Genomic DNA, 56,455 nt, shown 5'->3' with positions numbered 1-56,455 from the left:
ACCACGACCGCGACGAGCACCAGCACGCTGGTCCAGGCGATCACCGCCTGAACTCCCTGCGGCGGGCTGAGCACCAGGACCGTGCCGAGCGGGATGGCTGCCGCGACCACGGTCCCGGTGCACAGGTGCAGGACGGCGGCCCGGCGTAGTTGTCCCTCACCCCACCAGAAGGTCGGATCCTGTAACGGACTGGCGAGTGGTCCGGCGGGCGCGGGCGGGGGTGGCGGCTCCGGCACCGGCTGGGCGTCCGGCAGCTCGGCGTCGACCGGGCCGGGGGTGTGGTGCACCGGCGGGTCCATCGGGTCGGCGGGCATCACCGCCTCGTACTGGTACGTCCGCCAGGCGACGACGCCGAGTACCGCGATCAGGGTGAGCGGGACGGTGAGCCCGGCCGCGAGCGACCGGCCGCTCTGCCGCCACCAGGGGTTGGCGAGGAAGTCCCACGGCCCGGGCAGCCGGTTCAGGCAGGCCGAGTCCACGCACTGCCAGGCGATGAGGTCGACGCCGACGGTGGTCAGCGCGAACACCGGAGTGCAGGTCAGGCTGAGGCAGAACATCCGGATCAGCCAGGCGGTGATCCCGGACCGGCTGGCCAGCCGTTCGGTGTTGGGGTCCGGCGGGATGCCGGGTCGGGCGTGCAGCGCCACGTTGGCGAGGGTGAAGGGCAGCAGCAGTGTCCACAGTGCTCGCTCGACGTCGCGTGCCGTCCGTGCCCCCGAGGTCAACTGCCCCCAGCTGTACGCCTCGACCGCGATCGGGTCGAGCGGCGTGCTGGTGGCGGAGCGGTAGAAGCCGGTGATCGGGCCACCGGCGACGAGTTGCGGTGCGGCGGCCTCGCCGCCTGGGGTCGAGCTCAGTCCCAGGGTGTCGGCGGGAGGCGTGTTGGACACTCCGTGTACGCGAAGTTCGAGAATCCGGCCGCCCACAGTGACACCTCCCGGTGATAGCTCCAATACCCAGAGTGCTTGACTTCTGGGTCGAGTGCCACCGCCGGGACGGTATTTGTGCAGGTAGAAGTAGTTGTCTGGGTCAGCCGATCTGGCGTACCGGTCGGGCGGGGTTACCGACCGCCACGACGTTGGCCGGCAGATCCCGGGTCACCACGGCCCCTGCGCCGATGACCGTGTTGTCACCCACCGTCACTCCAGCGAGGACGATCGCGCCGCCGCCCAGCCACGCGTTGTCGCCGATGGTGATCGGTCGGGCCGCCTCCCACTTGGCGCGGCGCGGCTCCGGCTCCACCGGATGGGTCGGGGTGAGCAGTTGCACGTTCGGGCCCACCTGCACGTCCGCGCCGAGGGTGATCGGTGCGACGTCCAGGAAGACCGCCTGGAAGTTGACGAAGCTGCGTGGTCCGATCCGGATGTTGTAGCCGTAGTCACAGTGGAACGGTGGGCGGATCCAGGTCTCCTCGCCGAGGTCGCCGAGCAGTTCGCGCAGCACGGCCAGGCGGGCCTCGCGTTGGTCGACGGAGCCGGAGTTGAACTTCTCCAGCAGGCGCAGGGCGCGCAGGTGGTCGGCGATGAGTTCCGGGTCGTCGGCGAGGTAGGGCTCGCCGGCCAGCATGCGCTCCTTCATGGATCTCATCGGCTGATCATGCCGCTCGGGTGCGCGCCGCGTACTCAACTTCGTCGAAATTCTGACTCCCTTTTGCATACTCGGTATGCAACCCTGGTTTCATCGATGTCCTCACATCGATAGACGTTCTCTAGAGGAGGATCAGTTGCAACGAAGGAGCAAACTGACCGCCATCGGGCTGAGTCTGGCCCTGGTGCTCGGGGTGCCGGGGGCGGCCGCAGCCACCCCGCCGGGGCCAGCCGCACCGCAGTCCGCCCAGCTCACCGCCCGGCCGGCTGCGCCGGGACAGTCGACCGTCACGCTGATCACCGGTGACCGGGTCACCGTCAGCGCGTCCGGAGCGGCGAGCGTACGCCCGGCCGAGGGGCGGTCCGGCATCCGCTTCCTCACCCAACGGCAGCAGGACCACCTCTGGGTGGTGCCGCAGGACGCCCTGCCGCTGATTCGCGACGGTCGGGTCGACCGTCGACTGTTCGACGTGGCCGGTCTGATCGCCACCGGCTACGACGACGCCCGCCGGGACCATCTGCCGCTGCTGATGACCTACCAGGCAGGGGTTGCGGCCCGTCGCGCGGCCGCCCCGGACGGGGTGACCGTCACCCGTGACCTGGCCGCCATCGGGGGCGTCGCGGCCACCGCCGACAAGCGGGGGACAAGTGAATTCTGGGCGGCCCTTGCCGGTAGCGCCGCCGCTCGGCACGACGGTGCGGGGGGTGTCGAGCGGGTCTGGCTCGACGGTCGGCGGCAGCTGACCCTGGAGCACAGCGTGCCGCAGATCGGTGCGCCCGCCGCCCACCAGGCCGGTTACACCGGCCAGGGGGTCCGCGTGGCGGTGCTGGACACCGGCGTCGACGCCGCCCACCCGGACCTGGTCGGGCGGGTCGCCGAGGCACAGAACTTCACCGAGGAGGCGGACGCGGGCGACCTCGTGGGGCACGGCACCCACGTCGCGGCGACCATCGCCGGCAGCGGCGCCGCCTCCGGTGGGCGCAACCGGGGCGTGGCCCCGGACGCGACACTGCTGAACGGCAAGGTCTGTGAGGAGTGGGGCTGCACCGAGTCGGCCATCCTGGCCGGCATGCACTGGGCGGCTGTCGACCAGCAGGCAGATGTGATCAACATGAGCCTGGGTGGGTCGGACAGCCCCGCGATCGACCCGCTGGAGGAGGCGGTCAACACGTTGACCGAGCAGACCGGCGCCCTCTTCGTGATCTCGGCAGGCAACAGCGGCCGGGCCGGTTCCGTGGGCTCGCCGGCCAGCGCGGAAGCCGCGCTCGCCGTCGGCGCGGTGGACCGCGACGACGAACTCGCCTACTTCTCCAGCCAGGGCCCGCGCGTCGGCGACGACGGGCTGAAGCCGGAGATCACCGCACCCGGGGTGGACATCGTCGCGGCCCGGGGAGCCGGCACCGAGCTCGGTGAGCCGGTCGGGGAGCACTACGTCACGCTCTCCGGCACCTCGATGTCCGCGCCGCACGTCGCCGGTGCGGCGGCCCTGCTCGCCCAGCAGCGCGGCGACGCCACCGCGGCACAGCTCAAGGGCATCCTCATGGCCTCGGCCCAGCCGCATCCGGACCTGACCGCGTACCAGCAGGGCGCCGGCCGGGTCGACGTGGCGCGGGCGATCAACCAGTACGTGGTCAGCGAACCGGCGAGCGTCTCGCTCGGTCGTACCATCTGGCCGCACGACGACGACGAGCCGGTCACCCGGGAACTGAGCTGGCGCAACACCGGCGGTACGGCGATCACCCTGGACCTGACCGTGCAGGCCACCGGCCCCGGCGGGCAGTCGGCCCCGGACGGCATGTTCTCGCTCAGCACCCAGCAGGTCGTGGTGCCGGCCGGCGGTACGGCCTCGGCCACCGTCACGGCCGACACCAGCGTCGACAGCCCGGACGGCCACTACACCGGCCGGGTGCTCGCCAGCTCCGGCGACACGGTGGTGACCACCCCGCTGGCAATCAACAAGGAGGTGGAGAGCTACGACGTGACCCTGAGGCACCTGGGTCGCGACGGTGCCGTGGCAGGCGATCACTTCACCTTCCTGCTCGGGCTGGCGAACTTCGACGAGTACGTCGCGTACGACCCGTCGGGTACCTCGGAGCTCCGGGTGCCCAAGGGCCGGTACGGGCTGGTCAGTTACCTGTTCGACGAAGCGACCGAGCAGGTGACGATGATGGCCGGGCCGGAGTTGGAGGTGAAGCGGGACACCTCGGTGACCATCGACGGACGCAAGGCGGGCGCCGTACGGCTCACCGTGCCGGACCGTTCGGCGACGTCGGCGCTGGCCGCGGCCGAGGCGACCTTCCTGCTCGGCGACCTCGGCGCAGCCAGCTTCGGTGCGCTCGGCGACGACTTCAGTGGTATTGCCATCGGGCAGCTCGGCCGACCGGTGCCGGCGGACCGTTTCGTCAGTTCGGTGTCGAGTCAGTTCACCGACTGGGAGGCGGCGAACAGCACGTACTTCTACGGGCTGGGCGAACAGTTCCCGGGCCGGCTGCCCAACGGTTTGACCAAGCACTACCGCTACAGCGACCTGGCCAAGGTCACCCACCGGTTCCAGGGTGGCTACTCCGGGACGTTGGCCGAGCGAGCTGTCTACCCGGTCTTCGAACCGGACCTGGGCGGCTGGGCGGCCGTGACGAGGGTCGCCGTGCCGGGACAGCGGGTCGAGTACTACAACACCAAGCAGGTGCGCTGGTTCGGCGAACTGGCGTTCGGTACGCCGGTCGAGGACCTGCCGTGGCTGGATCTGGTGGCCGCCTACTGGTCCGAGCCGACGGCGTACCGGGCCGGTCGGCACTACCAGGAGACCTGGAACGGTGCACCGTACGGGCCCTCGCTCCCGGCGCCTCGGTGGCCGGACGACGGCGTGACCCGGCAGGGTGACGTGATCGGGTTGGCCCTGGGGTTGTACCACGACGCGGCTGGTCACGTCGGCGGTTCGGTGACGGACGCCGGGCGTACCGCGTTGTATCGCAACGGCAAGCTGGTCGGGGAGAGCGAGGAGTACGGCTGGGGGCAGTTCGAGGTGCCGTCCGGTACGGCGAACTACCGGCTGGAGACGTCGGCCAAGCGCAGCTTCACGGACCTGAGCACCGAGGTCAGCGTGGCGTGGACCTTCCGGTCCGGCCATGTCCGGGGTGACAAGTACGCGCGGCTGCCGGTCAGCGTGGTCCGCTTCGCGCCTGCGTTGGACGCGCGGAACTCCGCACCGGCCAACCGGGCCTTCGTCATCCCGATCGAGGTGCAACGTCAGGCGGGTGCCCCGAAGGGGCGGACCACGTCGCTGACCGTCGACGTCTCCTACAACGGTGGGAAGACCTGGCAGAAGGCGAAGGTGACCAAGGCCGGCAGTGGCTGGCAGGCGGTCGTGAAGCACCCGCGGGGCACCGGTCACGTGTCGCTGCGGGCCAGCGCCCAGGACAGCACCGGCAGCACGGTGACCCAGCGGATCATCCAGGCGTACCGCCTGCGGTGAACCGAGCGGCAGGCGTTCGTTAAGAGGGGCCCCTTCCTATACGCGAGGCGTTAGGAAGGGGCCCTTCCTTACACCTCAGTCGTTGGCGTGCAGGGCGGCGTTGAGTTCGATGCCCCGGCCGGTACGCGGGCGGGCCTCCAGCGCGCCGTTCACCGAGTTGCGCCAGAACAGCAGCCCGTCGACGCCGGAAAGCTCCCGGGCCTTGACCACCCGACCGTCCGGCAGGGTGATCTTCGAGGCGGCGGTGATGTAGCAGCCGGCCTCGACCACGCAGTCGTCGCCGAGCGAGATGCCGATCCCGGCGTTCGCCCCGATCAGGCTGCGCTCGCCGATGCTCACCCGGTCCGTGCCACCACCGGAGAGGGTGCCCATGATGGAGGCGCCGCCACCGATGTCCGAGCCGTCGCCGACCACCACACCCTGCACGATGCGACCCTCGACCATCGAGGTGCCGAGCGTGCCGGCGTTGAAGTTGACGAAGCCCTCGTGCATGACCGTGGTGCCGCTGGCCAGGTGCGCGCCGAGGCGGACCCGGTCGGCGTCGGCGATGCGCACCCCGGAGGGCACCACGTAGTCGGTCATCCGGGGGAACTTGTCCACCCCGTACACGGCCAGGTGACGGCCGGCGGCCCGCTCGATGACGCGCAGCTCGTCCACCCGCTCCGGCGGGCACGGCCCGGCGGAGGTCCAGGCCACGTTTGCCAGCTTGCCGAAGATGCCGTCGAGGTTGAGCTGGTTGGGCCGCACCAGGCGGTGGGAGAGCAGGTGCAGCCGCAGGTACGCGTCGGCCGCGTCCTTGATCGGGTCGGCCAGCGAGCCGATCACCGTCACCACCTGCACGGTACGCAGACCGGGCAGCGCCCGGTCGCCGAGCGCTCCCGGCGGCAGATCCAGTACGTCGGCCTCGTCCTCGCCGGGCACCAGCGGCAACTCGCCCAGGCCCAGCTTGCCGGTCGGGTACCAGGTGTCGAGCACCTGGTCATCGGCGGTGACGGTGGCCAGGCCGATGCCCCACGCGGATTCTGTCGACGTCACGTACTCACCTCTCGTTGCCAGCTGCTCACGGGCTCACGGGCTCGCGTCTCGCGGTAGCCAGTTGTGACGGTACCGTGCGGACCATGGAGAACCCGCTCACCCCCGAGGTCCTCGCCGATCCGGTGGCGTTGACCCGTGCCCTGGTCGACATCGAGTCCGTGTCCCTCAACGAGAAGGCCATCGCCGACTGTGTGGAGGAGGTGCTGCGGGCGGTACCGCACCTGAGCACGTACCGGCACGGCAACACCGTGATGGCCCGTACCGACCTGGGCCGGGGCTCGCGGGTGGTGCTGGCCGGGCACCTGGACACCGTTCCGCTGAACAACAACTTCCCGTCGACCATGCGCGGCGACCTGATGTACGGCTGCGGCACCTCGGACATGAAATCCGGGGTGGCCTTCGCCCTGCACCTCGCGGTGACCCTGGCCGAGCCGCGCCACGACGTGACGTACTTCTTCTACGAGGCGGAGGAGATCGAGTCCCGGTACAACGGGCTCACCCTCGTCTCCGCGGCACATCCGGAGTGGCTCCAGGCCGATTTCGCGCTGCTGCTGGAGCCGACTCACGGGGTGGTGGAGGCCGGCTGCCAGGGCACCATGCGGGCGACGGTGGTCACCACCGGCGTCCGGGCCCACTCGGCCCGCTCCTGGCACGGGGTCAACGCCGTGCACGCCGCCGGTGACGTGCTGCGCCGGCTCGCCGAGTACCAGGCCCGACGGGTGACGATCGACGGCTGCGACTACCGCGAGGGGATGAACGCGGTGCGCATCCACGGTGGGGTCGCCGGCAACGTGGTGCCGGACCGGTGCGAGATCGAGGTCAACTACCGCTTCGCGCCGGACCGTACGCCGGCCGAGGCCGAGGCGCACCTGCGCGAGGTGCTCGCGGGGTACGAGCTTGCGGTGACGGACTGCGCGCCTGGCGCCCTGCCGGGGCTCGACGCCCCGCCGGCGCGGGAGTTCCTGGCGGCGGTGGGTGCCGCCCCGATCGGCAAGCTGGGCTGGACGGACGTGGCCCGCTTCGCGGCGCTGGGCATCCCGGCCCTCAACTTCGGCCCCGGTGACCCGAACCTGGCCCACCACCCGGACGAGCACGTGGAGATCGGCAAGATCCGCGAGGGCGCGGCCATCCTGCACAGTTGGCTTGCCGGCGCCTGAACCTGGTTCGTCGAACGCCCGAACCGTCGGTTTGCCGGCGTCTGACAGGAAGGCTTGTGCCTTTCGGTCAGACGGCGGTGAGTTGGGAGTCGGTGGCGGGTTCGGCGTCAGGCTCGGGAGCGGTTTCGAGCAGCCGCTCCCGGCGACGCTCGGCCACCACGTCGCGGATGCGCCGCTGCATCTGTCGCCGGATCCGGATCCGTTCGTTGTTGTTGATCACGCGTTGTCTCCTCCCCCGAAGCCGCGCGCCGGGGCATACCCGGTATGTGAATAGTACGACGCCTGGGAAAGCGATTTGGTTGCACAAGATCACAAAGTGTTTGCCGAGTTCTGCGGCCCGGCTCCACTACGGTTGCTCCCATGGAGCAGAGCAACCACCGCGAACCAGGACGGGAGCGGCATCGAGGCGCCGTCACGATGCGCCGGCAGGCTATTCCCACCAGCACCGCCGACCAGGGGCTGCTGGATTCGCGGGCCCGAGCCGACTGGCGGACCAAGGACTCCTGGCGTGCGTTGCGCATCCTCTCCGAGTTCGTCGAGGGCTTCGACACCCTCGCCGACCTGCCGCCGGCGGTTAGCGTCTTCGGCTCGGCCCGCAGCAAACCGGACAGCCCGGAGTGCCAGCTCGCCGAGGCGGTCGGCGCGGCCCTGGCCCGGGCCGGCTACGCGGTGATCACCGGGGGTGGCCCGGGCGTGATGGAGGCGGCCAACCGGGGCGCGAGCGAGGCCGGCGGACGCTCGGTGGGCCTCGGCATCGAACTCCCCTTCGAGCAGGGCATCAACGAGTGGGTCGACCTCGCGATCGACTTCCGCTACTTCTTCGCCCGCAAGACCATGTTCGTCAAGTACGCCCAGGCGTTCGTGGTGCTGCCCGGTGGCTTCGGCACCCTGGACGAGTTGTTCGAGGCACTCACGTTGGTGCAGACCGGCAAGGTCACCCGGTTCCCGGTGGTGCTGATGGGCAGCGACTACTGGCGGGGGCTGCTCGACTGGCTGCGCGACACCATGGCGGTGGAGGGCAAGATCGGCCCGGTCGACCTCGACCTGATCCGCGTCACCGACGACATCGCCGAGGCGGTGCGGCACATCGTGGAGGCCGAGGCCGCGCTCAGCACCGAGCAGGAGGTGGTACGCGAGGAGGCCGTGGCCCGTACCGCCGCGGACCAGCAGGCGGCGGCAGAAGAGTCAGAGCGCTGACCGAGTGGCTGCGATCTGCGTATTCTGTGCCTCCTCCCGTACCCTCGACCAGCGTTGGCTGGACCTCGCCACCGCCACCGGCGCGGAGATCGCCCGGCGCGGACACACCCTGGTCAGCGGCGGCGGCTGCGTCGGAATGATGGGCGCACTTGTCGACGGGGCCCGGTCGGCCGGTGGCCGGACGATCGGCGTGATCCCGCAGGCGCTCGTTGACCTGGAGGTCGCCGACCTGGCCTCCGACGAGCTGGTGGTCACCGACTCGATGGCCAGCCGGAAGGTTGTCATGATCGAGAAGTCGGACGCCTTCCTCACGCTGCCCGGCGGGTTGGGCACCCTCGACGAACTCTTCGAGGTCTGGACCACCGCCACCCTGGCCCTGCACCGCAAGCCGATGGTGCTGGTGGACACCGACGGCTTCTACTCGCCCCTGGTGGAGTGGCTGCGCAACGTGACCGCGCAGAACTTCCTCAAGCCCGGCGGCTTCAACCTCCTGCAGTTCGCCGACACCCTCCCCGCCGCCCTGGACCTCCTCGAATCCCGCCTCACCTGACCTCCCCCTCCTGCCCCGTTCCTGCCCTTCTTGCTGTTGGGTCAGGCAGGGGTCGAGGGTGATCATGGACGGTCACGCTGGGTGGGGCAGGTGTGATGGCGCGTCGAGGTCGCGGTGTGCGTCGGAACTCCGGGGGTGTGGCGCGGCAGGGGGTGTCGCAGGCCCGTGATGGGATGTCGGGATGCAGGCGTACCGGCTGGTGCGTCGGCCCGGGGGGCCGACCGAGGGAGACGGCCCGACCGACGGGCGCTCCCCGGCGCAGGCTCTTCCGGTCGCCGACCCGCCGTCGACTGCGCCAGCGCCCACCTCGCCGCCCGCTGGTGAAGGCTCTCCCGAGCAGCCCGGCCCGACGCAGGCCTCTCGCCCGCAGAGCGGCTCGGCGCGGGGCGTTGGGCTGCGGGGTGGGCTGGGGTGGGTGGCGGATGCGGGGCAGGCCGAGGTGGTGGCGCACACCGACGGGCCGATGCTGGTGCTGGGGGGACCGGGCACGGGGAAGACCAGCACCCTGGTCGAGGCGGTTGCCAGTCGGGTCGCCGAAGGGGTCGATCCGGAGCGGATCCTGGTCCTCACCTTCAGCCGGCGGGGTGCTGCCGACCTGCGGCACCGTATCGAGGCGCGGATCGCCGCCGATGGGCAGCGGGTGCTGCGCGAGCCGCTGGTGCGTACCTTCCCGGCGTACGCCTTCGGGTTGTTGCGGCGTGCGGCGGCCGAGCGGGGTGAGCCGTCGCCGCGCCTGCTCACCGGGCCCGAGCAGGATCTGATCATTCGTGAGTTGCTGGACGTGGTCGGGGAGGAGCCCGGCGACGACCCGGTCGGTTGGCCGGAGGATCTGCGTCCGGCGTTGCGTACCCGCGCTTTCGCAGCACAGCTGCGTGACCTGCTGATGCGGGCGGCCGAGCGGGGGGTGGGTCCGGTCGAGTTGGCGCGGCTCGGGGAGAAGCTGGGTCGGGACGACTGGCCGGCGGCTGCCCGGTTCCTGCGCGAGTACGTGGCCGTGCTGGCGCTGCGGGACGTCGCCAACCGGGGATCGGTCGCGTACGACCCGGCGGAGCTGGTCCGGGCGGCCACCGGGATGCTGCGTGACGATCCGGAGCTGCTGGCCGTCGAGCGGCGTCGGCTGGCGTACGTCTACGTCGACGAGCTGGCCGACACCGACCCCGCCCAGCGCGATCTGCTGGAGACGGTGGCCGGGGGCGGTCTGACCCTGGTCGCCTTCGCCGATCCGGACTCGTCCACGTACGCCTTCCGGGGTGCCGACCCGACCGGCGTGACCACGTTTCCGCACCGGTTCCGGACGGCGTCCGGTGCGCCGGCCGCCCAGGTGCTGCTGACCACGAGCTACCGCTGCGGGGAGCGGCTGCTGGCCGCCTCCGCCCGACTGGCGCGGCGGCTGCGTGGTCCGGCGGCGCACCGCCGGCTGCGTCCCGTGCCGGGCACGCCACCGGGCTCGATGGAGATCCATACCTTCCGGTCGGCCACCAGCGAGGCGGCCTGGTTGGCGCACGCGTTGCGTGAGGCGCACCTGCTCGGCGGGCTGCCGTGGGCGCGGATGGCGGTGCTGGTGCGGTCCACCGGCCGGCAACTGCCCACGCTGCGCCGCGCCCTGCACGCGGCCGGTGTGCCGACCGTGGTGCACGGCGAGGACCTGCCGCTGCATCTGCAACCGGCAGTCGCGCCGCTGCTGCTCCTGCTGCGTTGTGCGCTGGAGCCGGACCGGCTCGACGAGGAGGCGGCGGTCGCGCTGCTGCACTCACCGTTGGGCGGTGCCGATCCGCTGGCGGAGCGGCGGCTGCGCCAGGGCCTGCGGGCTCTGGCGCTGGCAGCCGGCGATCGCCGCCCTTCCGGCGAGTTGATCATCGAGGCGCTGCGTGATCCGGCCGAGCTGGCCGGTGTCGAGCGGCGCTGGGCCGAGCCGGCGCAGACGGTGGCCGGGCTGCTGGCCGTGGCCCGGGAGACGGCCGCTCGGCCGGGCGCCACCGCCGAGGACGTGCTCTGGGCGGTCTGGCGGGCCAGTGGTCTCGCCGAACTCTGGTCGGCGGCGTTGACCCGAGGGCCGTCGGTGTCCGGCGAAGGCGATCTGGCGCGGCGTCGTCGGGCGGAGGCGGCCGACCGCGATCTGGACGCGGTGATGGTCCTCTTCGACGCCGCCGCCCGGTTCACCGACCGGCTGCCCGGTGCGCGTACCGAGGTCTTCCTCGACCATGTGCTCGGGCAGGAGTTGCCCGCCGACACCCTCGCGCCGACCGCCGACCGGGGCGACGCGGTACGGCTGCTCACCGCGCACGCCGCGAAGGGGCTGGAGTGGGACCTGGTGGCCGTCGCCGGTGTGCAGGAGGGCGTCTGGCCCGACCTGCGGCTGCGCGGCAGCCTGCTCGGCTCGGAACGGCTGGTGGACGTGCTGGCCGGCCGGGCGGACGGCGCGGGAACGGTGGCCACCATGGTCGGGCAGACCTCCGCCCTGCTGGACGAGGAGCGACGGCTGTTCCATGTCGCGGTGACCCGGGCCCGACGTCGCCTGCTGGTCAGCGCGGTCGCCTCGGCCTCGGTCGGCGGCGACGACCACGACGAACAACCCAGCCGATTCCTCTACGAACTCGGCCCCGGCGACACCCCCACCGACGCGACGGCGGGCACCGGAACCTCCGACAGCGAGACCTCCGACAGTGCGGCGTCGGTCAGTGAGACCTCCGACAGTGCGGCGTCGGTCAGTGAGACCTCCGACAGTGCGGCGTCGGTCAGCGAGGCGGGCGGGCCGCGTACCTTGCCGGTCAGCCGGCCACCGCGAGCGTTGACCCTGCCCGCCCTGGTGGCGGAGTTGCGTACCGCGCTCGTCGATCCGGCCGCGCCGCTGGCCCGGCGGCAGGCGGCGGCGGCCGAGCTGGCCCGGCTGGGTGCCGCCGGGGTGTCCGGGGCGCATCCCGACGACTGGTGGGGGCTGCGACCGCTGTCCGACGACCGGCCGCTGGTCGAGGAGGGGGAACCGGTCCGGGTCACCCCGTCGGGCATGGAGAGCGCGCTGCGGTGCAGCCTGCGTTGGCTGCTGGAACGGCACGGCGGCAGCACACCTGCCAGCGCCGCACAGGGGGTCGGCAACCTGGTGCACGCGGCGGCGATGCTCGCCGAGGACGCCCGCGCCGACCGCAGCGCCCTGCTGGAGTACGTCGCCGCCCGGTTCGACGCGATCGAGTTGGCGGCCCGCTGGATGGTGGGGCCGGAGCGGGCCCGCGCCGAGGCGATGGTCGACAAGCTACTGCGCTGGTTGGCCGCCAACCCGCGTCGGCTGCTCGCCATCGAGCACGAGTTCGCGGTCCGCCTCGACGACCCGCACCGGCCCGTCGACCTGGTCGGTCGGGTGGATCGCCTGGAGGTGGACGAGGACGGCCGGTTGGTGGTGATCGACCTCAAGACCGGCAAGTCGACCACCGTCACCGAACGCGAGGTGGTCGAGCATCCGCAGCTCGGCGCGTACCAGGCGGCGGTGGAGGCGGGGGCCTTCGCCGAGTTCGGCGACGAGTCGGGCGGCGCGGCCCTGGTGCAGCTCGGCACCGGTGCGCGCGACGCTCGGGAGCAGTCCCAGCCGCCGGCCACCGACGGCCCGGAGGCCGGCTGGGCCACCGCCCTGGTACGCCGCACCGCCGATACGATGGCCGCGTCCACCTTCGCCGCGGTCGCCAACTCGAAGTGTCGGGTCTGCCCGGTGCGTACCAGCTGCCCGGTCTCCGGGCAGGGGCGACAGGTGGTCGAGCCGCCGACCATGCGTCGTCCCGAGCGCGAGGAGTGAGCGTGCCAGCCGGCGAAGCAGGCAGCATGACCCAGCCCGCGCTGTTCAGCTCCGGTGCCCCGGCGCCCCGGGCGGCCGACTCCGGTCCGCGCTACACCCCTGTCGAGTTGGCGAAGCTGCTCCGCCTGCCGGCACCGACCCAAGAGCAGGCGGCGATCATCGCCGCGCCCGTCGAACCGCTGCTGGTGGTGGCGGGCGCAGGATCGGGCAAGACCGAGACGATGGCCGCCCGGGTGGTGTGGCTGGTGGCCAACTCGTACGTGCGGCCGGAGCAGGTGCTCGGCCTCACCTTCACCCGCAAGGCCGCCGGTGAGCTGGGGCACCGGGTGCGTACCCGGCTCGACCAGTTGATCCGCCGCCTCGGTCGGCGCGGGCGTGATTCGCTCGACGACCCGTTGGCCGGGGAGCCGACGGTGGCCACCTACCACTCGTACGCCGGACGGATCGTCACCGAGCACGGCCTGCGGGCCGGCTACGAGCCGTCCACCCGGCTGCTCACCGAGGCGTCCCGGTGGCAGTTGGTGGATCTCATCGTGCGCAACTACGACGGCGACATGTCCGAGGTGGACCGGATGCCCAGCACGGTCACCGACGCGGTGCTGGCCCTCGCCGGTGAGCTGGACGAGCACCTGGTCGAGCCGGACGACCTGGCCGCGTGGACCGGCCGGTTCTTCGCCGACGTGCAGTCGCGCCCCGGCCGGATCTACGCCGACGTACGTAAGGCGCTGGCCCTTCAGCAGACCCGGCTGAAGCTGCTGCCGCTGGTCCGCGCCTACGCCCGGCGCAAGGACGACTTCGAGGCGATGGACTTCGCCGACCAGTTGGCCCGCGCCGCCCGGGTGGCCCGCGACCATCCGGGCGTCGGCGAGATCGAACGGGACCGCTACCGCGTGGTGCTGCTCGACGAGTACCAGGACACCAGCCACGCCCAGGTGGTGCTGCTGCGGGCGCTGTTCGGCGACGGGCATCCGGTGACCGCCGTGGGCGACCCCTGCCAGTCCATCTACGGCTGGCGGGGTGCCAGCGCCGGCACCCTGGACCGGTTCCCGACCGAGTTCGTCGGCAGCGACGGCAGCCCCGCCCGGGTGCTCGGGCTGACCACCAGTTGGCGCAACCGTCCGGAGATCCTCGCGGTGGCCAACGCGCTTGCCACCCCGTTGCGCGCAGCCGGTGCCCGGGTGCCGGAACTGCACGCCGCGCTCAGCGTCGACGAGCCCATCGCACACCGCAGCCCGCGCGGGGCAGCCGCCGGCACCGTGCACTGTGCGCTGCTGTCGACGTACGCCGACGAGGCCGATTGGATCGCCGACAGCCTGCTGGCGGCCTGGCAGGGTGCGGCCCGGATGCCCGCAGCGCTGCCCGAGCAGATCCCGGTCGCCGCCCGCCCGACCACGGCGGTGCTGGTCCGGCTGCGCAGCCAGATCCCGGCGATCGCCGCCGCGCTGCGCGAGCGCGGCCTACCGGTCGAGGTGGTCGGGCTCGGCGGCCTGCTGGACACCCCCGAGGTCCGCGACGTGGTGTGCACGTTGCGGGTGCTGGCCGACCCGACCGACGGCGCCGCCCTGCTGCGCCTGTTGACAGGTGCCCGGTGGCGGATCGGGCCACGGGATCTGGTCGCCCTGCACCGCCGGGCCAAGGCCATCGCCGCCGCCCGCCGTCAACTCGCCGACGACGGCGATCCCGAGATCGTCACGGATCGCCTGGACGAGGCGACCCTGGTGGAGGCGCTGGCCGACCTCGGCCCGGCGCAGGCGTACTCGGCCGAGGGGTATGCGCGGCTGCGCGCGTACGCCCAGGAACTGGGGTTGCTCCGTTACCGGCTGGACCAGTCCCTGCCGGAGCTGATCGCGGACATCGAGCGGACCACCGGCCTGGACGTGGAGGTGGCGGTACGGGCCGGCGGGGAGGGCGCCGGTGACGCCGGGCTGGCCCGCGCCCACCTGGACGCCCTCGGTGACGTGGCCGCCCGGTTCAGCGGGGAGACGCCGGGGGCCACCCTCGCCGGGTTCCTGGCCTATCTCGCCGCCGCCGAGGACGAGGAGCGTGGGCTCGCCCCCGGTGAGGTGGAGGTGGTCGAGGGCGCGGTGCAGATCCTCACCGCGCACGCCGCGAAAGGGCTGGAATGGGACGTCGTGGCGGTGGCCGGGCTGAGCAGGGGAGTGTGGCCGGGGCCGGTACGCAATTCCGATCACTGGCTCGGTGGCCTGGGCGTCCTGCCGTTCCCGTTGCGCGGTGACGCCGACGGGCTACCCGAGCTGGCCCTGGCCGAGGCCGCCGATCAACGCGCGGTGGCCCGCACGATGGCGGAGTTCACCGACGCCTGGCGGGCCCACGACGAGCGGGAGGAACGGCGGCTGGCGTACGTGGCGGTGACCCGCCCGCGTCGACTGCTGCTCTGCTCGGGCCACTGGTGGGGGGAGGGCACCAAACGCCCACGTGGGCCGTCGGCGCTGTTGCGCGAGATACACGACACCTGCCTGGACGGCGGGCCCGGTCACCTGGTCGACGAGTGGACGCCCGAGCCGACGCCCGACGCGGTCAACCCGACCACCGAGGTGGTGTTGCGCGCCGAGTGGCCGGCGGATCCGCTGGGGGTACGTCGGCCGGCGCTGACCGAGGCGGCGGCGCTGGTGCGCCGGTTCCTCACCGGGGAAGGCGGGCCGGACGACTCCGCCGCCTCGGATCCGCAGGTGGCCCGGTGGCGGCGGGAGGCCGATCTGCTGCTGGCCGAGCGGGCGGAGCTGAGCCGACTGTCCGGCCCGATCGACGTGGCGTTGCCCGAGCAACTGTCGGTGACGCAACTTGTCAGTCTGCGCCGGGACCCGGCGGCCCTGGCCCGTACGCTGCGCCGGCCGTTGCCCGCCGAACCCAACCCGTACGCCCGCCGAGGCACCGCCTTCCACGCCTGGCTGGAGCAGCGTTTCGGGGCGGACCGGCTGCTCGACACCGACGAGTTGCCCGGGGCGGCCGACGAGGACGCCGCACCGGACGAGGCGTTGGCCGAGCTTCAGCGGCGCTTCCTGGCCAGCGAGTGGGCCGACCGGACGCCGATCGAGGTGGAGGTGCCGTTCGCCACGGTGATCGGCGGTGTGGTGGTGCGGGGCCGGATGGATGCGGTGTTCCGCCGACCGGGGGACCGCTTCGACGTGGTCGACTGGAAGACCGGTGCCCGCCCGAGCGGCGCGTCCGCGGAGGTGGCCGCGGTGCAGCTGGCGGTCTACCGGCTGGCCTGGGCGGAGTTGGCCGGGGTCCCGGTCGACCGGGTCGGCGCGGCCTTCCACTACGTGCGGGAGGGGGTCACGGTACGCCCGGCGGATCTGCTCGACCTCGACGGCCTCACCGCGTTGATCACCTCGATTCCGCAGTCGTGACACTTGCTGCGGGCTCGGAGCGCTGGTAACGTGCCTCGCGTTGCGAGTTTTGGTTACCAGCTCTGTGTGCGCCTGGTTGAACTTAGCCCCAGGCGCACTTTGTTGTGTCCGGAGTTCTCCGGGCGGGGCGACCAGAAGCGACAGGTGTTCCGGGCAGGTCCGCCCGGCGCACTCCTCTCTCCGATCCCGCAACAGGTGCGGGATCGACGTTCCGTCAAGGAGACGTAACAAGCATGGCTATTGGCACCGTCAAGTGGTTCAACGCTGACAAGGGCTTCGGTTTCATCACCCCGGACGGCGGCGGCGCTGACGTCTTCGCCCACTTCTCGGCGATCCAGTCCTCCGGCTACCGGAGCCTGGACGAGAACCAGCGGGTCGAGTTCGAGGTCGTCCAGGGCCAGAAGGGCCCGCAGGCGGAGAACATCCGTCCGCTCTGACCTCAGGGCGACACACACTTCCTGATCGCGAACGGTCGGGTCACGTCCGGTGAACGTCTGGCCGGTGTGACCCGACCGTTCGCACATTCGGGCGCACTCCTCCGCATCCTGAGTCGGGAATCAGTCGTTGAAGCGTCGGGTGGCTGACTGTCAGCATTCCCGGGCCGGGTGAGGCTGGCCTCGGGGGGCAAGCGCAGATGCGGCTTGGCACGGGGGAGGTAGGACCTATGGTGGGCTCGGCGGCGGCACGTGAGCTGCTGTTGGTGGTGGCGATGGCGGTCGTCGGACTGCTGCTGGCCACAGTGGCGGCGTTCACGCCCTGGCCGGTCACTCCCGGCGGGTCCGCGCCCTCCAGTCTGGTGGATCTCCAGGGTCCACCGGTTCCCCCCGAGTCCGTGGTCAGCACGGCCGGCTGATTCCGGCACTCACGGCACGGCCGGCCTCGGCACCAGCGCACAACGGTTCCTCCCGCGCGTAGCCGTCGAGACGCTAGGGTCGGACCGTGCCGACGCGCAAAGCGAAAATCCCAGCGACCAGGTATCCGGTCGAGCGGTTCACTCTCGACAACGGCCTGCGGGTGGTCCTCACCCCCGATCGCAGCGCCCCGGTCATCGGGGTGGCGGTCGTCTACGACGTGGGCATCCGTTCCGAGCCCGAGGGGCGTACGGGCTTCGCCCACCTCTTCGAGCACCTGATGTTCCAGGGCTCGGAGAATCTGGAGAAGCTCGCGCACTTCCGGCACGTGCAGGGTGCCGGTGGCACCTTCAACGGCTCCACCCACCTGGACTACACCGACTACTTCGAGACCCTGCCGAGCAACGCGCTGGAGCGGGCGCTGTTCCTCGAGGCCGACCGGATGCGCGGCCCTCGGTTGACCGAGGAGAACCTGCGCAACCAGGTCGACGTGGTCAAGGAGGAGATCCGGGTCAACGTGCTCAACCGGCCGTACGGCGGGTTCCCGTGGCTGACCCTGCCGCCGGTCATGTTCGACACCTTCCCCAACGCACATGACGGCTACGGCTCCTTCGTCGACCTCGAATCGGCCACCGTCGCCGACGCCGCCGACTTCTTCCGGCACTACTACGCCAGCGGTAACGCCGTGCTGGCGGTCAGCGGCGACATCGACGTGGCCGAGGCGACCACGCTGATCGAGCGGCACTTCGGTGACGTGCCGGCCCGCCCGGCGCCGCAACGCCCGGACTTCGCCGAGCCGGAACTGACGGTCGAGCGGCGCACCGCGTACACCGACCAGTTGGCGCCGCTACCGGCGGTGGCGTCGGGGTGGCGGGTGCCCGACCCGATCAATGACTTCGCCGCCTACCTGCCGTACGTGGTGCTGGCCGAGGTGCTCACCGACGGTGACGCCTCCCGGCTGGTCGAACGGCTGGTGCAGCGCGACCGGACGGTGACAAGCGTCGGCGGCTACCTGGGCTTCCTGGGCGACCCGTTCGACGTGCGCGACCCCACGGCCCTGCTGTTGCAGGCGCACCTGCCGCCGGGTGGCGATGTGGACAAGGTGCTGCGCACCGTCGACGAGGAGTTGGACCGGCTGGCCACCGACGGGCTGGCCGACGGGGAACTGGCCCGTACCCAGGCCAGGATGGCCACCCACCTGCTGCGCGACACCGACGCGGTGCTCGGCCGCGCGTTGCGGATGGCGGTGCTGGAGCAGCAACGCGGTGAGCCGGGACTGCTCAACGAACTGCCCCGGCTGGTCGGCTCGGTCACCGACGAGCAGATCCGCGCCGCCGCCGCCACCCTGCGCCCGGAGCGCCGCGCATCTGTCGAGGTCATCCCCGGCGGTGGCCGGTCATGAACGAAGGAGACAGCCCGTTGAGTGCGAGGGCCCTGCCGCCGCTCGGTCCGACCCGTCGGCTCAAGCTGCCGAGCCAGGCCGAGCGGACGCTCGGCAACGGGCTCACCGTGATCGCCGTACGCCGTTCGGCGGTGCCGCTCGTCGAGCTGCGGCTCTGGATGCCGTTCGGCCGTGCGCACCTGGCCCGGGGCCAACTGCTCGCGCAGACGCTGCTCTCCGGCACGGAGACGATGAGCAGTGTGCAGATCGCCGCCGAGTTGCAGAAGATCGGTGGCGGGCTCTCCGCCGGGCTCGACCCGGATCGGCTGATGCTCTCCGGCACCGGCCTGGCCACCGGTCTGGATCGCCTGCTGGAGATCCTCGCCGAGGTGCTCACCGGCGCCAACTACCCGGCCGAGTGGGTGGCCACCGAACGCGACCGCATGATCGACGGCATTCAGGTCGCCCGCAGCCAGCCGGCCCACCTGGTCCGTACCGCGCTGCTCAAGCGGATCTACGGCAAGCACCCGTACGCGGTGCAGACGCCGGAGCCCGAGCAGGTACGCGCGGTCCGGCCGGCGGCCCTGCGTACGCTGCACGCCCAGCGGGTGCACCCGGCCGGTGCGGTCCTCGTGCTGGTCGGCGACGTACGGCCGGAGCGGGCCCTGGACGCGGCCGAGAAGGCACTCGGCGGCTGGAGCGGTGACGGACACTCCGCCACGCCGCCACCTGCCCCGCCACTGGTGCCCGGTCCGCTGCTGCTGATCGACCGGCCCGGCTCGGTGCAGTCGTCGCTGCGGATGGCGTTGCCGGCGGTGCCGCGTACCCATCCCGACCACGCCGCACTGCAACTGGCCAACCTGATCTTCGGTGGCTACTTCTCCTCGCGTTGGGTGGAGAACATCCGGGAGGACAAGGGCTACACGTACGGCCCGCACTCGTTCGTGGAGCATTCGGTGGCCGGCTCGCTGCTGATGGCCGCCGCCGAGGTGGCCACCGAGGTGACCGCACCGGCGCTGCTGGAGACCCACTACGAGTTGGGTCGGCTCGCCACCCTGGCACCGAGCGAGGAGGAGTTGGAGCAGGCCCGGCAGTACGCTCTCGGCACCCTCCAACTGGGGGTCTCCACCCAGGCTGGGCTGGCGTCGCTGGTCAGTGCGTACGCCGGCAACGGACTGCGCCTGGACTTCCTGTCCGAGCACGCGGCCCGACTGGCCAAGGCGACAGTCGACGACGTCGCCGCGGTGGCGGCCCGTCACCTCGCCCCGTCGCGGGCGGTCACCGTGGTACTCGGCGACGCCGAGCGGATCGCGGACTCACTGGGCACCCTGACCTCGATCGAGACCGCGCCGGTGCCGGCATGATTCCGCGAGCTGCCACCCGCTCGGGCGGTGGCACTGATCGGGGTGGCGTCGGGCAGGGCACCGGATCGGGCGGTGAGGCCGCTCCGCCGCTGGCCCGCTCCACGCTGGACCGGGCGGCGCACCGGCGCACCGACACCGACTGGCTGGCCGGGGCCTGGAGCGGGGCACGGGTGCTGGTGCTGGACGTCGAGGCCGGCGGACGCGCCCTGGTGCGTACCGACACCGACCTGCCGAGCCTGGTCCTCGTCGAGGCCGACGGTCTGCCGCCGGAGCTCGCTGCCGAGGCGATGTTCCTGGGTGTGGAGCCGGACGGCGTGCCGGTGTTCTGCGTACACACCGAACTGCCGATAGCGCCGGACACCCGGGCGGTCAACCTGCGGCAGATCGGCCACCTGCTCGGTGACCGGGACGCCGGCCTGTTCACCACGGCACTGGCGTTGACCAACTGGCACCTGCGGCACCTGTACCACCCCGTCACGGGCGAGCCGACCCGGACGAACGAGGGGGGCTGGTCCCGGGTGGACAGCCGGGGCGAGCGGATCTGGCCGCGTACCGATCCGGCGATGATCGTGCTGGTGCACGACGGTGTCGACGGCGCCGAGGGGCGGTGCCTGCTCGGCAACAACGCCAGTTGGCCGAGCACCCCCGGGCAACGCCGCTTCTCCTGCCTGGCCGGCTATGTGGAGCCCGGCGAGTCGGCCGAGGCGACGGTGCTGCGGGAGGTCCACGAGGAGGTCGGTGTCCCGGTCACCGACGTCACGTACGTGACAAGTCAGGCGTGGCCGTTTCCCGGCTCGTTGATGCTCGGGTTCCTGGCGACCGCGGACCCGGCGCATCCGGTACGGGTCGATGCCGCCGAGATCGCCGAGGCCCGCTGGTTCACCCGGCAGGAGATCGGCGCGGCGCTGGCCGGTCGGCCGGTGGACGTGGGCGGTGCCGAGCTACGCCTGCCCCCACCGTCGTCGATCGCGTTGTTCCTGATCCACCGCTGGTTCGACGGCCACTGCTGAGACGGGCGGAACCTGTCGGGGGAGTGCGGCCCCGACCCGTGACCGTCGTTGCCGCGGCGGTCACGGGCCGGGGACACGGGCCGTCGTGGTCGGCTGGGTGAGGAACGCGGCGGGGGAGCCGGTCGACCACGACGGACGAGTGTGGCTGTCAGGTGCCGGGGTCGTCCGGGAGTTTCTGCCGTCGCCCCGGGTCGTCCAGCGGCAGCACCTTGATCCGCTGTCTGCCGGAACGTACGGCGCCGACCGTGGCGAACGCGCGGGCCAGCACGAAGGCGGCGTCGCGGTCTTCGGCGTGCACGACCTGGCGGCGCGGCTCGGGTCGGATGGTCTCGTCCCGCAGCCGGTGGCCTTCGGCCCAGGCGGCCGTGATGTCGGCTTCGGCGGCGGCGCGGATGCTTGTGCGAACGATCAGGAACCGCATGTGGGTCTCCGGATGTGCCGCGACGGGTGGAGTTGATGGAACTTCCACGTCAGGTACATCCGTCATGCTACGCCGCAATCGCATCTCATCAAGTGGAACGCTCGGATTGGGGTGCAGGCTCGTCCGATCATCCGACCCCTGCTCGTCGGGCTCGCCGAACGACAAGGGGCCGCCGGCACCGATGCCGGCGACCCCATCGGGCGTACGCGAGTTCGGTTCAGTTCAGATCGAACTGCCCGTTCTTGGCGCCGGAGATGAAGCCCAGCCAGCCGGCGCGGTTGAACAGCAGCACCGGACCACCGCGGTCCTTGCTGTCGCGCAGCGCCACCGCCGCGGGGCCGTTGCGCAGCGGTGCGACCTCGACGCAGTTGGAGGTCTGGCTGCGCGTGCTGGTGCGCCAGGGCGCGTCGGCGAGTTGGGCGAGGACGGAGGTGTTGCGGATTTCGTTCATCGTTGTGCTCCTGAGGTCGATCGACACCGAAGAGTGGCTGGGCTGTCGTCCGGTGTTGCCTCACCGTTCCGTCAGGCGCTCGGCGGAGCCGCGGCGCTGGGTCGGCGCCGTTGCCGAACCACCTACCACGGTGGACGGGACCACCGCCTCGGACAGCCGTTCCGTCGACTCCATCAGCCAGGAAACGGTGTCTTTGGCGGACAGCGCCGCCGTGCATAGCCACTCGAACGCCACTTTATAGCGATTTAGGGCGATTACCTCGGTCGACATGACGTCGGTGAAGCCACCTTCGATGGCAAGCGTCTCCGGATCGAGCGGGTCGGCGAACCGGTAGAGGGAGAACGCCGTCGGTGGCAGGTACCACTGGCCGATCGGCGTGTCGCGCAGCAGCACGTGCAGCGTGACGTTCGGCAGCATGGCCAGCTCGCACAGCTGCGTCATCTGCTCCCGGAGCACCTCGGGCGGCCCGGCCCGGTGACTGAGCGCAGCCTCCTCCAGCACCGCTGTGTAGCGGGGCGCGTCGGTGTCCCGGGTGAGCAGCGACTGGCGGGCCAGCCGCGCCTTGATCTCGGTGTCGATGTCCTCGCCGACCTCCGGATCGCCGGCCTCCCGGTCGACCTGCCAGGCCGAGGTGATCCGCATCCGGGCGTACCCGATGGTCTGCAACAGCCCTGGCACCAGGACCGGGTTGTACTCGGAGATCTCGACGCAACCCGCCTCCAGTTCGGCGAAGCTGCGCTGCTGCCGCGTCATGGCCGGGAAGTTCTTCAACCAGCCACGGATGTCGCCCGCTTCCTGCGTGATGCCGAGCAGTTCGGCCCGTAGCGCCGCATCGACCCGGTAGAGGTCGAGCAGGTCTCGGACGTCCTGCGGGTCGGGCCGGCTGCGTCCGTTCTCCAGCCGGGACAACTTCGACGCGGAGGCCCAGCCGATGTGGTCGATGACCTGGTCCCCGGTCAGGCCGGCGGCCTCGCGCAGACGACGCAGCTCAAGGCCGAGCCGGCGACGGCGCAGGATCGGGCCGGGTGAGGCTGGAGGCACGGTGTCCTCTTTTCCGTCGACCGCCGCAGACGCGACGGTAACTGTATGAAAGTCGCCCCCCACGGTCAGTATGGACGTCGCGACCGGCGCCGGAGGTTCCGGCGAGGGCGTGTCTCCAGAATTGCGCAGACCCGACAGCACAGGGGCCCCGCCGTGACCTGCGGCGCTGTGGTGTGGGGCGTCTGCCGCGCCCGTCGCGCCACCCCCGGAGGGATCAATGCGCACCGTCCTGAGACGCCCGGACTTCCGCCTGCTCTTCGGCGGACTGCTGGCCAGCATGATCGCCGAGTCGATGCTGCTGCTGGCACTCGCCATCTGGGTGAAGGACCTGACCGGATCGGACGCCCTCGCCGGCGCCATCATCTTCGTGATCATCGCCCCGCGGGTGCTCGCACCACTGGTCGGCTGGGTCGTCGACCGGTACCCCCGGCGTCGCGTCTTCGTGGTCACCAACCTCGCCGTGGCGCTGCTGCTCACCCCGCTCCTCGCGGTGCGCGACGCGGGCGACATGTGGATCATCTACGGGGTGGCCGCGCTCTACGGACTGGCGAACCTCACAGTCGGCGTGGTGCTCAGTCGACTGATCCGGGAACTCGTCCCCACCGACCTGCTCGGCGATGCCAACGGGGTGCTCCAGACGGTGCGCCAGGGCCTGCGGCTGGTCGGCCCGCTGGCCGGTGCCGGGCTCTACGCGCTTGTCGGTGGCGGCATGCTGGCCGCCGTCGGGATCGTCGGGTTCCTGGTCGCCGCCGCTGTGGTGGGCGGGCTACCCCTCGCCGAGTCGGCTGACGACCCGGCCGAGGACTGTCCGGTCGCCCGGCGCTGGCGGGTCCAACTCGTCGCGGGCCTGCGCCACCTCGTCGACGAACCGGCGATCCGCCGAGCGCTTGTCGGCTACGGGCTCGGCTCGCTGGTGATGGGCTTCACCGAGTCGCTCATCTTCGCGTACGTCGATCACGGGCTGGGCCGGGACGCGGCGTTCGTCGGAGTGCTGGTCACCGTGCAGGGCGTCGGCGGTCTGGTCGGCGGTCTGGTCTCGGCCGCCGTGCTGCGCCGGGTCGGCGAGGTGGGCACGCTCGCCGCCGGTGTCGCGTTCTTCGGGCCGGCCGCGTTGGCACTGGCGTACCCGACCATGTGGCTCGGTTTCGCCGCCGTGCTGATGGCCGGTGTGTCGCTGCCGCTGACCCTGGTCGGCCTGCACACGCTTGTGCAGCGACGCACCCCGCCCGAGGTGCTCGGCCGGGCCGCCGCCGCGGCCGAGGCGGTGACCCGGGTGCCGCAGGCGCTCTCGATCGGCGCCGGCGCCCTGGTCGTCGGCGTGCTCGACTACCGGTTGGTGTTCGTCGCGGTCGGGCTGGTCACCCTGCTCGCCGCCGCATACCTCTGGCGTGGACGCCAGCTCAGCCCGCCGGCCGGGCAGCCGGCGCGACCCCGGATCCCGGCACCGCGCCCCGCCCCCGAAGGGCGAGCGCGTCCGGCCCCCGAAGATCGGAAAGACGGGAGTACTGCCGTTTCGACGGTACGGCGGTGAGCACGCCGATCAGACACCGCCATTCCGGCGAACCCGGTCCAACCCCGGGATCTGATCATTTCTCCACCTTGCAGCGGCCCTGGCCGATACCCCTCCTCCAGACGCCGAACATCCGATGGAGTGTCGACGGTCACGTCCTGCACATTCGACGGAACTTGACATTGGTGCTTGACCTGCGAAAACAGCCCTCGTTCAATGATCACCACACACGGCCTTCCGCTCGGAAGGTTGCAGCCAGGCCAGCACGTCGCGCGACAGACGCGACAGGCGCACGGGGGCCGCGACGATGTCCGGCTGGACGCTGCCGCACCACACCTCAGAAGGGACGTCACAACTGTGACCAGACCACGCCGCCGCCATGTGGCCCTGATCGCCGCTCTACTCCTCGCCCCCATGGTGGCGCCCGGGGTGGCCAACGCGAACGGCCCGTTCGTCCCGCCGGGTCAGGAGACCGTAAACCGCTCCTCGATCCTCAGCGCCGCCGAGGTCTCCGCCGAAATGCACGCCCTCGCGGCCCGCAGCAAGGGTGCCCTCCGGATCGAGGAGATCGGCCGCAGCGGCCGGGACCGTCCGCTGGAGATCGCCTTCATCGGCACCGGTGAGACCCGGGTCTGGATCCAGGGCCGGATCCACGGCAACGAGCCCTACGGCGCCGAAGCCGCGCTGGACTTCCTCAAGACCCTGGTGTCCGGCGGGAAGAAGACGCAGGAGGTCCTGCAGAACATCAGCTTCGCGATCATCCCGATCTACAACCCGGATGGTTTCGAGGAGTACCGCCGCCAGGACAGCGTCCACCGCATCGACCTCAACCGTGACTGGGGCGTCGACCGGCAGATCTTCGACCAGATCAACAGCGTCCGGGCCAGCCGCGGCGAGGCTCCGCTGACCGAGCGGAACTTCACCAGCTACACCCAGTACCGCGCCGTCGAGTCGCAGCAGTTCTGGTACGCCTGGGCCGACTTCAAGCCGCACCACATGATCGACCTGCACCACCAGGGCACGTACTACGTCGGCGACGAGACCGACAAGATGACCACCTTCTCGGTGGGCATCTCGCTCGACCCCGGCATGCTCACCCAGAGCCAGTGGGACACCGTCCGCCGGATGGGCGTCGCGGCTGCGGACGCCGCCAACAAGAGCGGCGTGGTCGAGACCACCCTCTACCCGTACATCAACATCCCCGAGGGCGTCGTCTCGGCCGCCATGCTCAACGGCCCCGGCCCGCGTGGTGAGTACGCCAACTGGCGCAGCAACGCGATGTTCTTCGAGTCGCGCGGCGGCATCGGCCAGAAGAGCGGTGGCTACCTCATCAAGCAGAACGTCAACGGCCTCTGGGGCATCATCAACGCGATGAGCGACGGCACGCTGGCGAACGTGGACGCCGACCGGTACGGCGAGCTCCCGAAGCGGGGTGCCACCATCACCACCTGCATCGCGTTCCCGAACCAGTGTGACTTCTGATCCTTCGTACTGACTGACAGCAGTGGCGGTCCACCCCGCGCCGGGGTGGACCGCCACTGGCGTTGTCAGGAGGCGATCGTCGTCAGGCGGCGATGCCGGCCAGGTGCTGCTTGACCTGGACGATCGACGGGTTGGTCAGCGCGCTGCCGTCGGCGAAACGCAGCGTGGGGACGGTCTGGTTACCGCCGTTGACGCTCATCACGAAGTCGGCGGCAGCCGGATCCTGCTCGATGTCGACCACCTGGTAGGCGATCCCCTCCCGGTCGAGCTGCGACTTCAGCCGGTGGCAGTAGCCGCACCAGGGCGTCGAGTACATCGTCAGCATGGTCAGATCCTCCCACGTCGGGCCCGGCCGGTCGCTGACCAGGCTCGGGCTATCCGCTGCAACGTCCGGGGCAGCTGAGACAATTCCCCGTTGTGGTGGTCAACTCCCCGTCTGAACGCGTGCTCGCCGGTCTCGACCCGGAGCAACGCTCGGCGGTCACCGCCCCCGCCGGGCCGGTCTGCGTACTTGCCGGTGCCGGCACCGGCAAGACCCGGGCGGTCACGTCGCGGATCGCGTACCGGGCGTTGACAGGTGAGATCTCGGCCCGACACGTGCTCGCGGTCACCTTCACCGCCCGGGCCGCGGCCGAGTTGCGACACCGGCTCGCTCAGCTGGGCGTGGCCGGGGTGCAGGCCCGTACCTTCCACGCGGCGGCGCTGCGCCAGGTGCGCTACTTCGCGCCCCGGCTGCTCGACGGGCGGGCCATGCCCGAACTGCTGGACAGCAAGGTCCGCCTGGTCACCCTCGCTGCCGCCCGGGCCGGCCTGCGCGCCGACCGGACCGCCGCCCGTGACCTCGCCGGTGAGATCGAGTGGGCCAAGTCCTGCCTGGTCGAGCCGGGGGAGTACGTGGTGGCCGCGGCCAAGGCGCTGCGTGAGACACCGCACGAGCCGGTGAAGGTGGCCGAGGTCTTCGCCGCGTACGAGAAGCTCAAGCGGACCACCGGGGTGATCGACTTCGAGGACGTGCTGCGGGCCGCGGTCTGGGGCATCGAGGAGCACGCGGACGTCGCCGAGCAGGTCCGCAACCAGTACCGGCACTTCGTCGTCGACGAGTACCAGGACGTCAACCCGTTGCAGCAGCGGCTGCTGGACGCCTGGCTGGGCGGCCGGGACGACGTGACAGTGGTCGGTGACGCCAGCCAGACGATCTACTCGTTCACCGGGGCGACGTCGTCGTACCTGGTCGACTTCCCGCGCCGGCACCGCGGCGCGACAGTGGTCCGGTTGGTCCGTGACTACCGGTCCACCCCGCAGGTGGTCGGTCTGGCCAACGCGGTCATCTCGCAGGCGCGGGGCACCGAGGCGCGGTTGCGGCTGGAACTGGTCGGCCAGCGCCCCGCCGGCCCCGCACCCGAGGTGCGGATCTTCACCGACGAGGCGGCCGAGGCAAACGCCGTGGCGGCGCGCTGCCGGGCCCTGGTCGACGCCGGCACCCCGGCCCACGAGATCGCGGTGCTGTTCCGCACCAACGCCCAGTCCGAGGCGTACGAGAAGGCGCTCGCCGAGTCGGGCGTGCCGTACGTGGTGCAGGGGGCCGACCGGTTCTTCGAACGGCCCGAGGTGCGCCAGGCGATGGTGGCGATGCGCGCGGCCACCCGGTCGATCCCCGGCGAGACGCCGTTGGCGGCGGCGGTCATCGAGGCGCTGGGCGCGGTCGGCTGGGCACCCGACTCGCCCCCGCCCGGTGGTGCCGCCCGGGAGCGCTGGGAGGCGCTCGCCGCGCTGGTCCAACTCGCCGAGGAGTACGCGGCCACCCCGCAGTTGATGCCGCTCGGTGCGGCGGCCACCGTCGAGCGTCCGGTCACCCTCGCCGATTTCACCGACGAGTTGGCCCGACGGGCCGCACAGCAGCACGCGCCGACCGTGGACGGGGTCACCCTGGCCTCCCTGCACTCCGCCAAGGGGCTGGAGTGGGACGCGGTGTTCCTGGTCGGCCTGGCCGAAGGCACCCTGCCCACCACGTACGCCCGTACCGCCGAGCAGGTCGAGGAGGAGCGGCGGCTGCTCTACGTCGGCATCACCCGGGCTCGCCAGTGGCTCTGGTTGTCGTACGCCTCGGCCCGCTCGCCGGGCGGACGGGCCCGGCGGCCCTGCCGTTTCCTGCCCCAACTGTCGGCGTCCGGTACGGCGGAACGGGCCGGTGGCACCCGACCGGCCCCCGGCACGCAGCGGCGCGCCAACCGGATCGTCTCCTGTCGGATCTGCGGCACGACCCTGCTCGCCGGGCCCGACCGCAAGCTCGGGCGGTGCGCGACCTGTCCCTCCGATATCGACGATGAACTGCACGAGCGGCTCCGCGAGTGGCGATCCCGGGTGGCGCAGACGCAGAAGGTGCCCGCCTACGTCGTCTTCACCGACGCCACGCTCGTCGCGCTCGCCGAACGTCGGCCGGGCCGGGCCGAGGAACTCGTCGCCATCGCCGGCATCGGTCCCCGCAAGTTGGGCCTCTACGGCGAGGCGGTGCTGGCGCTGGTGAAGGGCGCGGCAGTCGACGAAATCTGCCCCTAGAAAACTTTTTGAATCTGGCCGTTAATTCGTTTGCCCTCGCGCGGTCGGCGGGCATAGCCTCAGAACACACCTCGAAGGGGGCCCTGTTCGGGCTGCTCAACCGGGGAATGTCCGAGTCGATTACGAGTGAACGTCAAAGGAGGTGGCCCCGATGGAGAGCTACATCAACAAGCGTCCGACGGCGCTGCCCGTTGCCGTCGCTCCGCTGTCGGCTGCCCTGACTCTGACCGCGGCACCACTGTCGGTCGGTCGGGCTAGCGTCGCCGCCGCGCGACCGTGGGCTCCGCAGGTGCACCGGGTCGAGGTTCAGGCCGAGCTGATCCTCGCACCGACCCAGCGTGGGCTCCAGGGGACCAGTGGCTTCACGGGCAAGGGCGTCGATGGCGCCGTCAAGCGGATGGACGTCCGCGGTGTTCCACCTCGAGGTAGACCGGTCTGACCATCAGACCACCGGCTCACCTCGAGGCCGCGGAACCCGCATACCGGGATCCGCGGCCTCAGTTTTTTTGCACCGCCGAAGTACGTCGGACCAGCGATCCACGAGATCGAGATGAGAGAGAGGTGACCGGGAGATGAGTCTGGCGTTGGCCCCGCTCGACCTGAACGTCGAGATCGAGGCGAACCTGCCCTGCCGGAAGTTCGACCCCGACCTGTGGTTCTCCGACTCACCCACCGACCTGGACGTGGCCAAGACGCTCTGCGGGGACTGCCCGCTGCGGGTCGAGTGCCTCGCCGGCGCGGTCGAGCGGGCCGAGCCCTGGGGCGTCTGGGGTGGCGAGATCTTCGAGCGTGGCGCGGTCGTCCCGCGCAAGCGGCCCCGTGGCCGTCCGCGCAAGGAGGACCTCGCCCGTGACGCCGCACTGCGGGTCGAGGCCGAGGCGCGATTGGCGGCCAACGGCCTTACCACCTCGCGCAACGCCGTCCGGCTGGCGGCCTGACATGTTCCCGAACCGCACCCGTACCGCCGGTGTCACACCGGCCGAGAGAAAGCCGAAATCCATGCTGCACCTGCTGAGCGGAGTCACCGAGATGCAACTACTCAACGAAGCGTTGTCGAGGGCTCGAATGCTCCGGCCTCAGGCCGGTCGCACCACCACGAGCACTGAGGCAACCCGATCCGCCCGTACCGTCGCCATGGCCAGCCGCACCCGGTCGGCCCGCGAACTGGGCGTCCTGTAGTACCAGGCACCGAACCGGCGGGCGAGGACCTGAGAAGGTCCTCGCCCGCCGACGTGTGTGCGCAGGGGGTCAGCTGACCGCCGCGAAGCCGGGCAGCCAGCGTTCCATGATGCCGCGGTACGGCGCCTTGGCCTCCAGTTGGCACAGCACGCCGATCGACCCGAGCGTCACCCGGTGGATGAGCAGGTACGACGGCGGCAGGTTGAGCTGCCGACTGAACTGGTACGCAGGTGAGCGCGGATTCGCCAGCCGGGCGGCCTCGGCCCGCAGCCAGGCCCGGGTGAACCGGAATTCGTCGGTGGCGATCGGTTCGAGCATCGGGCGCAGGAAATCCAGCAACGCCTGACCGTCGACTGGAGCGTCGGTGCTGACGAAGCCCTCGGCCCGCAGGCCGGCCACCACCTTGTCGGCGTCGCCACGCAGGGCAAGCCCCGCGATGCGACCGATCGGTTCCGGGGTTCCCTCCGGCATCCGCGCCACCGCACCGAAGTCGATCACCGCGAGCCGACCGTCCGGCAGCAGCCGGAAGTTGCCCGGATGAGGATCGGCGTGCAGCAGCCCGGCCCGCATCGGGGCCGACAGGTGCAGGGTGGCCATCAGCCGACCCGCCTCGTCGCGTTGCTGCTCGCTGCCCTCGCGGATGATGTCCGCCAGCGGCGTGCCCTCCACCCACTCGGTGACCAGGACCCGGGGTGAGGCGGAGAACACCGTCGGCACGTAGATCTCGGAGTCGTCCGCGTACGCAGTGGCGAAGGCCCGTTGCGACTCCGCTTCCAGCTCGTAGTCCAGCTCCTCGGTGATCCGCTCGCGCAACTCGGTAAGCAGCGGCTTGATGTCCAGCCCCGGCTGGATGGCCCGGAACATCCCACCCAGTCGGGAGAGCTGCTTGAGGTCGCCGAGCAGGGCGTCACCGGCGCCCGGATACTGGATCTTGACGGCGACGTCGCGGGTCGTGTCGTCCGGCATCCGCCACACCGCGCGGTGCACCTGACCGATGCTGGCCGCCGCGGCCGGCGAGTCGTCGAAGCTGTCGAAGCGGTCTCGCCAGGCCGGGCCGAGCTGCTCGGCCAACACCCGGTGCACGCTGGCGGCCGGCAGCGGTGGCGCGGCCTCCTGGAGCTTGGTCAGGGCCTGCCGGTACGGCGCGGCGACCTCCTCCGGCAGCGCGGCCTCGAAGACCGACAGCGCCTGACCGAACTTCATCGCCCCGCCCTTGAGCTGGCCGAGGACGCTGAACAGCTGCTCGGCGGTGCGCTGCTGGATCTCCGCCGAGATCACGTCGGAGGCGAGCCCGGTGACGCGCTTTCCCATGCCGAGGACGGTCCGACCGGCGAAGCCGAGCGGCAGAGCGGCGAGCTTGGCGGTCCGGGAGACGGCGCGGCGCGGGATGTCGGTCACCTGGCCATTGTTACTGACTCTGCACCCTCGTTGCTGCCGTGCGGCCGGGCTGGCCACCGGACGTCCGGGTGCGCGAGCATCCGCAGCGGGGGTGCGGCGGCCAGTGGCGACGTCGCAGACTGCCCGGGGACGCGATCTCGATCGCTGCGCCGAGGGTCTCCGGGGTGCCGCCGTCCAGCTGGTGCAGCGCCTCGCCCACCGCGAACGCGGTGGCCGCCAGCAGGATGCTCGCCGCGCCACTCGGTGCGGCCGGGCGGCTGGCCAGTTGGGCGGCCAGCGCCGGCCAGTCGGGGTCGCGGTCGGTGCGGTGCAGGTCGAGGCAGCCCAGGCAGGGCCCGTCGGGCGGCCGGACCAGCGGCCCGATCACCGGGACACCTTCCCGAAGGTCGACCATCAGGTGCGGCTGTCGCCGTTGGGCGTGGCCGGCGGCCAGGAGCGCGGCAGGCCGGTCGGCGCCCAACTGGATCACCAGGTCGGGTCGTGGTCGGCGCAGCGCGCTGGTGCCGGTGCCGGGTGCCGACCGGGCCACGGCGGCCTGGACCGCCCGGCCGAGTGGACGGCCGATCTCGCCAGCCGTGATGCCGCTGCCGACCAGGTCGATCGGTCGGACGCAGCCGGGCAGGTCGGGATGGACGTGGCCGACGCCGGCCTGGGCCAGGGCGACGGCGATGGCGGCACCGAGCGGGCCGACGCCGGTGACCGTGACCCGGCTGGCCAGTCGGCGACGGAGCACCTGGGCGGGGGTGCCGGGAAGTCGGGCGGCGGCGAGCGCCAGCGCGGCGGCCTCGGTGACCAGCCGGGCCCGGCGCGGCCCGGTGAGCTCGCGGGGCACCAGCGTGTGCAGGGGGACCACCAGGCCGGCAGCACGAAGGGCGTCGAGCAGGGTGCGGGCGTACTCCGTCCGGGCGCCGGCCCCGGTCAGCACCTGCCGTTCGCTGTGCGTGCCGTCGAGCAGGTCGAGCAGCCCGGCGGTCCTCGGGTCCGCGATCTCCACGAGGACGGCCCGTTCCTGGTCGAGCCCGAGTTGCAGGGTGTGCCGGTCGCGCCAGAGACGGCTGAGCCCGGGTAACAGGGTGGGACGGGGTGACGGCGGGGAAGGCGGCATGGGTACGAATAGTGACCGCTTCCATGCGTTGCGTCGATCGTTGTCCACAGGTGGCCAGCTTCAGATCCAGGGCTGTCCACAGGATTTGGCGAGATATCCACAACCAGCGGGTAACCAGAGTCGGTCGTCCGACAGTAAGCGGAAACGCGAACGGGGGTGGCCGTCGGCCACCCCCGGTTCCCTTGGCGCGTACGTCAGACCTTGGCCTTGCCCAGGATGCGGTTCACTGTTGTGCCACACACCGGACACTTGCCCTTGGCCATGTTCATGCCGGTCTTCGAGACCTCGACGCGGCCTTCGAAGTCCCGCTTCTCCTTGCACTTGACGCAGTAACCGTTGTAGGTCTGGGCCTGGTCGGCCACGTTGCCCTCCTCGTCTCGTCCGCCGGTCGATACCGGTCCGGCGGGTTTCCGGCGGCGGTCGCGTACGCGCCCGGCGCTGGTGTTTTCCCGCGGCCACCCTCGTGACCGCTGGTTGGCGGACCCTACCCAGGTGTGGGCGGTTCCATGTCAGCTGCGCTTTGCCACTGTGAGCAAGGCGACGTCGAGAGTGTGCACGCCGAATCGGGCCAGATCGGTCAGTTTCGCGGGGACACGCCGACCGGGAGCCCGCAAATGCGCTGGTGATGCCGGTACGCGGGGAGTGAGGCCCCGATTCGGCCGCCGCTGCGATGATCACTTAGAGTGGCGGGTGCGGCGACGTCACCGCTCAGCGGTCACCACGAAGGGTGATCGTGGCAACTGGCGTCGCCCTGGCCAGACTTTTTTTAGGACTCCTGGCAATCAATTATCACTTTTCGGACGCGTGTCCGGGGTTGACCCTTGCGGACCCCTGGTCACAACGCATTAGCTTGCCATCGTGACAGCAAACCGAGGCTGCGCGGTCCACTGATGGCTGGGCCGCGGAAGCCGGTCGTCGAGGTACGGCGCAGCCAGCGCCGGCGACGCACGGTGTCCGCCTACCGCGACGGTGAGCGCGTCGTCGTCCTCATCCCGGACCAGTTCTCCCGGGCCGAGGAGAGCGAGTGGGTCGACCGGATGCTCGCCCGGCTCGCCGCCCGGGAGGGCCGCCTGGCCCGTTCCGACGCTGAGCTGCTGGACCGCGCCGACCGGCTGATCAATCTCTACCTCGTCGAGTACGGCAAACAGGCGCTTCCGGCAAGCGTCAGGTGGGTGAGCAACCAGAACGGCCGTTGGGGCTCCTGCACCCCGGCGGACCGCTCCATCCGGTTGTCGCACCGGCTCCAGGACATGCCCGACTGGGTCATCGACTACGTGCTGCTGCACGAACTCGTGCACCTCATCGTGCCCAGTCACAACGCCCAGTTCTGGGCGCTGGTCGGCAGGTACCCGAAGACCGAACGCGCCCGAGGCTATCTGGAAGGCGTGGCCGCGGTCGCCGGCACCCCCTGACGCCCTCGAGCGCGTCGGTCCGGCTCGGCGTAGGGTCGGAGGATGCCCCGACGTGTGGTGGTGGCCCTGCTCGCGCCGATCAGTTGGACGCCGCCCGGCATCGACCCGGTGCACTGGCGTACGGCGCTCGCCGAGGACGTGGTGGACCTGCTGGCCACCCTCAACGAGGTGGACACCGCGGTGGCGGTCACCCCGGCCGACCGCTGGCTGGCCGACGCCGTGATCTGGCCCGGCACCAGCGTCTACGAGGTGCCCGAACCGACCCCGAACGCCGTCTTCGCCGCCCTGACCAGCGCCACCGCCCCGGCTGGCGGTGCTGGGCTGGTCGGCGGTGCCGGGGAGGAGGCGGGTGGCGAGCGGCCGTCGGGGCCGTACGAACAGGTGGCGGTGATCGCTGGGGACGCTCCCGACCTGCCGGGGCTCACCATCGGCAAGCTGTTGCGTCCGCTGACCACCCGTCCGCTCGCGGTCGCCCCGGCCGAAGGTGGTGCCGGTCTGCTGGGTGTGGCGGCCCAGCTACCCGTACCGCCCTGGCTGCCGCCGTTGGACCTGGACGCCACGGTGCCCGCGACCGTCCGCGCGGTGGCACCCCGCCCGGGCGACCTGGCGGTCACCCCGTCCTGGCACCGGCTACGCGGTCCGGCAGACCTGGCCCGGCTCGACCCGGCCCTCGGTGGCTGGGAGAACACCCGCGCCCTGCTGTCCGGCGCCGGCCAGCCCGGCAGCGCCTGAACCACCCGCGCGGTGTGCCACCAGCTCGGCAGCGGCTGAACAACCCGCCCTGGCAGAACCTGAACATGAGATGGCGCGGCGTGAAGAACGCCCCCTGGCGCGACACCACTCAGCTTTACGCGGTCTGAATCCACTCGATCCCAGGTCGAGGGCCTCAAGGACATCCCGAAGCCACTCGATCTGGGATCGAGCGTGATCTTGCGTCGTTGGGCGAGCGTGATCTTGCGCACGACGAGCGTGGTTTCCCTCAGCGAGCGTGATCCTGGTGACAGGAGGGCTCGGATCAGAGCGGAGGCGTGCCCGTGGTCAGGACGGGGTGTCGCCGCCCTTGGGGTCGTCGTCGCGGCGGTCCTGCTCGCCCGGGGCCTTCTCCTCCGGGCCGCCGGGGGCGGTGAAGTCGAAGTTCTCCAGCTCGGTCATCAGGTCGACGTCGGCCATGGCGAAGGCCACCGGGTCGGCGAAGTCGTCGTCGGAGGGCAGCAGGTCCGGGTGGCCCCAGAGCGCGTCCCGGCCGCCGATGCCCCGGTGCTCGGTGAGCGCCGCCCAGAGCGCCGCGGCCTCCCGCAGTCGACGGGGGCGCAGCTCCAGCCCGACAAGTGCGGCGAAGGTCTGCTCGGCCGGCCCGCCGGCGGCCCGGCGCCGACGGAACGCCTCGCCCAGCGCGACCACGTTCGGCAGTCGGCCGGCCGCTGCGCCGTCCACCACGTGGCAGACCCAACCCTCGACCAGGGCCAGAGCGGTCTCCAGCCGGGCCAGGGACGCCTTCTGCGTCGGGGTGTCCTCCGGGGTGAAGATGCCTTCCAGGGCGATGGCCTGCATCGACTCGGGGTCGGTGGGGTCGACCCGACCCATCGCCTCCTCGATCGCCTCCCGGTTGACCCGGATGCCGGCGGCGTACGTCTCCACGGCGTTCAGCACGTGCCCGCGCAGCCACGGCACATGCTCGAAGAGCCGCTGGTGCGCCGCCTCACGCAGCGCCACGTAGAGGCGTACCTCGTCCTCGGGGAGTTCGAGGCCCTCGCCGTAGCTGCGGATGTTGGCCGGGATCAGCGCGGCGGTGCCGGCCGGGCCGAGCGGTAGGCCGATGTCACCGGCGGAGAGCACCTCCGCGGCGAGCGAGCCGAGCGCCTGGCCGAGCTGGCCGCCGAAGAGCGCGCCGCCAAGCGTCGCGACCATCGACTGCATCGGGCCGAGCTGGGCGCGGGCCTCCGGCGGCACCAGGTCACCCATCGCGCCGACCATCCGGCTGGCGACCGGGTCGCACAGCTTGCGCCAGACGTCGAGCGTCTTGAAGATCCATTCGTTGCGGTTCCAGGCCACCACGGTCCGGATGCCGGAGGGCAGCGCGGAAGCCGGCTCCAGCCAGAGGTCGGCGATGCGCAGCGCCTCCTCGACGGCGTTGCGTTCGTACGGCGAGACCGCCGGGTCGCCTGCCGCGGCGAGCTGGCTGGCCGCGACCTGACGGGCCAGGTCCCAGTTGACCGGCCCGCTTCCCGGCGCGGAGAGCAGGTGCTGCAACTGCGACATGAACTGCTGCATCTGCGCGGGGTCGTTGGGGTCGGGCGGCTGCCCACCCGGTAGCGCGAAACCGAACGGAATATCAGGCACGACGTCTACGGTACGCGTGCCGCAGCCCAGGTGGCCCGCGCCGCTGTTGCGCTGAGGGCGAAGTCGCCGTCGTGCCGCCCGGACGCCGTGTCCCGCCTCGGTACGCTCTGCCGCATGAGACGTCGAGGCGTGACCGTCCTGCTCGGTGCTCTGCTCACCGCCCTGCTCAGCATCGGGGTGCTCGCTGCACCCGTCCCGTACGTGGTGCTCGGTCCCGGTCCGACCGTCGACACTCTCGGGCAGGAGGACGGCAAGGAGGTGATTCAGGTTTCCGGCCGGGAGACCTCCACCTCCACCGGTCAGCTCCGGTTGACCACGGTCGGCGTGCAGCCCAACGTCAAGCTGCGCTCTGCCATCCAGGGTTGGCTCGACGACGATCAGGCGGTGGTGCCGCGCGAGCTGGTCTACCCGCCGGGGGAGACCCGGGAGCAGGTCGAGCAGCGCAACGCCGAGGACTTCCAGGTCTCGCAGACCAGCGCGGAGACCGCCGCGCTGCGCAAACTCGGGTACGAGGTCCAGGTCGTGGTCAAGGGAGTGTCCGCCGACGGCCCGGCGGCCGGGCTGCTCCAGGAGGGTGACGTGATCACCTCGGTGGACGGCGAGGCGGTGCCGCTGGCCTCCCGGCTGACCGAACTGATCAGGGCGAGGCCGGCCGGCACGCCGCTGCGGGTGGGCTTCACCCGCAACGGAGTGGCCGACACCGCCACGATCACCAGCCGGGAGATCGACGGTCGCCCCCGCATCGGCGTCGACATCGGGCAGCAGCAGCCGCACCCGTTCACCCTCTCCTTCGACCTGAAGGACATCGGTGGTCCCAGCGCGGGTCTGATGTTCGCCCTGGGGATCATCGACAAGCTGACCCCGGAGGACCTCACCGGCGGCCGGATCATCGCCGGCACCGGCACCATCGACGACTCCGGTCAGGTCGGGCCGATCGGCGGCATCCCGCAGAAGCTGGTCGGGGCGAAGGAGGCCGGCGCGACGGCCTTCCTGGTGCCGGAGGCCAACTGTGCCGAGGCGGTGCGCAACCGTCAGCCGGATCTGCCGTTGGTGAAGGTGGGCTCGCTCGACGAGGCATTGGCGGCGCTGGAGACGATGCGTTCCGGCGGCGAACCGACGCAGTGCTGAGATCGTCCGGTGACCGCCCGCAACTGTTGACACTCAAGCCTCTGACCAGGTCAAACTCGGAGGCCGCCCGGCTACGGATCGACCGCCTGACGCAGTCGCCACGCGACCTTGCGCGAACGCTTGCAGGAACACCCCGTACTCTGGGTGCCTGGTCGGTGCCGATCATATCGAGCGTGCGGAGCCAACAGTGGTCATGCGTAGCAGCAGCCCCCTGCCGAGGATGAGCCGACGTGGACGCGTCACGGTCGGCGTTCTGATCGGGGTGTTCGTCCTGTTCACCCTGCTGGGTTGGGGGGTGCAGGCCTGGACGGACTGGCTCTGGTTCTCCGAGGTCGACTACACAGGGGTCTTCACCGGGGTGCTCGTCACCCGGCTGGTGCTCTTCCTGGCCGCCGCCGCGGCGATGGCGGTGATCGTCGGGGGCAACCTCTGGCTCGCGCAGCGACTGCGACCGCGCAACCGACCGCACTCGCCGGAACAGGCCACGCTTGAGCGCTACCGGATGCTGCTCGGCCCCCGTCTCGGGCTGTGGATCGCGCTGGCCGCGGCGATCGTGGGTCTGTTCGCCGGCCTGTCCGCGCAGAGCCGCTGGAACCAGTGGCTGCTCTTCCGCAACGGCGGCGACTTCGGCGTCAAGGATCCCGAGTTCGGCACGGACATCGGTTTCTACATCTTCCAGCTGCCGTTCTGGCGGTTCCTGCTCGGCCTCGGCTTCACCGCCGTGGTGCTGGCCCTGATCGGCTCGCTGGCCGTGCACTACCTGTTCGGCGGGGTGCGTCTGCAGGGCGTGGGCGACCGGATGACGAACGCCGCGCGGGCTCACCTGAGTTCGCTGGTCGCGGTCTTCGTCCTGCTCAAGGCGGTCGCGTACGTGCTGGACCGGCGCTCGATGCTGCTGGAGTACAACGACGGCGTGGGCGTCTACGGCGCCGGCTACGCCGACATCAACGCCCTGCTGCCGGCCAAGGAGATCCTCGCGTACATCTCCGTGGTGGTGGCGATCGCGATCATCGTGTTCTCCAACGCCTGGATGCGCAACCTGGTCTGGCCGGGCATCTCGCTGGCGCTGCTCGGCGTCTCCGCCGTGGCGATCGGCGGCATCTACCCCTGGGCGGTGCAGACCTTCGAGGTCAAGCCCAGTGCCCGGGACAAGGAAGCGCCGTACATCGAGCGCAGCATCCAGGCCACCCGGGCCTCGTTCGGGCTGGACATCGCCCAACACACGCCGTACGCGGCAAGCAACCTGACGCCGCCGGAGAGCCTGGCCACCGACACCTCGGTGGTGTCGAACGTCCGCCTGCTCGACCCGCAGCTGGTCAGCGAGACCTACACCCAGTTGCAGCAGGTCCGTGGCTTCTACGACTTCGGCCCGAAGCTGGACATCGACCGGTACACCGTCGAAAACCAGACCCAGGACTACGTGGTCGGCGTACGCGAGATCAACTACGGCGAGCTGACCGCCCAGCAGAGCAACTGGATCAACCGGCACACCGTCTACACCCACGGGTACGGGGTGGTGGCCGCTCCCGCCAACCGGGTGGTCTGCGGTGGTCAGCCGTACTTCGTCTCCGGCTTCCTCGGTGATCGGGCGCAAGAGTCCTGCTCCTCGCCCAGCGACCTGATCCCGGCCAGCCAGCCCAGGATCTACTACGGCGAGCGGATGTCCGACAGCGACTACGCGATCGTCGGCAAGCCCAGCGCGGACGCCAACCCCGCCGAGTTCGACCGGCCGGCCGGCGAGAGCGGTGAGGGCCGCGAGTCGTACTACACCTACACCGGTGAAGGTGGCGTCGAGATCGGGTCGTTCACCCGGCGACTGCTCTACGCGATCAAGGAGCAGGAGGCGAACTTCCTGCTCTCCGAGGCGGTCAACGACAACTCCAAGCTGCTCTACGTGCGTAACGCGCGGGACCGGGTGGAGAAGGTCGCGCCGTTCCTCACCCTGGACGGCGACCCGTACCCGGCGATCGTCGACGGTCGGGTGCAGTGGATCGTGGACGGCTACACCACTGCCGCGACCTACCCGTACGCCGAGCGGGTCAACCTCCAGCAGGAGACCACCGACGAGCTGACCGGCCGGGGCACCATCCAGCTGGCCCGGGAGAACGTCAACTACATCCGCAACTCGGTAAAGGCGACCGTCGACGCGTACGACGGCACGGTCACCCTCTACGAGTTCGACGAGAACGACCCGGTGCTCAAGGCCTGGAACAAGGCCTTCGGCGGTGACCTGATCAAGCCGCGTGCCGAGATCCCGGAGGCGCTGGCCGCCCACTTCCGCTACCCGGCGGATCTGTTCAAGGTGCAGCGCAACCTGCTGACCCGGTTCCATGTCACCAGCCCCGGCGACTTCTACTCGGGGCAGGACTTCTGGCAGGTCCCGAACGTGCCGGACGCGCCGGACAGCGAGGTCAAGCAGCCGCCGTACTACCTCTACACCCAGTTCCCCGAGCAGGCCGCGCCGACCTTCCAGCTGACCAGCGCGGTCACCCCGAACGGTCGGCAGAACCTGGCGGCGTTGATCTCCGGGTCGTACCAGGACGGGAAGCCCCGGTTGCAGGTGCTGGAGCTGCCCGACCAGACCCGGGTCTCCGGCCCGGTGCAGGTGCACCAGCAGATGACCAACAACGCCAACATCCGGCAGCAGTTGAACCTGCTCTCCTCCAACCAGGCCCAGGTGCAGTACGGCAACCTGCTCTCCCTGCCGTTCGGCAACGGGATGCTCTACGTCGAGCCGGTCTACGTCAAGAGCAACCAGACCGACGCGTACCCGCTGCTGCAGAAGGTGCTGATGTCCTACGGTGACGGCGGTTCCTTCGTGGTGCTGGCCGACAACCCGACCGACGGCATCAAGCAACTGGTCGAGCAGGGCAAGCGGGCCAACGCCGGCAACCCGCCGCCGGCCACCGAGGAGCCGCCGGCCGGCGATGACGAGCCGTCGGCCACTCCATCGGCCACCCCGTCGGCCACCCCACCGGCTGGTGACGCGCCGCCGCTCACCGGCGACCTGGCCGCGGCCGCCAACCGCGTGCAGGCCGCGATCACGGAGGTGCGGGCCGCGCAGACGTCCGGCGACTTCGAGCGGTACGGCCGGGCGCTGAAGGAGCTGGACGAGGCGCTTACCGCGTTCCAGCAGGCGCAGCAGGCAGCCAGCGGAGGCGGCGCCCAGGGCGGTGCGACTCCCACGGGTGACCCGACACCGAACGGCTGACGTTCGTCGACCGTGAAGGCCTGCGGTGGTGATTCTCCGATCACCACCGCAGGCCTTTCGGCTTTCCGTGGCGAGGCGCTGGTGGCCGCGGGAGTGGCCGGGGCCGTGCGGCCGTTTCGGCGTCGTTTTGCGGCGGCAAGGGGTGGTGCGCTACGGTGGATCTAGCGACGCGGGGTGGAGCAGCTCGGTAGCTCGCTGGGCTCATAACCCAGAGGTCGCAGGTTCAAATCCTGTCCCCGCTACTGCCAGACGATGGCCCCGGACTTCGGTCCGGGGCCATCGTCGTCTCGGGCTCATCGTCCCGGCCCACTGTCGTCTCGGGCTCGGTGTCGTCTCGGGCTCGTTCTCGGGTCCGGTGCCGAGTCTCGGGTCGGTGCCCCGCTGGTGCTCCGGCGGGCATGCGGGTCATGACTCGCGGCGGTGCGCGAATGGCCCCGGTGGGCGGTGTTCGCACCGACTGCGTGCCGACGCTGGGGGTGGGTGATCGGTGCAGCAGTGGGTGCGGTAGGCTGAATCTACCGACGCGGGGTGGAGCAGCTCGGTAGCTCGCTGGGCTCATAACCCAGAGGTCGCAGGTTCAAATCCTGTCCCCGCTACTGCCAGACGATGGCCCCGGACTTCGGTCCGGGGCCATCGTCGTCTCGTCGACTCGCGCCGTCGACAAAGCCACCGCCGTCGAAAGGACACCGCCGTCGACACGGGTGCCGTTTGTCGACCATGGTTGCGCTCGTCGGCGAGGATGAGCCCATGTCTTCGTTCAGCAAGTGGTGGGGGCGGCTCAGCACGCTCCTGAGCGTGGTCGTGCTGTCGGTGTTCGTTCCGGTCGCCGCCTGGGCCTCGACCGGGACCGGGGAGCTGGTCGTCGAGGCCGCCCGACGGCGGCGTGGTGGTGGCTTCTTCGGCTTCCTGAGCCTGCTCTGCTGCCTGGCGGTGGTGGCGGTGGTCGTGCTGCTGGTGATCCGGATGACGCGCCGTCGGCGCTGACCTGGGCCCGGCTCCTGCACAGCCCTCCACCGAGGGCCCCTTGCTTTTCGGCAGCCTGCGCGGCACGTGGTCTACTTGTCGCCGTGGAACTTCTGCATTCGGGCAAGGTGAGGGACGTCTACGCCGACGGCGACGATCTGATTCTGGTCGCCTCGGACCGCATCTCCGTCTACGACGTGGTGCTGCCGACCCCGATCCCGGACAAGGGAAAGCTGCTCACCGCGCTGTCGCTGTGGTGGTTCGAGCAACTGGCCGACCTGGTGCCCCACCACGTCATCTCGGCGACCGACGTGCCGGCGGAGTTCGCCGGTCGGGCGATCCGCTGCCGTCGGCTGGAGATGGTGCCCGTCGAGTGTGTCGCCCGAGGCTTCCTGACCGGTGGTGGCCTGAAGGAGTACGAGCGCACCGGCGCGGTTTCCGGTGTCGAGTTGCCGCGTGGGCTGGTCGAGGCATCGATCCTGCCGGAGCCGATCTTCACCCCGTCGACCAAGGCGCCGATGGGCGAGCACGACCAGCCGATGACCTTCGCCGAGGTGGTCGACAAGGTCGGTGCCCAGACCGCCGAACGGCTGCGTCAGGTGACGATCGACGTCTACTGCCGCGGCACCGAGTTGGCCGCGCAGCGGGGCATCCTGGTCGCCGACACCAAGATCGAGCTTGGGTGGGCGGCGGACGGCACGCTGGTCCTCGCCGACGAGGTGCTCACCCCGGATTCGTCGCGGTTCTGGCCGGCCGAGTCGTACCAGCCCGGTCGGGCGCAGTTCTCCTACGACAAGCAGTACGTGCGGGACTGGGCGGCCAGCAGCGGCTGGAACAAGCAGGCTCCGGCACCCGAGGTCCCGGCCGAGGTGGTCGAGGCCACCCGCGCCCGCTACGTGGACGTCTACGAGAAGCTGACCGGCAACCGCTGGGACTGATCAGTCCAGCCGGTGCCGGCCGGTGTGCTGCTCGGTCACCACTGTCGCGGTGAGGATGCGTACCGTGGTGCCGGCCGGGCCGGTCGCGACATCCATCGCGTCGGTCAGCTCGCGGGCCAGCCAGAGGCCCCAGCCGCCGGCCGTGTCAGGCGTCGGCCGGTTGCGGTTGTCGAGTCGCTGGGCGCTGATGCCCCGGCCGTGGTCGGAGACCTCGCAGAGCAGCTGACCGGGCTCCGCCCAGAGGCGCAGCCAGCCCTGGCCCCCGCCGTGCCGCACGGCGTTGGTGATCAGCTCGTTGACGGCGAGCACGAAGTCGTCGAGACGATCGTCGCGCAGCCCGGCAGCGTACGCGCAGGAGGCGACCGAGTGTCGAAGCTCGGTCACCTGAGCCTGGTCGAAGGCATCGGCGATCAGGAGGGCGTGTTCGATGGGCACCACCGTACGCGGTGTGGGGGGTTCTGCGTTCGTCATGGCCCGGTCCCGACAGAAGATCGCGGAGGTTTACGCGGCATTTACCACCGTACGTCAGGGTTCATTGGGCCGCATGGGGCGAGGTGCCGGCTGATCGTTTGTGGCATGGTGACGCACGTGCCCGCGCCCGGTGGTTTCGAGGTCCCGCTCTGGCGTGCCGTCGCGGTTTTCCGGGTGGCTTCCCTGGCGTACGTCTGCGTGGTCGTGGCCCGCGACGCGGACCGGTACGCCCACCCGCTCGCCGCCGGTGCGCTGGTCCTGGTGATGGCGGCCTGGACCGTCGTCACCGCGTTCGGCTACGCGGCGCCGGCCCGGCGCGGCTGGCCGCTGCTCCTGGCCGACCTGGGTCTCGTGGTGGCGATCCTGCTGGTCACCCCGTGGGTGATGGGCCGGGAAGCCCTCGACGCCGGTCTGCCGACGCTGGCGATCGCCTGGCTCAGCGGGCCGGTGCTGGCCTGGGCCGTCTCCGGTGGCCGACGCCGTGGCGTGACCGCCGCGTTGGTGATCGGCGGGACCGACCTGGTGACCCGGGGCATGGTCACCCCGACCGCGATCAACGGCACGATCCTGATGTTGCTGGCCGGTGTGGTGGTCGGGCACGTGGCACGGTTGGCGGTCCGCGCGGAACAGCGGTTGCAGCAGGCAGTCGAGTTGGAGGCGGCCACCCGGGAACGGGAACGGCTGGCCCGGGACATCCACGACTCGGTGCTGCAGGTGCTGGCCCTGGTGTCCCGCCGGGGCGAGCACCTCGACGGGGAGGCCGGTGAGCTGGCCCGGTTGGCCGGCGAGCAGGAGGCGGCCCTGCGCGCACTGATCTCCGACGCCGGGCCGCGCGCCACCGACGGGCCGGTGGACCTGCGTGAACTGCTCGGCCGGTACGCCTCGGCCAGCGTCTCGCTGTCCACCCCCGCCACCGCGGTGCCGCTGCCCCCGCGGGTGGCCCACGAACTGGCCGCCGCCACCGGTGCGGCACTGGACAACGTGGCCCGACACGGCGGCGGACGGGCCTGGGTGCTTGTCGAGGACGAGGAATCGACGGTGACCGTGTCGATCCGGGACGAGGGACCGGGCTTCGCCCCGGACCGGCTCACCGAGGCCGTCGCCCAGGGACGGCTCGGCGTGGCCCAGGCCATCCGGGGCCGGCTGACCGACCTCGGTGGGACGGCCACGATCAGCTCCGTCCCGGGCAGCGGCACCGAGGTCGAACTCACCGTGTCGAGGAGGAGGAACCCGTGAGCGGCGTACGAGTCATGGTGGTGGACGACCACCCGATGTGGCGCGAAGGGGTGGCCCGCGACCTGGCCGAGGCCGGCCATCAGGTGGTGGCCAGCTGCGGTGAGGGCCGCCAGGCGGTCCGGGTGGTGGCCGCCGCCCGCCCCGACGTGGTGGTGCTCGACCTGCAACTGCCCGACGTCTCAGGCGTGGAGGTGATCCGTGGGCTGCGCGCCGCCTGGCCACAGGTCCGCGTGCTGATGCTCTCCGCCAGCGGGGAACAGCAGGGCGTGCTGGACGCGGTAAAGGCGGGCGCCACCGGCTATCTGCTCAAGTCCGCCGCGCTCGCGGAATTCCTCGACGCGGTACGGCGTACGGCGGCGGGCGAACCGGTGTTCACGCCCGGCCTGGCCGGGCTGGTGCTCGGTGAGTACCGCCGGCTGGCCGCCGCCGGTGGGCCGGAGCCGGGCCAGGACACCGCACCCCGGCTCACCGACCGGGAGACCGAGGTGCTGCGGCTGGTGGCAAAGGGGATGTCCTACAAGCAGATCGCCGAGCGGCTCGGCCTGTCCCACCGTACGGTGCAGAACCACGTGCAGAACACGCTCGGCAAGCTGCAACTGCACAACCGGGTCGAACTGACCCGCTACGCGATCGAACGCGGCCTGGACGAGTAGCGCGTCGGCGTCACACCGAGTGCGGCGGGCGGGTCTCGTGCACGGCCAACTCCTCGGCGCTGGCCCCACCACCGGCGCTGCCCGCGTCGTAGGCGATGGCGTCGGCCTCCTGGTCGGTGTGCGTGCCCTCGTCCGGTTGGACCAGCCGACCCACCGTGGCGTCCCCCGCGCCCAACTGCCCGTGGTCGTAGAGGGAGACCTGGGACTTCGGGTCGGAGGTCGGGCCCGGGTCCATCACGTCGGCATCGAGCTGCGCCTGCGCCGCCTGCTCCCGGCTGTCCGCCTCGGCCGCGATGTCCGGGTCCACCGGGGCGGCCAGCGGGTCGTCGACCGGCAACTCGAACTGCTCCCGGCTCAGCTTGTAGTCCAGCGACTCACCGTCGAGCTGCTCGTCGGCGGTGGTGCCGAACTCGTCCACCGCCACCGGCACGCGGTCGCCGGGCAACTGGGCGGGGGCCGGGCCGTCCGCCTCCCGTCCGGTCAGTACGTCGTCCCCGGCCGTCGAGTCGTCGTCGGCGGTGTCGGGCAGACCGTCGGCCTCGGGGTCGGACAGCGGGGTCGGGTACTCGTCTTCGCGCATACCTGCACCACTACCCGCTGCCCCGGTGCCGTAACCGGCATCGTCGGTGCCGATCGGGGACGCCGAGGCCGTCACCGGACGTCACGGCGTTGGCGGGCCATCGCCGCGACGGTGCCGACCGCGGTGCCGGCGGCGGCCAGGCCGAGGGCGGCGGTCACCCGGACCACCTGACGGCGGCGACCGTGCCAGCCGCCCTCCGGGACGCCCTGCGCGTCCGGCTGGAAGACGTTACCGCTGCTGTCGGCGGGCGTGCCGGGGCCGAACTGGGTGCGCTGGGCGTACCAGGCGAGGACCCGTTCGGTGAACGCCGGGGCCAGTCGCCACTGCAGGCCGAGCAACCGGGCGGCACCACCGGCGTACGCCTCACGACGAGGTCGCTGCACCAGCCGGACGATCGTCTCCGCCACCATCGTCGGCGGGTAGACCGGCGGTGGCGGTGCGAACACCTGGCCGGTGTGGTTGGCGGCGTGCCGGAAGAAGGGCGTGTCGATGGCGGCCGGCAGCACCGTGCAGATCGAGATGTCGCCCCGACCGGTGAGCCGCAACTCCTGTCGTACCGTGTCGGACAGCCCGCGGATGCCGTGCTTTGCAGCGTTGTAGGCGGACTGGTACGGCATCGCCACCTCGGCCAGCACCGAGGCGTTGTTGACCACCACACCGCCACCGGCGGCATCCAGATGCGGCAGCGCCGCCCGCATGCCGTACGCGGTGCCGAGCAGATCCACCTCCAGCACCCGGCGGAACTCCGCCACCGGGATCTCGTCGAAGAGCCCGACCACGCCGACCGCGGCATTGTTGATCCAGGCGTCGATGTGGCCGAACTGGGCGACCGCGCTCGCGGCGAGCCGCTCGACCGCCGCCGGGTCGGTGACGTCGGTGGGTACGACCAGGCTCCGAGCGCCCAACTCCTCGCAGCGCCGGGCCACCGCCAGCAGCGCCGACTCGGTCCGGGCGGCCAGCACGAGAGCGCATCCCCGTCGGGCCAGGGCGTACGCGGTCGCCGTGCCGATGCCGCTGGAGGCGCCGGTGATCACCACCGTGCTGTCGCTGATCGGTCGAACGAGAGGCATTGGGTACCGATACCCCACCGTGTCGCCGGTCATGCCGCCGCCGAGCAGCGGCGATCTGCCAGGTTTCGGCTCGTCGGGCCCCGGTTAATGGGACGCTCTGACCGGAGGACCACCGCTCAATTACGCATGGAGGTGACCCATGCGCGTCGGCCTTGTCTGCGCCCACGCCGCTGCGCCGACCTCCGGCGACGGGACCGTCGTCGGCACCTACCAGCACATCGCACGGGTCGCTGCCGAACTGGCCGGACGAGGTCACGACGTGCGGGTGTACACCCGACGGGACAATCCGGACGTCACCGATACCGACCTGGTCGACGGCTACCGGATCGAGCGGGCACCGATCGGACCGGTGGCCCCGACCCCCACCGCCGACCTGGTGCCGTACGTGTCGGAGTTCGGCCAGTGGCTCGCCGACCGGTGGGCGACCGACTGGACGCCCGAGGTGGTGCACGGTCATTACTGGATCGGCGGGCTGGCCGCCGCGCACGCCGTACGGGAGACCGACATCCCCGTCGTGCAGACGTTCCACTCGCTCGGCATGGAGCAACTGCGGCACCTCGGCCCGCGCTACGACGGACCCGGTACCCGCATTCCGCTGGAGCGGGCGCTGACCCGGGCGGTGGACATCGCGGTGGCCCAGTGCAACGACGAGGTGGAGGAACTGACCCGGATGGGTCTGCAACGCATGTCGGTGGCGATGGTGCCGACCGGTGTGGACACCGGGCAGTTCCATCCCGACGGCGAGGCCGCCCCGCGTGACCAGCGCCCCCGGATCCTCTCGGTGGGTGGGCTGTCGCCCGGCCACGGTCAGGACGACCTGATTCGCGCGATGCGCCTGGTCGGCGAGGCGGAGCTGGTGATCGCCGGTGGCCCGCCGGCCGGTCAGCTGGCCGGTCACGCCGAGGCCCGCCGGCTGCGCGAGCTGGCCGAACGGGTGGGCGTGGCCGACCAGGTGCACCTGGTGGGTGCGGTGCCGCACGACCAGATGGCCACCTGGTACCGCTCGGCCGACGTGGTGGCCTGCACCCCGCACTACTCCTCGGCCGGCCGGGTGTCCCTGGAGGCGATGGCCTGCGGTGTCCCGGTGGTCGGATACGCCATGGGCGGCATCGCCGACGCCGTGGTCGACGAGGTCACCGGCAAGCTGGTGCCGCCGGGCGACGTACGCACGCTCGGGATGACCCTGCGCCGGCTGATCACCGACAACGCGGGTCGGTTCGCGTACGGGCACGCGGCCGTCGACCGGGTCCGGTGCAGCTACACGTGGGAACGGACCGCGAGTGCCCTGGAGCGGCTCTACGAGCGGGTGATCGGACGGCGTAAACCGGTCGAGGCGGCCTGAGTCGAGGCGGCCTGGGTCGAGGCGGCCTGAGCCGGGCCGGTCGACTCCGAGTCGCACAGCCGGTCCTCGGCCAGTCGAGGGGCCACCAGAGGCAGCTGCCGGCCGCCCACGCCGCCGTCCAGCACGGCCCGGGTGGTCTCCTGCGCGACCGCGTGATGGTGTTGCGGCTCGGCGTACCTGGTGAGCCCGATGACCGCCGCGAGGGTAATCAGAAAACCGGTGCCGGCGAGCCATTCCCGGCCGGGCCAGATCTTGTCGTTGAGCAGCAGCAGGCCGACGATCGCCGCGGGCACCGCCCCGGCGGCGTCCATCGCGGCCACCGCCGCCGTTGTGGAACCCCGCTGCATCGCCAGCCCGAGCAGCAGCTGGCCGACGATCGAGTGGCCGATGAGCAGGTACAGCAGCGGGTCGGTGAGGAACGCGTCCCAGGTCGGCGCGGAGGCCAGCGGTCGGGCGGCCACCGCGGCGGCGGAGAACCCCAACCCGGCGAGGGAACCGAGCGCCACCGAGCCCGGCGCGCCCTGCAACCGGACCGCGAAGATGCCCAGCACCGCGATCGCCCCCAGGGCCACCAGCAGGGCGATCACCCCGGCCGTGCCGAGTGGCTTCGACGGTGCCGGCTGCGCCGAGAGCACCAGCGCGGTGATCCCGGCGAAGAGCAGCAGCAACAGGACGACCTCGGCCATCGGCAGTCGCCACTTCAACACGATCACGCCCAGCAGGGCGGTGACGCCCAACCCGGCGGCCACGCTCGCCTGCACCAGGAACAGCGGCAGGTCCCGGCGGGCCAGGAAGGCCAGCACGAACCCGCCCACCTGGCAGACCAGACCGACCAGATAGGCGCGATGCCCGGCCAGGCGCAGCAGCAGCCCGGGATCGAAGGTGTGCTGCATCGTGGTGCGAGCGGCGGCGACCGACTGCAACAGGTTGGCGATGCCGTACGCGACGATCATCGCCGCCAGAAAACACCAACTCGCGGTAGCCACCTGGCGAGGATAGAGGCTACCGGGCGTCAGCGCGCGGCCGGCCGACCGAGCCTTTCGAGGATGTCCGGGTGCAGCGTCGCGTTGCTGGCCACGGCGCTGGTCTCGGCTCCGGCGGGGGCTGGACGACCGTCCAGCTCGGTGAATATGCCCCCGGCTTCGGTCACGATGGGTACCAGGGCGGCCACGTCCCACAGCGACAACTCGGGCTCGATCATGATGTCGAGGGCACCCTCGGCCAGCAGCATGTAGCCGTAGAAGTCGCCGTAGGCGCGGCTGCGCCAGGTGTCCCGCATCAACTGGAGCACCGGCTCCAGCCGGCCGTGCTCCTCCCAGCCGCTCAGCGACGAGTAGCACAGGCTCGCGTCGGACAGCTGGCGCACCCCGGAGACCCGGATCGCCTCGCCCCGGTCGGGGGTCGGGCCCGCGTACGCCCCGCTGCCCTGCGCCGCCCACCAGCGGCGGCCCAGCGCCGGCGCGGACACCACGCCGACGACCGGACGGCCGTCCTGCAGCAACGCGATCAGGGTGGCCCAGATCGGTACGCCCCGGACGAAGTTCTTGGTGCCGTCGATCGGGTCCACCACCCACTGGCGGGTGCCGGCGGTGGGCGTCGCGCCGTACTCCTCACCGAGCAGGCCGTCGTCGGGCCGCTGCTGCGCCAGCAGCGCGCGGATCTCGCGTTCCACTGCGGTGTCCGCGTCGGAGACCGGGGTCAGGTCCGGCTTGGACTCCACCCGCAGGTCGAGGGCGCGGAACCGGGCCGTGGAGATGGCGTCGGCGGCGTCGGCGAGGCGGTGGGCGAGGGCGAGGTCGTCGGCGTACCCGGTCATGGGTTGCACCGTAGCGACGCCGGCGGCGCGCCGGCGGAGTGGGTCGCGCTCACTCCGCCCGCCCGCGCGGATCGTGCTCCGGCTCGTCCCGGGGGTTCGTCGCACCGCGCGGGTCGGTCTCACCGGCCCGGGAGGCCAGCAACCGGTGGTACGAGGCCAGCCGGCGCGGGTCGGCCCGACCGTCGGCGACCCAGGCGGCCAGCGCGCACTCGGTCTCGTCGGCGCTGTGTGAGCAGTTCGCCGGACAGTCGACGGTGGCCTCGACCAGATCCGAGAAGCCGTGCAACAGGCTCTCGGCCGACACGTGCGCCAACCCGAAGCTGCGCACCCCGGGGGTGTCCACGATCCAACCCGGGTCGTCCGGCAGGCCGGCCACCGCGGGCAGCCGCAGCGCCACCGCACTTGTCGAGGTGTGTCGGCCCCGGCCGATCGCGCTGACCGTGCCGACCGCCCGTTCGGCCTCCGGAACCAGGCGGTTCACAAGCGTCGACTTGCCGACCCCGGAGTGCCCGACGAGCACCGACACCCGACCGGCGAGCAGGCTGCGTAGCGCGTCCAGCGACGAGTCCGGCCGGATCAGCACGTACGGCAGTTCCAGTTCGGTGTAGTAGTCGAGCACCGTCTCCGGGCCGGCCAGGTCGGCCTTGGTCAGGCAGAGCAGCGGCTCGATGTCCGCGTCGTACGCGGCCACCAGGCACCGGTCGATGAAGCCGGTACGCGGTGGCGGGTCGGCCAGCGCGCTGACGATCACGAGCTGGTCGGCGTTTGCCACCACCACCCGTTCCAGCCGCCCCTCGGCGGTGCTGGCGTCGTCCTCGGCGGTACGACGCAGCACCGAGCGGCGCGGCTCGATCCGGACGATGCGGGCCAGCGCACCGGGGACGCCCGAGGTGTCGCCGACCAGCCCGACCCGGTCGCCCACCACCACCGACTTTCGGCCGAGTTCGCGGGCGCGCATCGCGGTGACGGTGGGGGCGTCCGGCGCGGCTGCGGCCAGCACACAGGTGTACCGCCCCCGGTCCACCGCGATCACGAAGCCGTTCTGCGCGTCGGTGTGCCGGGGCCGGGTGCGGGTACGCGGACGGGAGGATTTGCCGGGCCGGACCCGTACGTCGTCCTCGTCGTACTCGCGCCGCTTGGTCGCCAGGACCGCTCCCGTCTCTGCGTTCAGCTCTTACCGGTCACCATCGCCGACCACAGCGCCGGAAAATCGGGCATGGTCTTGGAGGTGCACGCCACGTCGTCCAACTCGATGCCGGGCACGGCCAGGCCGGCCACGGCGGCGGCGTGCGCCATCCGATGGTCATCGTAGGTGTGGAAGACCCCACCGCGCAGCGGCCGGGGGCGGATCTGGAGCCCGTCGGCCGACTCGGTGACGTCCCCGCCCAGCGCGGTGAACTCACGGGACAGCGCGGCCAGCCGGTCGGTCTCGTGACCCCGGATGTGGCCGACGCCGGTGAACACCGAGGGAGAGTCGGCGAGCATGGCCAGCCCGGTGAACGCGGGGGTCAGCTCGCTGACGTCCGACAGGTCGGCGTGCACACCACGCACCCTGCCGGTGCCCCGCACGGTCAGCCCCTCGGGGGTCAGCGCGACCTCCGCACCCATCTGCTGCAACAGCGAACGCAGCCGCTCCACCGGTTGGGCGCTGCTGCGTGGCCAACCCTGAAGGGTCACCTCACCACCGGTGACCAGGGCTGCGGCAAAGAACGGCACCGCACCGGACAGATCCGGCTCGATCTCCCAGCCTCGGCCGCTCAGCGGGCCCGGCTCGACCACCCAGACGTCGGGCGTGCTGTCGTCGACCGCCGCACCGGCGGCCCGCAGCATCTGCACGGTCATCCGCAGGTGGGGCGCGGAGGGCACGGGCGGGCCGACGTGTCGGATCACCAGCCCGCGGTCGAACCGCGGCGCGGCCAGCAGCAGACCGGAGACCAGTTGGCTGGAGGCGGAGGCGTCGATCACGACCTCACCGCCGGTGACCCGGCCGGTGCCCTGCACCGCCAACGGCAGACTGCCGGTGGCGGGGGTGTCGACGCGTACGCCCAGCGAGCGCAGCGCCTCGATCAACGGCCCGAGCGGGCGGGTCCGGGCGGCCGGGTCGCCGTCGAAGGTGACCCGGCCCTCGGCCAGCCCGGCCACCGGCGGCACGAAACGCATGATCGTGCCGGCCAGCCCGACGTCGACGTGTGCCGGGCCGACCAGCCGGTGCGGCCGGACCAGCCACCGCTCGTCGTCGGCGATCGACACGTGGGCACCGAGTGCCCGCAGCCCACCGGCCATCAGCTCGGTGTCCCGGGCGCGCAGCGGCTTGGCCAGGGTCGAAGGGCCGGCGGCCAGCGCGCTGAGCACCAGGGCGCGGTTGGTCATCGATTTGGATCCGGGCAGCCGCAGCGAGGCCGTGACCGGATTGCTGGCGGTCGGGGCGGTCCACGGCTGTAGCGGCCGGGTCGCGGTCAGGTTCCCCACGACTACATTCTGCCGCGTCGCGGTCGGGCGGTCCGCCCGCCGCCGGTACCACTCCCGGTGGACGGGACATCGCAATCGGTCGCCGGCGCGCTAGCGTGTGCGGCATGTGCGGGAGGTACGCCACGACCCGGAGCTCCGGCGAGCTGAGCGGACTGTTCGAGGCCACCGACGAGACCGAGGGTGAGCTGGTCGCCGACTACAACGTCGCGCCGACCGATCCGGTGCCCCTGGTCCGGCTCGACGCGCAGGGGCACCGGGCACTCTCGCGCGGTCGCTGGGGCCTGCTGCCGCCCTGGTCCCGGTCACCCGCCAACGCTGCCCGCATGATCAACGCTCGGGCCGAGACGGTGGCCACCAGCCGGGCGTACGCTCCCGCCTTCGCCCGCCGCCGGTGCCTGGTCCCGGCCGACGGCTGGTACGAGTGGGTCCGGCGGCCGGACGGCTCGAAACAGCCGTACTACATGACCTCGACGGACGATCCGGTGCTCGCCTTCGCCGGCATCTGGTCGGTCTGGGAAGCTCCCAGCGGACCGCTGCTGACCTTCAGCGTGGTGACCACGGCTGCGCTCGGCGAGTTGGCCGAGGTGCACGACCGGATGCCGCTGTTGCTGCCGCGCCAGCGGTGGGCGACCTGGCTGGGCCCCTCGGACGACCCGGCGAGCCTGCTCGCGCCGCCGCCGCTGGAGTGGCTCGCCGGCGTCGAGATCCGGCCGGTGGGGCCGGGCGTGGGCAACGTGCGCAACGACGGCCCTGAGTTGATCGCCCGGGTGCCGTCGATGCCTGCGGCCGAGCAGGTGGATGTCACCCTGTTCTGACCGGTCCGCCCCCACATTGTCGGGAGTGATTTGCCGCGGTTGCGGACGAAAGGTCAGCAAATCGTTCTGCCAACTTCGCGGCGAAGTCTTGTCTCGATGTGCACAAGTGCGATAGAACACAGCGCCGGTGGTGGGTGTCGCTCCCTTCAAATAGAGCGATATTCATCGATCTTGCTGGTCCCACGGGGGAGGTGGGTGGATGACTCGGGCACGTATGCCCCGTCCACATGAGGTAGCCGCTGCGCGGCGTGATCCGCGACTGTTGCGGGCACTGAGCGAGCGTCGACAGGATGAAGCCTGGCGCACCAGAGGTGCCTGCCAGAGCGTCGATCCGGAGACATTTTTTCCGGCGCCGAACGAGCCGGCCGACGCCGCCGTGTCGTTGTGTCGCAGCTGCGACGTGCAGGGCTCGTGCCTGGCCTGGGCACTGGAGGTCGGCGACTGCCACGGCGTGTGGGGCGGCACCACCCCCCGCGAGCGGCGGGCGATGCTGGTGGCCTGGCGTGACGAGGTCCAACCGGATCCCGATGTGGCAAGCGAGGCGGGCCCTCCCGTCCGCGACCAACTGCTCGCGCTGGTGACGTCCCGCTGAGGACCGGGCTGCCGCCTCGACCGTGACCGCGGCGCGCCCTTTCCTGCCGAGGTCTGCCCCGCACCTGCGAGGTGGGGCCGCAGAATGAGGCGGTGCCGCAGGACGAGATCATCCAGACCCCGCGTGGCCCGGCCCGGGTGGACATCGACACTCCACCCGGACCGGGCCGGTCGCTGCTCGTGCTGGGCCACGGCGCGGGTGGGGGTGTGGATGCCCCCGACCTGTGCGCGCTGCGCGATGCCGCGGTGGCCGCCGGGGTGATCGTCGCTCGGGTGACCCAGCCGTACCGGGTCGCCGGTCGGCGTGCGCCGGCACCGGCCGGGCACCTCGACGAGGCGTGGGGCGTGGTGCTCGCCGTGCTGCGGAACCGCTGGCCGGGCGTACCGGTGCTGGTGGGTGGCCGGTCCAGCGGGGCCCGGGTGGCCTGCCGCACCGCGACCACGGTCGGGGCCGTCGGGGTGGTCGCGCTTGCCTTTCCGTTGCATCCGCCCGGGCGACCGGAGCGCAGTCGGGCCGGTGAGCTGGCGAGCGGACTGCCGACCCTGGTCGTCAACGGCGACCGGGATCCCTTCGGCGTGCCGGAACCTGCTCCGGGGGTGCACGTGGTGATCCGGCCGGGGGAGCGCCACGACCTGCGGGTCGACCCGACCGGCACGGCTGTGGTGGTGCTCGACTGGTTGCGCCGACACGGCTGGGCGCAGGACTGACCGCAGGGCCGTCGGGATCGGGCTCGCGGCGGGTTGAGGCAGCGCGCCGTTTCCGGCTGCCGTTCGGGTCGTTGCACCCGATGGTGTCACCCGGGTTCGGATGGCACCGGGCTCCCAGGCCCTTTCCCGGTCCCGGCCGTGGTGCACCCACCCCCCGGCCGGGACCAGGAATGGGAGGACGCGAGATGGAATGCCCGGACCTGCGACGGATGTTGCACCCCACGGACGAACACTGTGCGAGGGGGGTGACCGGTGCCGATCCAGTTCCGGATCCGGGAGCGCGACGAACGGGAGGCCACGCAGCTCAGGCAGCTGTTGGCCGGACCGGAGTGGCCTGCGGCTGAGCCGCCGGCCAGGGTGGTGACGGGCACACCCGTCGGAACCCAATCTCCCGGCAGGTCTGGACGCGTATCCTCGGCGAGGAAGCATCCGACCCGAGGGGATGTGCGGTTGACCACCGAGAAGACGGACGAGCGCAGGGCCCGGTTCGAACGGGACGCGATGCCATTCGTCGACCAGTTGTACGCGGCGGGGCTGCGGATGACCCGTAACCCGGCGGATGCCGAGGACCTGGTCCAGGAGACCTACCTGAAGGCCTACGCGGCCTTTCACCAGTTCGAGCAGGGTACGAACCTGAAGGCCTGGCTCTACCGGATCCTGACCAACACCTACATCAACACCTACCGCAAGCGGCAGCGACAGCCGGTGCAGGCGCCGACCGACGAGATCACCGACTGGCAGCTCGCCGAGGCGGAGTCGCACACCTCCAGCGGTCTGCGTTCGGCGGAGACCGAGGCGCTGGATCGGCTCCCCGACAGCGACGTCAAGGAGGCCCTCCAGCAGTTGCCGGAGGAGTTCCGGCTCGCGGTCTACCTCACCGATGTCGAGGGGTTCTCCTACAAGGAGGTCGCCGACATCATGGGTACGCCGATCGGTACCGTCATGTCACGGTTGCACCGCGGTCGTCGTAATCTGCGCAAGCTGCTTGAGGGCTATGCCGCGGAGCGCGGCTTCTCCGCCGCGCCGTCGGCCCGGAGTTCGGCCGCTGCCAGTGGCCGGGAGGTGTGACGTGAGCTGTGGAGATCCGCATGAGACGGATTGCCGTGAGGTTCTCGCCGAGGTCTACCTCTACCTCGACCTGGAGTGCGCGCAGGAGCGCCGGACGCTGATCCGGCACCATCTCGACGAGTGCGGCCCCTGCCTGCGGGAGTACGGCATCGAGCAGGAGGTCAAGGCGCTGGTGGCCCGCTGTTGCGGCAACGAGTCCGCGCCTGACGAACTGCGCGAACGGCTGCGGGTACGGATCAGCGAACTCGTCATCTTCGAGAGCACCGAATCGCGCGAACTGGCCGACTGACCCACTTTTCGTACGCAAACGCCGGTGGCCCGAGCTGGGCCACCGGCGTTTCGGCTATGACCCGAGCCGGGTCATCGGCGTTTCCTGTCCGGTCCGCGATGCGGACCAGCTCAGGAGTTGGGGCGCTTGCCGTGGTTGGCGGCGCTCTTCTTACGGGCCTTCTTCTTGCGGGCCTTCTTCGCCATGCTGACCTCCTCGTGATGGTCGGATCGCCTGCGCACGACCTCGGCGCCGGTGCACGCACCGGTCCTCCCGGCGCCAGGGTCCGACCTGTTGATGTTAGAGCCCGCTCCTGGCGAACGCGGGCGGGGCTGCTCCGGCCCACAGGCGGCCGTCGCATGATTTGATACGTCGCAGGCAGTCGCGAGGGAAGGGGCCGAAGATGGCCGAGGAGATCCGCGCCGAGATGGTGGCCAACGTCTGGAAGGTCGTCGCGGCGGCCGGGGACACCGTGTCCGAAGGCGACACCCTGGTGATCCTGGAGTCGATGAAGATGGAGATTCCGGTGGTCGCCGAGTCCGACGGCGTGGTGCAGCAGCTCGCGGTGGACGAGGGCGACGTGGTGCAGGACGGCGACCTGATCGCGGTGATTGGTTGACCGGCCCGCTGGTCCGTCCGGCCGTGCCGGCGGACTATCCGGCCGTGGCCCGGCTCACCGTCGCCGCGTACGAGGCGGACGGGCAGCTCAAAGGCGAGAACGGGTACGCCGACGTGCTGGCCGACGTGGCCGGTCGGGCGGCGCACGGTGAGGTGCTGGTCGCCGCCGACCCGGCCACCGGGCAACTGCTCGGCTCGGTCACCTTCGTCCTGCCCGGCAGCCCGTACGCCGAACTGTGCGGTCCCGGGGAGGCCGAGTTCCGGATGCTGGCGGTGGATCCGGCGGCACAGGGCCGAGGTACGGGCGCAGCACTGGTCGAGGCGTGCGTCGCCCGTGCCACCGAGCTGGGCTGCACCGCCCTGGTCATCTGCGTACGCGACGGCCTGGCCGAATCCGCCCACCACCTCTACCGCCGCCACGGCTTCACCCGTACCCCCCGCCTGGACTGGACCCCCTTACCCGACGTCCACCTCCTGGCCCTCCGCCGCCCCCTCACCCCTTGACCCCCTGACTCCCCGAGAGCCCCGGGACTGCCTGAGACTCCCAGGACTTCCCAGACTTGCCGGGGGATTCGACACCCCGGCGCCTCGCCGCCGATCTTGCACTTTTGGTCGCTGAAATGTCGCGTGTGTCGGCTTTATCCCGACCAAAAGTGCAAGATCGCGGGGTGCCGCGGGTGCCGCGGGTGCTGCGGGTGCCGCGGGGCGGGGGGAGTGGGGTTAGGGGGGTGGGCTGGGGAGGCGGGGGCGGAAGGGGCGGAGGAGGCGGCCGAGTAGGCCGCGGAGGGTGCTGCGGCCGGGGCGGGCGGGTGCGCCGGCCAGCATGCGGGCCAGGGTGGCGCACTCCGGGTCGAGGCCG

At 71.4% G+C, this 56,455-nt stretch carries 52 protein-coding genes, 2 tRNA genes and 2 pseudogenes (2 of these 56 only partly in view); 35 read left to right on the top strand and 21 right to left on the bottom strand.

Going from position 1 to position 56,455, the window contains the following annotated elements; translation table 11 throughout:
- Both Vgi01_RS07075 and Vgi01_RS07070 read right to left on the bottom strand, forming a co-directional pair.
- Positions 1–890 carry the beginning of a hypothetical protein gene (locus Vgi01_RS07075; protein WP_239088828.1) on the bottom strand. Its footprint begins 1,693 nt before the window's first position, so only the first 890 of its 2,583 coding nucleotides appear in the window; its start codon is at positions 888–890; its stop codon lies off the left edge, out of view.
- 139 nt (positions 891–1,029) lie between these two features.
- The gene (locus tag Vgi01_RS07070; protein WP_204290496.1) at positions 1,030–1,587 is read right to left on the bottom strand and encodes a sugar O-acetyltransferase; all 558 of its coding nucleotides are present in this window, start codon (positions 1,585–1,587) and stop codon (positions 1,030–1,032) included.
- Positions 1,588–1,723: 136 nt separating this feature from the next.
- Between Vgi01_RS07070 and Vgi01_RS07065 the strand changes: the two genes are divergently transcribed.
- A complete protein-coding gene (locus Vgi01_RS07065) occupies positions 1,724–5,059 on the top strand; it encodes a S8 family serine peptidase (RefSeq protein ID WP_204290495.1) in 3,336 nt (1,111 codons plus the stop codon).
- 75 nt (positions 5,060–5,134) lie between these two features.
- Here Vgi01_RS07065 and dapD read toward each other — a convergent pair whose 3' ends face one another.
- Positions 5,135–6,094, bottom strand: a complete 960-nt coding sequence (gene dapD, locus Vgi01_RS07060) for a 2,3,4,5-tetrahydropyridine-2,6-dicarboxylate N-succinyltransferase (RefSeq protein ID WP_013735779.1) — start codon at positions 6,092–6,094, stop codon at positions 5,135–5,137.
- Between the two features lie 83 nt (positions 6,095–6,177).
- On the opposite strand from dapD, the gene dapE reads away from it, so the two are divergent.
- The gene (gene dapE / locus Vgi01_RS07055) at positions 6,178–7,251 is read left to right on the top strand and encodes a succinyl-diaminopimelate desuccinylase (RefSeq protein ID WP_102658360.1); all 1,074 of its coding nucleotides are present in this window, start codon (positions 6,178–6,180) and stop codon (positions 7,249–7,251) included.
- Between the two features lie 67 nt (positions 7,252–7,318).
- On the opposite strand, the gene Vgi01_RS07050 is transcribed toward dapE, so the two are convergent.
- Positions 7,319–7,471 carry a hypothetical protein gene (locus tag Vgi01_RS07050; RefSeq protein WP_199180208.1) on the bottom strand — a complete coding sequence of 51 codons (153 nt, stop codon included), beginning with the start codon at positions 7,469–7,471 and terminating at the stop codon, positions 7,319–7,321.
- Positions 7,472–7,611: 140 nt separating this feature from the next.
- Here Vgi01_RS07050 and Vgi01_RS07045 point away from each other — a divergent pair, with 140 nt between their 5' ends.
- From Vgi01_RS07045 to nudC, 9 genes are all read left to right on the top strand, one after another.
- The gene (locus Vgi01_RS07045) at positions 7,612–8,448 is read left to right on the top strand and encodes an LOG family protein (RefSeq protein ID WP_102658359.1); all 837 of its coding nucleotides are present in this window, start codon (positions 7,612–7,614) and stop codon (positions 8,446–8,448) included.
- 4 nt (positions 8,449–8,452) lie between these two features.
- Positions 8,453–8,998 carry an LOG family protein gene (locus Vgi01_RS07040; RefSeq protein WP_013735775.1) on the top strand — a complete coding sequence of 182 codons (546 nt, stop codon included), beginning with the start codon at positions 8,453–8,455 and terminating at the stop codon, positions 8,996–8,998.
- A 463-nt stretch (positions 8,999–9,461) separates the two neighbouring features.
- The gene (locus tag Vgi01_RS07035) at positions 9,462–12,779 is read left to right on the top strand and encodes an ATP-dependent helicase (RefSeq protein WP_373306892.1); all 3,318 of its coding nucleotides are present in this window, start codon (positions 9,462–9,464) and stop codon (positions 12,777–12,779) included.
- A gap of 26 nt (positions 12,780–12,805) precedes the next feature.
- Positions 12,806–16,150: an ATP-dependent helicase gene (locus Vgi01_RS07030; RefSeq protein WP_204290493.1), complete on the top strand. Its 3,345-nt coding sequence runs from the start codon at positions 12,806–12,808 to the stop codon at positions 16,148–16,150.
- Positions 16,151–16,383: 233 nt separating this feature from the next.
- Positions 16,384–16,587, top strand: coding sequence for a cold-shock protein (locus Vgi01_RS07025; protein ID WP_013735772.1), 204 nt, complete (start codon positions 16,384–16,386; stop codon positions 16,585–16,587).
- A gap of 227 nt (positions 16,588–16,814) precedes the next feature.
- A complete protein-coding gene (locus Vgi01_RS07020; protein ID WP_102658356.1) occupies positions 16,815–17,003 on the top strand; it encodes a hypothetical protein in 189 nt (62 codons plus the stop codon).
- Positions 17,004–17,089: 86 nt separating this feature from the next.
- On the top strand, positions 17,090–18,403 hold the full coding sequence (locus Vgi01_RS07015) for a M16 family metallopeptidase (protein WP_204290492.1): 1,314 nt from the start codon (positions 17,090–17,092) through the stop codon (positions 18,401–18,403).
- Between the two features lie 17 nt (positions 18,404–18,420).
- Positions 18,421–19,746, top strand: coding sequence for a M16 family metallopeptidase (locus Vgi01_RS07010; protein ID WP_373306887.1), 1,326 nt, complete (start codon positions 18,421–18,423; stop codon positions 19,744–19,746).
- On the top strand, positions 19,743–20,756 hold the full coding sequence (gene nudC, locus Vgi01_RS07005) for an NAD(+) diphosphatase (RefSeq protein ID WP_233196829.1): 1,014 nt from the start codon (positions 19,743–19,745) through the stop codon (positions 20,754–20,756). The genes Vgi01_RS07010 and nudC overlap by 4 nt, the downstream gene beginning before the upstream one ends.
- A gap of 148 nt (positions 20,757–20,904) precedes the next feature.
- Here nudC and Vgi01_RS07000 read toward each other — a convergent pair whose 3' ends face one another.
- From Vgi01_RS07000 to Vgi01_RS06990, 3 genes are all read right to left on the bottom strand, one after another.
- Positions 20,905–21,177 (bottom strand): hypothetical protein, encoded by a 273-nt coding sequence (locus tag Vgi01_RS07000; RefSeq protein ID WP_204290491.1) that lies wholly within the window; start codon positions 21,175–21,177, stop codon positions 20,905–20,907.
- Positions 21,178–21,394: 217 nt separating this feature from the next.
- A complete protein-coding gene (locus tag Vgi01_RS06995) occupies positions 21,395–21,628 on the bottom strand; it encodes a DUF397 domain-containing protein (RefSeq protein ID WP_013735766.1) in 234 nt (77 codons plus the stop codon).
- Between the two features lie 60 nt (positions 21,629–21,688).
- Positions 21,689–22,669, bottom strand: coding sequence for a helix-turn-helix domain-containing protein (locus Vgi01_RS06990; RefSeq protein WP_102658351.1), 981 nt, complete (start codon positions 22,667–22,669; stop codon positions 21,689–21,691).
- Between the two features lie 217 nt (positions 22,670–22,886).
- Between Vgi01_RS06990 and Vgi01_RS06985 the strand changes: the two genes are divergently transcribed.
- Positions 22,887–24,200: an MFS transporter gene (locus tag Vgi01_RS06985; protein WP_102658350.1), complete on the top strand. Its 1,314-nt coding sequence runs from the start codon at positions 22,887–22,889 to the stop codon at positions 24,198–24,200.
- Positions 24,201–24,536: 336 nt separating this feature from the next.
- Positions 24,537–25,661: a M14 family zinc carboxypeptidase gene (locus Vgi01_RS06980; RefSeq protein ID WP_204290490.1), complete on the top strand. Its 1,125-nt coding sequence runs from the start codon at positions 24,537–24,539 to the stop codon at positions 25,659–25,661.
- 82 nt (positions 25,662–25,743) lie between these two features.
- Here the strand turns inward: Vgi01_RS06980 and Vgi01_RS06975 are convergent, their stop codons facing one another.
- On the bottom strand, positions 25,744–25,986 hold the full coding sequence (locus tag Vgi01_RS06975; RefSeq protein WP_013735762.1) for a mycoredoxin: 243 nt from the start codon (positions 25,984–25,986) through the stop codon (positions 25,744–25,746).
- Between the two features lie 92 nt (positions 25,987–26,078).
- Between Vgi01_RS06975 and Vgi01_RS06970 the strand changes: the two genes are divergently transcribed.
- From Vgi01_RS06970 to Vgi01_RS06960, 3 genes are all read left to right on the top strand, one after another.
- The gene (locus tag Vgi01_RS06970) at positions 26,079–28,217 is read left to right on the top strand and encodes an ATP-dependent DNA helicase UvrD2 (RefSeq protein WP_204290489.1); all 2,139 of its coding nucleotides are present in this window, start codon (positions 26,079–26,081) and stop codon (positions 28,215–28,217) included.
- Positions 28,218–28,368: 151 nt separating this feature from the next.
- The gene (locus tag Vgi01_RS06965; RefSeq protein ID WP_102658347.1) at positions 28,369–28,656 is read left to right on the top strand and encodes a hypothetical protein; all 288 of its coding nucleotides are present in this window, start codon (positions 28,369–28,371) and stop codon (positions 28,654–28,656) included.
- A 133-nt stretch (positions 28,657–28,789) separates the two neighbouring features.
- The gene (locus Vgi01_RS06960; RefSeq protein WP_102658346.1) at positions 28,790–29,155 is read left to right on the top strand and encodes a WhiB family transcriptional regulator; all 366 of its coding nucleotides are present in this window, start codon (positions 28,790–28,792) and stop codon (positions 29,153–29,155) included.
- Between the two features lie 310 nt (positions 29,156–29,465).
- Here the strand turns inward: Vgi01_RS06960 and Vgi01_RS06955 are convergent, their stop codons facing one another.
- The 3 genes from Vgi01_RS06955 to Vgi01_RS06945 all read right to left on the bottom strand — a co-directional run bounded on the left by Vgi01_RS06955 (position 29,466) and on the right by Vgi01_RS06945 (position 32,261).
- Positions 29,466–30,794, bottom strand: coding sequence for an ABC1 kinase family protein (locus Vgi01_RS06955; protein WP_204290488.1), 1,329 nt, complete (start codon positions 30,792–30,794; stop codon positions 29,466–29,468).
- A gap of 10 nt (positions 30,795–30,804) precedes the next feature.
- A complete protein-coding gene (locus Vgi01_RS06950; protein WP_204290487.1) occupies positions 30,805–31,899 on the bottom strand; it encodes a TOMM precursor leader peptide-binding protein in 1,095 nt (364 codons plus the stop codon).
- A 194-nt stretch (positions 31,900–32,093) separates the two neighbouring features.
- Positions 32,094–32,261 (bottom strand): DUF5679 domain-containing protein, encoded by a 168-nt coding sequence (locus Vgi01_RS06945; protein WP_012014940.1) that lies wholly within the window; start codon positions 32,259–32,261, stop codon positions 32,094–32,096.
- A 528-nt stretch (positions 32,262–32,789) separates the two neighbouring features.
- Between Vgi01_RS06945 and Vgi01_RS06940 the strand changes: the two genes are divergently transcribed.
- The 3 genes and pseudogenes from Vgi01_RS06940 to Vgi01_RS31380 all read left to right on the top strand — a co-directional run.
- Entirely contained in the window at positions 32,790–33,311 is a 522-nt protein-coding gene (locus Vgi01_RS06940) for a M48 metallopeptidase family protein (RefSeq protein ID WP_102658342.1), read from the top strand.
- Positions 33,312–33,353: 42 nt separating this feature from the next.
- Positions 33,354–33,588, top strand: a pseudogene (locus tag Vgi01_RS31385) (hypothetical protein); the annotation flags it as partial.
- A 95-nt stretch (positions 33,589–33,683) separates the two neighbouring features.
- Positions 33,684–34,043, top strand: a pseudogene (locus Vgi01_RS31380) (hypothetical protein); the annotation flags it as partial.
- A 306-nt stretch (positions 34,044–34,349) separates the two neighbouring features.
- Here the strand turns inward: Vgi01_RS31380 and Vgi01_RS06930 are convergent.
- Complete coding sequence (locus Vgi01_RS06930; RefSeq protein ID WP_505842710.1) at positions 34,350–35,582, bottom strand: zinc-dependent metalloprotease; 1,233 nt, start codon at positions 35,580–35,582, stop codon at positions 34,350–34,352.
- A gap of 183 nt (positions 35,583–35,765) precedes the next feature.
- On the opposite strand from Vgi01_RS06930, the gene Vgi01_RS06925 reads away from it, so the two are divergent.
- The 6 genes from Vgi01_RS06925 to Vgi01_RS06900 all read left to right on the top strand — a co-directional run bounded on the left by Vgi01_RS06925 (position 35,766) and on the right by Vgi01_RS06900 (position 41,891).
- Positions 35,766–36,779 (top strand): YlbL family protein, encoded by a 1,014-nt coding sequence (locus Vgi01_RS06925; RefSeq protein ID WP_204290485.1) that lies wholly within the window; start codon positions 35,766–35,768, stop codon positions 36,777–36,779.
- A gap of 193 nt (positions 36,780–36,972) precedes the next feature.
- The gene (locus Vgi01_RS06920; RefSeq protein WP_199180206.1) at positions 36,973–39,990 is read left to right on the top strand and encodes a UPF0182 family membrane protein; all 3,018 of its coding nucleotides are present in this window, start codon (positions 36,973–36,975) and stop codon (positions 39,988–39,990) included.
- Positions 39,991–40,158: 168 nt separating this feature from the next.
- Positions 40,159–40,232: transfer RNA gene (locus tag Vgi01_RS06915), tRNA-Met, on the top strand.
- A 280-nt stretch (positions 40,233–40,512) separates the two neighbouring features.
- Positions 40,513–40,586: transfer RNA gene (locus Vgi01_RS06910), tRNA-Met, on the top strand.
- Between the two features lie 151 nt (positions 40,587–40,737).
- Entirely contained in the window at positions 40,738–40,974 is a 237-nt protein-coding gene (locus Vgi01_RS06905) for a hypothetical protein (RefSeq protein ID WP_102658381.1), read from the top strand.
- 83 nt (positions 40,975–41,057) lie between these two features.
- Positions 41,058–41,891: a phosphoribosylaminoimidazolesuccinocarboxamide synthase gene (locus tag Vgi01_RS06900; protein WP_102658338.1), complete on the top strand. Its 834-nt coding sequence runs from the start codon at positions 41,058–41,060 to the stop codon at positions 41,889–41,891.
- Here the strand turns inward: Vgi01_RS06900 and Vgi01_RS06895 are convergent, their stop codons facing one another.
- A complete protein-coding gene (locus tag Vgi01_RS06895; RefSeq protein ID WP_102658337.1) occupies positions 41,892–42,362 on the bottom strand; it encodes an ATP-binding protein in 471 nt (156 codons plus the stop codon).
- A 105-nt stretch (positions 42,363–42,467) separates the two neighbouring features.
- On the opposite strand from Vgi01_RS06895, the gene macS reads away from it, so the two are divergent.
- Positions 42,468–43,598, top strand: a complete 1,131-nt coding sequence (gene macS, locus Vgi01_RS06890; RefSeq protein WP_204290484.1) for a MacS family sensor histidine kinase — start codon at positions 42,468–42,470, stop codon at positions 43,596–43,598.
- A gap of 14 nt (positions 43,599–43,612) precedes the next feature.
- Positions 43,613–44,251, top strand: a complete 639-nt coding sequence (locus tag Vgi01_RS06885) for a response regulator (RefSeq protein WP_102658380.1) — start codon at positions 43,613–43,615, stop codon at positions 44,249–44,251.
- A gap of 10 nt (positions 44,252–44,261) precedes the next feature.
- Here the strand turns inward: Vgi01_RS06885 and Vgi01_RS06880 are convergent, their stop codons facing one another.
- Both Vgi01_RS06880 and Vgi01_RS06875 read right to left on the bottom strand, forming a co-directional pair.
- Positions 44,262–44,831 (bottom strand): DUF5709 domain-containing protein, encoded by a 570-nt coding sequence (locus Vgi01_RS06880; protein ID WP_102658379.1) that lies wholly within the window; start codon positions 44,829–44,831, stop codon positions 44,262–44,264.
- 71 nt (positions 44,832–44,902) lie between these two features.
- Positions 44,903–45,901, bottom strand: a complete 999-nt coding sequence (locus Vgi01_RS06875; RefSeq protein ID WP_239088827.1) for an SDR family oxidoreductase — start codon at positions 45,899–45,901, stop codon at positions 44,903–44,905.
- A gap of 139 nt (positions 45,902–46,040) precedes the next feature.
- Between Vgi01_RS06875 and Vgi01_RS06870 the strand changes: the two genes are divergently transcribed.
- Entirely contained in the window at positions 46,041–47,243 is a 1,203-nt protein-coding gene (locus tag Vgi01_RS06870) for a glycosyltransferase (protein WP_102658334.1), read from the top strand.
- Here Vgi01_RS06870 and Vgi01_RS06865 read toward each other — a convergent pair.
- The 4 genes from Vgi01_RS06865 to aroA form a co-directional block, all read right to left on the bottom strand.
- Positions 47,198–48,196 (bottom strand): DMT family transporter, encoded by a 999-nt coding sequence (locus tag Vgi01_RS06865; RefSeq protein ID WP_204290525.1) that lies wholly within the window; start codon positions 48,194–48,196, stop codon positions 47,198–47,200. The two genes, Vgi01_RS06870 and Vgi01_RS06865, sit on opposite strands and share 46 nt — an antisense overlap.
- Before the next feature lie 59 nt (positions 48,197–48,255).
- Positions 48,256–49,059: a histidinol-phosphatase gene (gene hisN / locus Vgi01_RS06860; protein ID WP_204290482.1), complete on the bottom strand. Its 804-nt coding sequence runs from the start codon at positions 49,057–49,059 to the stop codon at positions 48,256–48,258.
- A gap of 49 nt (positions 49,060–49,108) precedes the next feature.
- Entirely contained in the window at positions 49,109–50,092 is a 984-nt protein-coding gene (gene rsgA / locus Vgi01_RS06855) for a ribosome small subunit-dependent GTPase A (RefSeq protein ID WP_204290481.1), read from the bottom strand.
- Between the two features lie 134 nt (positions 50,093–50,226).
- Positions 50,227–51,528: a 3-phosphoshikimate 1-carboxyvinyltransferase gene (gene aroA, locus Vgi01_RS06850; protein WP_102658330.1), complete on the bottom strand. Its 1,302-nt coding sequence runs from the start codon at positions 51,526–51,528 to the stop codon at positions 50,227–50,229.
- Between the two features lie 104 nt (positions 51,529–51,632).
- Between aroA and Vgi01_RS06845 the strand changes: the two genes are divergently transcribed.
- From Vgi01_RS06845 to rsrA, 5 genes are all read left to right on the top strand, one after another.
- Positions 51,633–52,343: an SOS response-associated peptidase gene (locus Vgi01_RS06845; RefSeq protein WP_102658329.1), complete on the top strand. Its 711-nt coding sequence runs from the start codon at positions 51,633–51,635 to the stop codon at positions 52,341–52,343.
- Between the two features lie 199 nt (positions 52,344–52,542).
- Complete coding sequence (locus Vgi01_RS06840; protein ID WP_102658328.1) at positions 52,543–52,935, top strand: WhiB family transcriptional regulator; 393 nt, start codon at positions 52,543–52,545, stop codon at positions 52,933–52,935.
- Positions 52,936–53,027: 92 nt separating this feature from the next.
- A complete protein-coding gene (locus tag Vgi01_RS06835) occupies positions 53,028–53,642 on the top strand; it encodes an alpha/beta hydrolase family protein (protein ID WP_204290480.1) in 615 nt (204 codons plus the stop codon).
- Between the two features lie 252 nt (positions 53,643–53,894).
- Positions 53,895–54,710 carry a sigma-70 family RNA polymerase sigma factor gene (locus Vgi01_RS06830; RefSeq protein ID WP_275409877.1) on the top strand — a complete coding sequence of 272 codons (816 nt, stop codon included), beginning with the start codon at positions 53,895–53,897 and terminating at the stop codon, positions 54,708–54,710.
- A gap of 1 nt (position 54,711) precedes the next feature.
- Entirely contained in the window at positions 54,712–54,999 is a 288-nt protein-coding gene (gene rsrA, locus Vgi01_RS06825) for a mycothiol system anti-sigma-R factor (protein WP_013735734.1), read from the top strand.
- 110 nt (positions 55,000–55,109) lie between these two features.
- On the opposite strand, the gene Vgi01_RS31375 is transcribed toward rsrA, so the two are convergent.
- A complete protein-coding gene (locus Vgi01_RS31375) occupies positions 55,110–55,184 on the bottom strand; it encodes a 50S ribosomal protein bL37 (RefSeq protein ID WP_370461611.1) in 75 nt (24 codons plus the stop codon).
- A gap of 197 nt (positions 55,185–55,381) precedes the next feature.
- On the opposite strand from Vgi01_RS31375, the gene Vgi01_RS06820 reads away from it, so the two are divergent.
- Positions 55,382–55,597 (top strand): biotin/lipoyl-binding carrier protein, encoded by a 216-nt coding sequence (locus tag Vgi01_RS06820; RefSeq protein ID WP_204290479.1) that lies wholly within the window; start codon positions 55,382–55,384, stop codon positions 55,595–55,597.
- Positions 55,594–56,100 (top strand): GNAT family N-acetyltransferase, encoded by a 507-nt coding sequence (locus tag Vgi01_RS06815; RefSeq protein WP_013735732.1) that lies wholly within the window; start codon positions 55,594–55,596, stop codon positions 56,098–56,100. Before Vgi01_RS06820 ends, Vgi01_RS06815 begins: the two co-directional genes overlap by 4 nt.
- A gap of 216 nt (positions 56,101–56,316) precedes the next feature.
- Here the strand turns inward: Vgi01_RS06815 and Vgi01_RS06810 are convergent, their stop codons facing one another.
- On the bottom strand, positions 56,317–56,455 hold the final stretch of the coding sequence (locus tag Vgi01_RS06810; protein WP_204290478.1) for a tetratricopeptide repeat protein. The gene runs 1,529 nt beyond the window's last position; the window shows 139 of its 1,668 coding nt (coding positions 1,530–1,668); its start codon lies beyond the right edge, outside the window — the gene reads right to left on this strand; the stop codon is at positions 56,317–56,319.

Origin of the sequence: Micromonospora gifhornensis (assembly GCF_016863515.1) — a bacterium.
In the GTDB taxonomy this organism is placed as follows: Bacteria; Actinomycetota; Actinomycetes; order Mycobacteriales; family Micromonosporaceae; genus Micromonospora; species Micromonospora gifhornensis.
The sequence above is the reverse complement of the archived record's forward strand: the minus strand, read 5'-3'. Positions and strand labels throughout refer to the sequence as shown.

Excerpts from the sequence above, each read along its gene's own strand:
- Vgi01_RS07070 (WP_204290496.1), bottom strand. The coding sequence starts at position 1,587 with ATGAGATCCATGAAGGAGCGCATGCTGGCCGGCGAGCCCTACCTCGCC.
- dapE (WP_102658360.1), top strand. The coding sequence starts at position 6,178 with ATGGAGAACCCGCTCACCCCCGAGGTCCTCGCCGATCCGGTGGCGTTG.
- Vgi01_RS07045 (WP_102658359.1), top strand. The coding sequence starts at position 7,612 with ATGGAGCAGAGCAACCACCGCGAACCAGGACGGGAGCGGCATCGAGGC.
- Vgi01_RS07035 (WP_373306892.1), top strand. The coding sequence starts at position 9,462 with ATGCTGGTGCTGGGGGGACCGGGCACGGGGAAGACCAGCACCCTGGTC.
- Vgi01_RS07030 (WP_204290493.1), top strand. The coding sequence starts at position 12,806 with ATGACCCAGCCCGCGCTGTTCAGCTCCGGTGCCCCGGCGCCCCGGGCG.
- Vgi01_RS07025 (WP_013735772.1), top strand. The coding sequence starts at position 16,384 with ATGGCTATTGGCACCGTCAAGTGGTTCAACGCTGACAAGGGCTTCGGT.
- Vgi01_RS07020 (WP_102658356.1), top strand. The coding sequence starts at position 16,815 with ATGGTGGGCTCGGCGGCGGCACGTGAGCTGCTGTTGGTGGTGGCGATG.
- nudC (WP_233196829.1), top strand. The coding sequence starts at position 19,743 with ATGATTCCGCGAGCTGCCACCCGCTCGGGCGGTGGCACTGATCGGGGT.
- Vgi01_RS07000 (WP_204290491.1), bottom strand. The coding sequence starts at position 21,177 with ATGCGGTTCCTGATCGTTCGCACAAGCATCCGCGCCGCCGCCGAAGCC.
- Vgi01_RS06995 (WP_013735766.1), bottom strand. The coding sequence starts at position 21,628 with ATGAACGAAATCCGCAACACCTCCGTCCTCGCCCAACTCGCCGACGCG.
- Vgi01_RS06985 (WP_102658350.1), top strand. The coding sequence starts at position 22,887 with ATGCGCACCGTCCTGAGACGCCCGGACTTCCGCCTGCTCTTCGGCGGA.
- Vgi01_RS06975 (WP_013735762.1), bottom strand. The coding sequence starts at position 25,986 with ATGCTGACGATGTACTCGACGCCCTGGTGCGGCTACTGCCACCGGCTG.
- Vgi01_RS06965 (WP_102658347.1), top strand. The coding sequence starts at position 28,369 with ATGGAGAGCTACATCAACAAGCGTCCGACGGCGCTGCCCGTTGCCGTC.
- Vgi01_RS06960 (WP_102658346.1), top strand. The coding sequence starts at position 28,790 with ATGAGTCTGGCGTTGGCCCCGCTCGACCTGAACGTCGAGATCGAGGCG.
- Vgi01_RS06950 (WP_204290487.1), bottom strand. The coding sequence starts at position 31,899 with ATGCCGCCTTCCCCGCCGTCACCCCGTCCCACCCTGTTACCCGGGCTC.
- Vgi01_RS06940 (WP_102658342.1), top strand. The coding sequence starts at position 32,790 with ATGGCTGGGCCGCGGAAGCCGGTCGTCGAGGTACGGCGCAGCCAGCGC.
- Vgi01_RS06930 (WP_505842710.1), bottom strand. The coding sequence starts at position 35,582 with ATGCAGCAGTTCATGTCGCAGTTGCAGCACCTGCTCTCCGCGCCGGGA.
- Vgi01_RS06925 (WP_204290485.1), top strand. The coding sequence starts at position 35,766 with ATGAGACGTCGAGGCGTGACCGTCCTGCTCGGTGCTCTGCTCACCGCC.
- Vgi01_RS06920 (WP_199180206.1), top strand. The coding sequence starts at position 36,973 with ATGCGTAGCAGCAGCCCCCTGCCGAGGATGAGCCGACGTGGACGCGTC.
- Vgi01_RS06905 (WP_102658381.1), top strand. The coding sequence starts at position 40,738 with ATGTCTTCGTTCAGCAAGTGGTGGGGGCGGCTCAGCACGCTCCTGAGC.
- Vgi01_RS06895 (WP_102658337.1), bottom strand. The coding sequence starts at position 42,362 with ATGACGAACGCAGAACCCCCCACACCGCGTACGGTGGTGCCCATCGAA.
- macS (WP_204290484.1), top strand. The coding sequence starts at position 42,468 with ATGGTGACGCACGTGCCCGCGCCCGGTGGTTTCGAGGTCCCGCTCTGG.
- Vgi01_RS06885 (WP_102658380.1), top strand. The coding sequence starts at position 43,613 with ATGGTGGTGGACGACCACCCGATGTGGCGCGAAGGGGTGGCCCGCGAC.
- Vgi01_RS06880 (WP_102658379.1), bottom strand. The coding sequence starts at position 44,831 with ATGCGCGAAGACGAGTACCCGACCCCGCTGTCCGACCCCGAGGCCGAC.
- Vgi01_RS06875 (WP_239088827.1), bottom strand. The coding sequence starts at position 45,901 with ATGCCTCTCGTTCGACCGATCAGCGACAGCACGGTGGTGATCACCGGC.
- Vgi01_RS06870 (WP_102658334.1), top strand. The coding sequence starts at position 46,041 with ATGCGCGTCGGCCTTGTCTGCGCCCACGCCGCTGCGCCGACCTCCGGC.
- Vgi01_RS06865 (WP_204290525.1), bottom strand. The coding sequence starts at position 48,196 with ATGATCGTCGCGTACGGCATCGCCAACCTGTTGCAGTCGGTCGCCGCC.
- hisN (WP_204290482.1), bottom strand. The coding sequence starts at position 49,059 with ATGACCGGGTACGCCGACGACCTCGCCCTCGCCCACCGCCTCGCCGAC.
- Vgi01_RS06845 (WP_102658329.1), top strand. The coding sequence starts at position 51,633 with ATGTGCGGGAGGTACGCCACGACCCGGAGCTCCGGCGAGCTGAGCGGA.
- Vgi01_RS06840 (WP_102658328.1), top strand. The coding sequence starts at position 52,543 with ATGACTCGGGCACGTATGCCCCGTCCACATGAGGTAGCCGCTGCGCGG.
- Vgi01_RS06820 (WP_204290479.1), top strand. The coding sequence starts at position 55,382 with ATGGCCGAGGAGATCCGCGCCGAGATGGTGGCCAACGTCTGGAAGGTC.